This is a genomic window from uncultured Marinococcus sp. (assembly GCF_947493875.1).
GTDB lineage: Bacteria > Bacillota > Bacilli > Bacillales > Marinococcaceae > Marinococcus.
Map to the genome: position 1 here is coordinate 397,119 of NZ_CANLSU010000002.1, position 57,671 is coordinate 454,789.

At 45.8% G+C, this 57,671-nt stretch carries 55 protein-coding genes, 1 tRNA gene, 1 pseudogene and 1 riboswitch (1 of these 58 only partly in view); of the genes and pseudogenes, 38 read left to right on the plus strand and 19 right to left on the minus strand.

The features are described 5' to 3' along the window. The 3 genes and pseudogenes from Q0757_RS04890 to Q0757_RS04900 form a co-directional block, all read right to left on the minus strand. A protein-coding gene (locus Q0757_RS04890) for an alkaline phosphatase (RefSeq protein ID WP_298785243.1) crosses the window boundary here: on the minus strand, nt 1-1,283 show its 5' portion. The gene continues 187 nt to the left of window position 1, outside the view; the window shows 1,283 of its 1,470 coding nt (coding positions 1-1,283); it begins with the start codon at nt 1,281-1,283; its stop codon lies beyond the left edge, outside the window. Nucleotides 1,284-1,526: 243 nt separating this feature from the next. Further along, nucleotides 1,527-2,606 carry an NAD(P)/FAD-dependent oxidoreductase gene (locus Q0757_RS04895; protein ID WP_298785397.1) on the minus strand — a complete coding sequence of 360 codons (1,080 nt, stop codon included), beginning with the start codon at nt 2,604-2,606 and terminating at the stop codon, nt 1,527-1,529. 402 nt (nt 2,607-3,008) lie between these two features. Further along, nucleotides 3,009-3,206 (minus strand): annotated as a pseudogene (locus tag Q0757_RS04900) (helix-turn-helix domain-containing protein); the annotation flags it as partial. Nucleotides 3,207-3,425: 219 nt separating this feature from the next. Here Q0757_RS04900 and Q0757_RS04905 point away from each other — a divergent pair. From Q0757_RS04905 to dapF, 3 genes are all read left to right on the plus strand, one after another. After that, nucleotides 3,426-3,662, plus strand: a complete 237-nt coding sequence (locus Q0757_RS04905; protein WP_022794141.1) for a YuzB family protein — start codon at nt 3,426-3,428, stop codon at nt 3,660-3,662. A 66-nt stretch (nt 3,663-3,728) separates the two neighbouring features. Beyond that, the gene (locus Q0757_RS04910) at nt 3,729-3,983 is read left to right on the plus strand and encodes a hypothetical protein (RefSeq protein ID WP_298785244.1); all 255 of its coding nucleotides are present in this window, start codon (nt 3,729-3,731) and stop codon (nt 3,981-3,983) included. Next, nucleotides 3,980-4,837, plus strand: coding sequence for a diaminopimelate epimerase (gene dapF, locus Q0757_RS04915; RefSeq protein ID WP_298785245.1), 858 nt, complete (start codon nt 3,980-3,982; stop codon nt 4,835-4,837). The genes Q0757_RS04910 and dapF overlap by 4 nt, the downstream gene beginning before the upstream one ends. A gap of 39 nt (nt 4,838-4,876) precedes the next feature. Here the strand turns inward: dapF and mqnE are convergent, their stop codons facing one another. Next, nucleotides 4,877-5,974 carry an aminofutalosine synthase MqnE gene (gene mqnE, locus Q0757_RS04920; RefSeq protein WP_298785246.1) on the minus strand — a complete coding sequence of 366 codons (1,098 nt, stop codon included), beginning with the start codon at nt 5,972-5,974 and terminating at the stop codon, nt 4,877-4,879. A gap of 217 nt (nt 5,975-6,191) precedes the next feature. Beyond that, nucleotides 6,192-7,817: an aryl-sulfate sulfotransferase gene (locus tag Q0757_RS04925; RefSeq protein ID WP_298785398.1), complete on the minus strand. Its 1,626-nt coding sequence runs from the start codon at nt 7,815-7,817 to the stop codon at nt 6,192-6,194. Between the two features lie 180 nt (nt 7,818-7,997). Between Q0757_RS04925 and Q0757_RS04930 the strand changes: the two genes are divergently transcribed. Next, a complete protein-coding gene (locus Q0757_RS04930; protein WP_022794136.1) occupies nt 7,998-8,351 on the plus strand; it encodes an iron-sulfur cluster assembly accessory protein in 354 nt (117 codons plus the stop codon). A gap of 109 nt (nt 8,352-8,460) precedes the next feature. Next, complete coding sequence (locus tag Q0757_RS04935; RefSeq protein ID WP_298785247.1) at nt 8,461-8,931, plus strand: hypothetical protein; 471 nt, start codon at nt 8,461-8,463, stop codon at nt 8,929-8,931. Nucleotides 8,932-8,967: 36 nt separating this feature from the next. On the opposite strand, the gene Q0757_RS04940 is transcribed toward Q0757_RS04935, so the two are convergent. Continuing rightward, nucleotides 8,968-9,957 carry an NAD(P)/FAD-dependent oxidoreductase gene (locus Q0757_RS04940; protein ID WP_298785248.1) on the minus strand — a complete coding sequence of 330 codons (990 nt, stop codon included), beginning with the start codon at nt 9,955-9,957 and terminating at the stop codon, nt 8,968-8,970. A gap of 372 nt (nt 9,958-10,329) precedes the next feature. Here Q0757_RS04940 and Q0757_RS04945 point away from each other — a divergent pair, with 372 nt between their 5' ends. Then, nucleotides 10,330-11,547 (plus strand): NAD(P)/FAD-dependent oxidoreductase, encoded by a 1,218-nt coding sequence (locus Q0757_RS04945; RefSeq protein WP_298785249.1) that lies wholly within the window; start codon nt 10,330-10,332, stop codon nt 11,545-11,547. An 88-nt stretch (nt 11,548-11,635) separates the two neighbouring features. Here Q0757_RS04945 and Q0757_RS04950 read toward each other — a convergent pair whose 3' ends face one another. Next, on the minus strand, nt 11,636-12,115 hold the full coding sequence (locus tag Q0757_RS04950) for a divergent PAP2 family protein (RefSeq protein ID WP_298785250.1): 480 nt from the start codon (nt 12,113-12,115) through the stop codon (nt 11,636-11,638). A gap of 438 nt (nt 12,116-12,553) precedes the next feature. Between Q0757_RS04950 and Q0757_RS04955 the strand changes: the two genes are divergently transcribed. The 4 genes from Q0757_RS04955 to Q0757_RS04970 all read left to right on the plus strand — a co-directional run bounded on the left by Q0757_RS04955 (nt 12,554) and on the right by Q0757_RS04970 (nt 16,161). Next, a complete protein-coding gene (locus Q0757_RS04955) occupies nt 12,554-13,096 on the plus strand; it encodes a TRAP transporter small permease (RefSeq protein WP_298785251.1) in 543 nt (180 codons plus the stop codon). 28 nt (nt 13,097-13,124) lie between these two features. Further along, nucleotides 13,125-14,399, plus strand: a complete 1,275-nt coding sequence (locus Q0757_RS04960; RefSeq protein WP_298785252.1) for a TRAP transporter large permease — start codon at nt 13,125-13,127, stop codon at nt 14,397-14,399. Nucleotides 14,400-14,488: 89 nt separating this feature from the next. Further along, entirely contained in the window at nt 14,489-15,559 is a 1,071-nt protein-coding gene (gene dctP, locus Q0757_RS04965) for a TRAP transporter substrate-binding protein DctP (RefSeq protein WP_298785253.1), read from the plus strand. A gap of 125 nt (nt 15,560-15,684) precedes the next feature. Continuing rightward, entirely contained in the window at nt 15,685-16,161 is a 477-nt protein-coding gene (locus tag Q0757_RS04970; protein WP_298785255.1) for an S-ribosylhomocysteine lyase, read from the plus strand. Nucleotides 16,162-16,272: 111 nt separating this feature from the next. On the opposite strand, the gene Q0757_RS04975 is transcribed toward Q0757_RS04970, so the two are convergent. After that, on the minus strand, nt 16,273-16,896 hold the full coding sequence (locus Q0757_RS04975) for an isochorismatase family cysteine hydrolase (protein WP_298785256.1): 624 nt from the start codon (nt 16,894-16,896) through the stop codon (nt 16,273-16,275). 240 nt (nt 16,897-17,136) lie between these two features. On the opposite strand from Q0757_RS04975, the gene Q0757_RS04980 reads away from it, so the two are divergent. From Q0757_RS04980 to Q0757_RS04990, 3 genes are all read left to right on the plus strand, one after another. Further along, nucleotides 17,137-17,631, plus strand: coding sequence for an Lrp/AsnC family transcriptional regulator (locus Q0757_RS04980; RefSeq protein WP_298785257.1), 495 nt, complete (start codon nt 17,137-17,139; stop codon nt 17,629-17,631). Further along, nucleotides 17,628-18,806, plus strand: coding sequence for an aminotransferase (locus Q0757_RS04985; RefSeq protein ID WP_298785258.1), 1,179 nt, complete (start codon nt 17,628-17,630; stop codon nt 18,804-18,806). Before Q0757_RS04980 ends, Q0757_RS04985 begins: the two co-directional genes overlap by 4 nt. Before the next feature lie 144 nt (nt 18,807-18,950). After that, nucleotides 18,951-20,384, plus strand: coding sequence for a DUF2254 domain-containing protein (locus Q0757_RS04990; RefSeq protein ID WP_298785259.1), 1,434 nt, complete (start codon nt 18,951-18,953; stop codon nt 20,382-20,384). 26 nt (nt 20,385-20,410) lie between these two features. Here the strand turns inward: Q0757_RS04990 and Q0757_RS04995 are convergent, their stop codons facing one another. Continuing rightward, the gene (locus Q0757_RS04995; RefSeq protein WP_298785260.1) at nt 20,411-21,763 is read right to left on the minus strand and encodes a sodium-dependent transporter; all 1,353 of its coding nucleotides are present in this window, start codon (nt 21,761-21,763) and stop codon (nt 20,411-20,413) included. Nucleotides 21,764-21,913: 150 nt separating this feature from the next. Here Q0757_RS04995 and yugI point away from each other — a divergent pair, with 150 nt between their 5' ends. From yugI to Q0757_RS05010, 3 genes are all read left to right on the plus strand, one after another. Then, nucleotides 21,914-22,345: a S1 domain-containing post-transcriptional regulator GSP13 gene (yugI, locus tag Q0757_RS05000; RefSeq protein ID WP_079475578.1), complete on the plus strand. Its 432-nt coding sequence runs from the start codon at nt 21,914-21,916 to the stop codon at nt 22,343-22,345. A 170-nt stretch (nt 22,346-22,515) separates the two neighbouring features. Next, the gene (locus tag Q0757_RS05005) at nt 22,516-23,874 is read left to right on the plus strand and encodes a glucose-6-phosphate isomerase (RefSeq protein ID WP_298785261.1); all 1,359 of its coding nucleotides are present in this window, start codon (nt 22,516-22,518) and stop codon (nt 23,872-23,874) included. A gap of 435 nt (nt 23,875-24,309) precedes the next feature. Beyond that, nucleotides 24,310-24,384, plus strand: a tRNA-Ala gene (locus Q0757_RS05010). Nucleotides 24,385-24,551: 167 nt separating this feature from the next. Here Q0757_RS05010 and Q0757_RS05015 read toward each other — a convergent pair. Further along, a complete protein-coding gene (locus Q0757_RS05015) occupies nt 24,552-25,853 on the minus strand; it encodes a hypothetical protein (RefSeq protein WP_298785262.1) in 1,302 nt (433 codons plus the stop codon). A gap of 48 nt (nt 25,854-25,901) precedes the next feature. Then, a complete protein-coding gene (locus Q0757_RS05020; protein WP_298785263.1) occupies nt 25,902-26,957 on the minus strand; it encodes an LPO_1073/Vpar_1526 family protein in 1,056 nt (351 codons plus the stop codon). 480 nt (nt 26,958-27,437) lie between these two features. Between Q0757_RS05020 and Q0757_RS05025 the strand changes: the two genes are divergently transcribed. Next, a complete protein-coding gene (locus Q0757_RS05025) occupies nt 27,438-28,460 on the plus strand; it encodes an SIR2 family protein (RefSeq protein WP_298785264.1) in 1,023 nt (340 codons plus the stop codon). Nucleotides 28,461-28,983: 523 nt separating this feature from the next. Here Q0757_RS05025 and Q0757_RS05030 read toward each other — a convergent pair. Next, the gene (locus Q0757_RS05030; RefSeq protein ID WP_298785265.1) at nt 28,984-29,148 is read right to left on the minus strand and encodes a hypothetical protein; all 165 of its coding nucleotides are present in this window, start codon (nt 29,146-29,148) and stop codon (nt 28,984-28,986) included. Between the two features lie 442 nt (nt 29,149-29,590). Here Q0757_RS05030 and Q0757_RS05035 point away from each other — a divergent pair, with 442 nt between their 5' ends. The 7 genes from Q0757_RS05035 to Q0757_RS05065 all read left to right on the plus strand — a co-directional run bounded on the left by Q0757_RS05035 (nt 29,591) and on the right by Q0757_RS05065 (nt 34,121). Further along, nucleotides 29,591-29,806, plus strand: coding sequence for a hypothetical protein (locus Q0757_RS05035; RefSeq protein ID WP_298785266.1), 216 nt, complete (start codon nt 29,591-29,593; stop codon nt 29,804-29,806). 87 nt (nt 29,807-29,893) lie between these two features. Continuing rightward, nucleotides 29,894-30,511: a hypothetical protein gene (locus Q0757_RS05040; RefSeq protein WP_298785267.1), complete on the plus strand. Its 618-nt coding sequence runs from the start codon at nt 29,894-29,896 to the stop codon at nt 30,509-30,511. Between the two features lie 45 nt (nt 30,512-30,556). Further along, nucleotides 30,557-30,970 carry a DUF3942 family protein gene (locus Q0757_RS05045; protein ID WP_022794115.1) on the plus strand — a complete coding sequence of 138 codons (414 nt, stop codon included), beginning with the start codon at nt 30,557-30,559 and terminating at the stop codon, nt 30,968-30,970. Nucleotides 30,971-31,159: 189 nt separating this feature from the next. Beyond that, complete coding sequence (gene panB, locus Q0757_RS05050; protein WP_298785269.1) at nt 31,160-32,002, plus strand: 3-methyl-2-oxobutanoate hydroxymethyltransferase; 843 nt, start codon at nt 31,160-31,162, stop codon at nt 32,000-32,002. Next, the gene (gene panC, locus Q0757_RS05055) at nt 31,999-32,862 is read left to right on the plus strand and encodes a pantoate--beta-alanine ligase (protein ID WP_298785270.1); all 864 of its coding nucleotides are present in this window, start codon (nt 31,999-32,001) and stop codon (nt 32,860-32,862) included. The genes panB and panC overlap by 4 nt, the downstream gene beginning before the upstream one ends. Before the next feature lie 5 nt (nt 32,863-32,867). After that, entirely contained in the window at nt 32,868-33,254 is a 387-nt protein-coding gene (gene panD / locus Q0757_RS05060; protein ID WP_298785271.1) for an aspartate 1-decarboxylase, read from the plus strand. A 15-nt stretch (nt 33,255-33,269) separates the two neighbouring features. Next, complete coding sequence (locus tag Q0757_RS05065; protein ID WP_298785272.1) at nt 33,270-34,121, plus strand: aminoglycoside 6-adenylyltransferase; 852 nt, start codon at nt 33,270-33,272, stop codon at nt 34,119-34,121. 167 nt (nt 34,122-34,288) lie between these two features. Here the strand turns inward: Q0757_RS05065 and Q0757_RS05070 are convergent, their stop codons facing one another. Then, a complete protein-coding gene (locus Q0757_RS05070; RefSeq protein WP_298785273.1) occupies nt 34,289-34,831 on the minus strand; it encodes a dihydrofolate reductase family protein in 543 nt (180 codons plus the stop codon). 82 nt (nt 34,832-34,913) lie between these two features. Between Q0757_RS05070 and Q0757_RS05075 the strand changes: the two genes are divergently transcribed. From Q0757_RS05075 to ytkD, 4 genes are all read left to right on the plus strand, one after another. After that, the gene (locus tag Q0757_RS05075; RefSeq protein ID WP_298785274.1) at nt 34,914-35,678 is read left to right on the plus strand and encodes a C40 family peptidase; all 765 of its coding nucleotides are present in this window, start codon (nt 34,914-34,916) and stop codon (nt 35,676-35,678) included. Between the two features lie 90 nt (nt 35,679-35,768). Continuing rightward, nucleotides 35,769-36,956 carry a MalY/PatB family protein gene (locus tag Q0757_RS05080; protein WP_298785275.1) on the plus strand — a complete coding sequence of 396 codons (1,188 nt, stop codon included), beginning with the start codon at nt 35,769-35,771 and terminating at the stop codon, nt 36,954-36,956. Further along, nucleotides 36,953-37,423 (plus strand): YwpF family protein, encoded by a 471-nt coding sequence (locus tag Q0757_RS05085; protein ID WP_298785276.1) that lies wholly within the window; start codon nt 36,953-36,955, stop codon nt 37,421-37,423. The genes Q0757_RS05080 and Q0757_RS05085 overlap by 4 nt, the downstream gene beginning before the upstream one ends. A gap of 56 nt (nt 37,424-37,479) precedes the next feature. Continuing rightward, the gene (ytkD, locus tag Q0757_RS05090) at nt 37,480-37,971 is read left to right on the plus strand and encodes an RNA deprotection pyrophosphohydrolase (RefSeq protein WP_298785277.1); all 492 of its coding nucleotides are present in this window, start codon (nt 37,480-37,482) and stop codon (nt 37,969-37,971) included. A gap of 56 nt (nt 37,972-38,027) precedes the next feature. On the opposite strand, the gene pckA is transcribed toward ytkD, so the two are convergent. Beyond that, nucleotides 38,028-39,611, minus strand: coding sequence for a phosphoenolpyruvate carboxykinase (ATP) (gene pckA, locus Q0757_RS05095; protein ID WP_298785278.1), 1,584 nt, complete (start codon nt 39,609-39,611; stop codon nt 38,028-38,030). A gap of 178 nt (nt 39,612-39,789) precedes the next feature. On the opposite strand from pckA, the gene Q0757_RS05100 reads away from it, so the two are divergent. Continuing rightward, entirely contained in the window at nt 39,790-40,185 is a 396-nt protein-coding gene (locus Q0757_RS05100) for a thiol-disulfide oxidoreductase DCC family protein (RefSeq protein WP_298785279.1), read from the plus strand. Between the two features lie 47 nt (nt 40,186-40,232). Further along, a riboswitch (SAM riboswitch) is annotated at nt 40,233-40,340 on the plus strand. Between the two features lie 151 nt (nt 40,341-40,491). Beyond that, on the plus strand, nt 40,492-41,706 hold the full coding sequence (gene metK, locus Q0757_RS05105; protein ID WP_298785280.1) for a methionine adenosyltransferase: 1,215 nt from the start codon (nt 40,492-40,494) through the stop codon (nt 41,704-41,706). Nucleotides 41,707-41,761: 55 nt separating this feature from the next. Here metK and putP read toward each other — a convergent pair whose 3' ends face one another. Next, nucleotides 41,762-43,237 carry a sodium/proline symporter PutP gene (putP, locus tag Q0757_RS05110; RefSeq protein ID WP_298785400.1) on the minus strand — a complete coding sequence of 492 codons (1,476 nt, stop codon included), beginning with the start codon at nt 43,235-43,237 and terminating at the stop codon, nt 41,762-41,764. Nucleotides 43,238-43,607: 370 nt separating this feature from the next. Here putP and Q0757_RS05115 point away from each other — a divergent pair, with 370 nt between their 5' ends. From Q0757_RS05115 to Q0757_RS05135, 5 genes are all read left to right on the plus strand, one after another. Continuing rightward, nucleotides 43,608-45,011, plus strand: a complete 1,404-nt coding sequence (locus Q0757_RS05115; protein ID WP_298785281.1) for a sigma-54-dependent Fis family transcriptional regulator — start codon at nt 43,608-43,610, stop codon at nt 45,009-45,011. Between the two features lie 148 nt (nt 45,012-45,159). Beyond that, nucleotides 45,160-46,068 carry a proline dehydrogenase family protein gene (locus Q0757_RS05120; RefSeq protein ID WP_298785282.1) on the plus strand — a complete coding sequence of 303 codons (909 nt, stop codon included), beginning with the start codon at nt 45,160-45,162 and terminating at the stop codon, nt 46,066-46,068. Nucleotides 46,069-46,217: 149 nt separating this feature from the next. Further along, the gene (locus Q0757_RS05125; protein ID WP_298785283.1) at nt 46,218-47,147 is read left to right on the plus strand and encodes a DMT family transporter; all 930 of its coding nucleotides are present in this window, start codon (nt 46,218-46,220) and stop codon (nt 47,145-47,147) included. 102 nt (nt 47,148-47,249) lie between these two features. Continuing rightward, complete coding sequence (locus tag Q0757_RS05130) at nt 47,250-49,070, plus strand: UbiD family decarboxylase (protein ID WP_298785284.1); 1,821 nt, start codon at nt 47,250-47,252, stop codon at nt 49,068-49,070. A gap of 95 nt (nt 49,071-49,165) precedes the next feature. Continuing rightward, nucleotides 49,166-50,149, plus strand: a complete 984-nt coding sequence (locus Q0757_RS05135) for an aldo/keto reductase (protein ID WP_298785285.1) — start codon at nt 49,166-49,168, stop codon at nt 50,147-50,149. Nucleotides 50,150-50,212: 63 nt separating this feature from the next. Here the strand turns inward: Q0757_RS05135 and Q0757_RS05140 are convergent, their stop codons facing one another. Then, the gene (locus Q0757_RS05140; RefSeq protein ID WP_366139516.1) at nt 50,213-50,608 is read right to left on the minus strand and encodes a DCC1-like thiol-disulfide oxidoreductase family protein; all 396 of its coding nucleotides are present in this window, start codon (nt 50,606-50,608) and stop codon (nt 50,213-50,215) included. A gap of 282 nt (nt 50,609-50,890) precedes the next feature. Between Q0757_RS05140 and Q0757_RS05145 the strand changes: the two genes are divergently transcribed. Both Q0757_RS05145 and Q0757_RS05150 read left to right on the plus strand, forming a co-directional pair. Further along, complete coding sequence (locus Q0757_RS05145) at nt 50,891-51,349, plus strand: universal stress protein (protein ID WP_298785286.1); 459 nt, start codon at nt 50,891-50,893, stop codon at nt 51,347-51,349. A 134-nt stretch (nt 51,350-51,483) separates the two neighbouring features. Further along, complete coding sequence (locus Q0757_RS05150) at nt 51,484-52,920, plus strand: DUF2254 domain-containing protein (RefSeq protein ID WP_298785288.1); 1,437 nt, start codon at nt 51,484-51,486, stop codon at nt 52,918-52,920. 112 nt (nt 52,921-53,032) lie between these two features. Here the strand turns inward: Q0757_RS05150 and thpD are convergent, their stop codons facing one another. Beyond that, on the minus strand, nt 53,033-53,968 hold the full coding sequence (gene thpD, locus Q0757_RS05155; RefSeq protein ID WP_298785289.1) for an ectoine hydroxylase: 936 nt from the start codon (nt 53,966-53,968) through the stop codon (nt 53,033-53,035). Nucleotides 53,969-54,372: 404 nt separating this feature from the next. Next, nucleotides 54,373-54,807 carry a universal stress protein gene (locus Q0757_RS05160; protein ID WP_298785290.1) on the minus strand — a complete coding sequence of 145 codons (435 nt, stop codon included), beginning with the start codon at nt 54,805-54,807 and terminating at the stop codon, nt 54,373-54,375. Nucleotides 54,808-55,210: 403 nt separating this feature from the next. Here Q0757_RS05160 and Q0757_RS05165 point away from each other — a divergent pair, with 403 nt between their 5' ends. Next, on the plus strand, nt 55,211-56,788 hold the full coding sequence (locus tag Q0757_RS05165; protein WP_298785291.1) for a BCCT family transporter: 1,578 nt from the start codon (nt 55,211-55,213) through the stop codon (nt 56,786-56,788). 51 nt (nt 56,789-56,839) lie between these two features. Here Q0757_RS05165 and Q0757_RS05170 read toward each other — a convergent pair whose 3' ends face one another. After that, a complete protein-coding gene (locus Q0757_RS05170) occupies nt 56,840-57,565 on the minus strand; it encodes an MBL fold metallo-hydrolase (RefSeq protein ID WP_298785292.1) in 726 nt (241 codons plus the stop codon). Nucleotides 57,566-57,671 lie beyond the last annotated feature (106 nt).

The following is a 57,671-nucleotide window of genomic DNA, read 5'->3' on the forward strand; positions in this document are numbered from 1 at the left end:
TCGGTGTCGAGTGCGCCTACACTGTAGTGATCCGCAATGATGGATCCGATTTCCCAGCCCACCTGATATTCAGGGTAGACCTCTCCGGCATCGTCTTCAATATTTGCACGAAAGGCTTCTAATTCTTCATTTGTTATATCAATCTCTGCGTATTCCGAGAATACCTGCTGAATGCTTTCATCGGTATATTTATCAGAGTCCTCCCGGGTTTCAAGCTGCTGGGCCATGTATTCCGGGGACACTTCAATGTCTTTCAGGCCATCTACATCCATGGTTTCTGTTGCGGACATCCCAAGTGTTTCATGGTCGGAAAGCACAACGACGAGCGTGTCGTCACGGTCTTCTGCCCATGTAACGACCTGTTCAACGGTTTGATCGAATTCGATCATTTCCTGCCATACGCCCGTAGCGTCAGCTGCATGGGCAGCGTGGTCAATGCGGGCGCCTTCGACCATCATAAAGAATCCGTCATCATCCTGGGAGAGCACGTCCAGCCCTGTTTCCGTCATAGACTGCAGAGACGGCTCTTCGCTGTCGACGTCGTCTTTATCGGTTTTATAGTTCATGTACGAATCATTAAACAGGCCGAGGAGCCTGTCGGGAGTGCCGGCTTCCTCCAGCTCTTCTTCGGTAGTCGCATACTCATAGCCGCTTTCCTGAAACTCATCCACAAGCCTGTCTTCGCTCTCGTCCTCATCAGCTCCGAAAAATTCGCCGCCGCCCCCAAGCAGGACATCATATTTCTCTTCGTACTGCTGCTCGGCAATGTCTTCTTCGCTCCCACGGTCAGCCACGCTTGCGGTAAACGAAGCTGGAGTAGCGTCGGTGACCGTATTATTGGAAATAACGCCGACCTTTTTCCCGTCGTCCTGATACTGATCCAAAATGCTGTCCACTTCATTGCCGTCTTCGTCAACACCAATGCTTCCATTGTTTGTTTTCGTGCCGGTAGCGATTGCGGTGCCGGCAGCAGCTGAATCAGTTACGTTGTTATCGGCGGAATATGTGCTGGTCATGCCTGTATGTTCAAGCGATTCCATGAACAGCTCACCTTTTTTGCCATGTTCAAGCAGAGAAGCGATCTCCATTTGTCCCATTCCCATGCCGTCTCCAACCATTACGATGACATTTTCCGGGACGTCTTCCTTAGCATTTTTACTGCTGTTTTCAATTCCGTTTTCATTAGCGTTATCATTGGCTGAGCCATTTGCGTGAAGAAGGCTCCCCGAGCTGATGACCATTCCTGCGAGAACCCCGACAGTTAACTTTTTTGGAAAATACATGCTGACCCTCCCATAATAATTCATAACTTTTGATATTTTTTGAAATTTTAGTTAATAATAAATGGGCTGGAAGCATCCGTCAACAGCCTTTCATTTTTTTAGCCAAATATCACTTCGATTTGCTAAATTTTTCATATTATGCATGATAATTTACTTACTGGAAATCAATTAGTGCCTAAAGACGTAAAAAGGATCTGCATTATAGGCAGACCCTTTCTGATGGACATGAAATTATTTTGTTTATTATACGCCGGAATGGTTTTTGTACATCCAGAGCACGCCGCTTTTTAACAGACGGGCGACGCGGCCGGTCACTGCTGCTTTGGCAGTACCGCCCATCACACCGAAGCCGTGCTTTTTCCCTAACGATCCGAGGGTGCCTTTAAGCTTGATCTCAGGCATCGTTTCCGGAAGCGATTCGTTTTTCCATCTTTTTTTCATAATTGTAGCGATTTGTTCTGCCTGGCCCTCGGCAAGCTGGGCACTTGGAGCGTGTGGCAGGCTGGCACAGTCCCCGACGATAAAAATATTTTCATCGTTAGTTAAATGATGGTGGGGGGTCAAAACAATGCGCCCCTTCCGGTCTTTTTCCGTATCAAGCTGGCGGATAATTTTGTTTGGCTGAATACCTGCAGTCCAGATGATCGCTTCAGACTGCATCCAGTCTTCGTGGTTGTACAGGCCTTCTGCCGTCACAGTGGTGATATCGGAATTACTGATCACTTCAACATCGTGCTTTTCAAACCAATTCTGCACGTAGTTACTAAGCCGCTTCGGAAACATTGGAAGAATGGTTTCCCCGCGGTCAAACAGACGTATGTGAAGGTCTGAGCGGCTCTCCCGGAGTTCACTGGCCAGCTCTACGCCGCTGAGTCCGGCGCCTACAATACTGACAGCTGCTTTTGGCGGAAGGTTGCTGATAGCTTCGTATGTTCGGCGTGTTGCTTCCATGCTCTGGATACTGTAGGAGTGCTCTTCTGCTCCCGGGACACCGTGAAAGTTGTCCACTGAGCCAAGGCCGGCAATGAGTTTGTCATAAGGAAGCGAAGAAGAGTCAGACATGATCACCATCTGATTTTCCATATCGATATGGTCGATTGTGCCAAAATGAATTTTTAACCGGGAATGATCCGGAAACGGAACACGCACGTCGTGGTCCGACTCGGTACCGGCAGCAAGCGCATAGTATTCCGTTTTCATACAGTGGTACGGAAGTTTATCCACTAATGTAATATCAACATCCTGGGGGAGGTCACTGCCGAGCACGCGCTGAAGAAAACGCATCCCGCCGTAGCCTCCACCTAATACGATAATTTTTTCCATTGTTTCTTGTCCCCCTTTGAGTAGCATGCTGTCTATGCCCGCGTGGACCAGCTGCATAAAATGATGAAGTAGTTCTTCGCGATCAGTTTCAGCTCCGATGGATAGCTGATAGTAAAAATAGCTGTTGATGATGTGTGCCCATCGAGTCGAAGAAATGGAAGGATCTATTTCCTGCTGGCGGACACCGCTCTCAAGAAGCTGTTCCCACGTACGAAGCAAAGCACTGTCATGCTCGACCACATGCCGCCAGATGTGCCTGGTGAGGGAAGGGTTCAGGTGAAAGTCCCCTAAAAAATATCCGGCGTAGGCGCGAATACGGGAGGGGAGCGTCATGCGCTGAATTTTATACGTCTGCATGTATTCCTGTACCCGGACCATCCGGTCCTCTGCGAGTGCACGCATGATCGACTCTTTCGTAGGGAAGTAATTGAAAAAAGTCCCTTTGGCGACTTCGGCTGAAGCCGTGATTTCCTGCACAGTCGTCTGCTCAAAGCCCTTTTCCTGGAATAAATGCACAGCAGCCTGCAGAATGCGGGAACGTGTCTGCTCTCGTTTTTCCGTTCGTTTCATAGAATGCCCCCTCTGCGCAGCTGAAAGCATTTGCAAAATAAAAAAGTTACAATAGAGAGAACGATTCGGTTGTGCAGTCAGTAAAAATGACTGCGGTCAATTTTGATTATAGAGAGATACAGCTGCTTTGGCAACCGATTTTAAAAATATCAAACAATTTTGTGAACGGTGCGTTCAAACGAATTGGTTGACGCAGCGGCCACAGACGACTAATATAAACTCGTATAACCCGGGAAGAGGTGATGAAAGGTGAGGCCAATTATTGAGTTTTGCATGAGTAATTTGGCGAACGGCTCTCACGGGGCAATGGAAGAACTTGAAAAAGATCCGAATCTGGATGTTATTGAAGATATATGCTTAGGCTATTGCGGCCGTTGCTCTATGAATATGTACGCGCTTGTGAATGGGGAGCCGGTAGAAGGGGAAGATGAAAAAGATCTTCTTGCCAATATTTATACTCATCTTGAAGAAAACCCAATGTTTTAATGCAAAAGCGTCTTTCTGCAGAAGGGAAGACGCTTTTTTTCTCAATGTTTAAAGAGGGGGAAAAGAATGGATATCATTCCTTTTGAAAATACATGGCCGTACGACAAAATAGGTGAAGATATTTATATTAATGAATGTCCGTACTGCGGCACAAGAAGCGTATTAACATCAATGAAACTAAAGGATTTGGAATGGGCAAAAGAGGAAATAAAAACATATATCAATATGCCGTGCTGTCATAAACGCATGCATATTGTATTTGCAGATGAAGATTACTTATGGACGACAGAGCCGCTGAGACGAAGGGAGAGAAAGTCATGAAATTTACAAAAATGCACGGACTTGGCAACAGCTACATTTATGTTGATGTATTTGAAGAAACGCTGGAAGAGCATGAACTGCCGAGGCTCGCCCGGCAGGTAGCCGATAAAAATAAAGGAATAGGCTCAGACGGGCTGATTCTGATCGGGCCGTCGACGCATGAAGACGTGAAGATGCAGGTGTTCAACGCTGATGGCTCAGAAGCGAAAAACTGCGGGAACGGGCTGCGCTGCACAGCCAAGTATGCTTATGAGCATGGTTATGTTAATAAAGAGCGTTTTACGATTGAAACGCTCGGAGGGACGATGAAAGCCACCGTTCATCCGGACAATACCGGTCAGACCGTAAGCCTGGTGACCGTCGACATGGGAGCTCCCGAATTTGAATGGGCCCAGGTGCCTGTTAAAAATTCGGGTCAGCACGAGCTGGTTCTTGAAGCTGCAGGCCGTTCCTGGCAGTTGATGCCTGTATCCATGGGCAATCCACACGGAGTCATCTTCGTGGATGACACAGAGCAGGCGCCGGTGGAAGCAGCCGGCGCGGAGCTTGAAACACACGAAGCCTTTCCGGAAGGGGCCAACATTGAATTCGTGCATATGCGCCGCAGTGATGTAATGGATTTTAGAGTATGGGAGCGCGGCTCCGGTATTACCCAGGCGTGCGGAACAGGCGCTTGTGCGGCGGTGGCAGCCGCGGTGGCAGCCGGAAAAAGTGAAAAAGATAAAGAGGTGACTGTGCATCTTCCCGGCGGTGATCTGTATATTACGTGGCAGTCATCAGGAAATATACTGATGACGGGAAATGCTGAGGTTATCTGCACGGGGGACTATGAAACTAGAAGGGCATCAATATAAACAAAAAGAGAGCGGGCGCCCGCTCTCTTTTTAGTACGTTTAATAGGATTTAACAATGTTATAGAAGGTATCCCGTTCCACCGGAGTTTTTCCGGCAGTTTTAATCAGGTGGATCAGTTCCTTACGGGTGATCCCCTGGGATGTCAGCGCGCCGACAGAATGGGAGATCCGTTCCTCGATCAGAGTGCCATGAATATCGTCGGAGCCAAACGTGAGGGCCATCTGGGTCAGCTGGGCACCGATGTTAATCCAGTATGCTTTGATGTGATCAAAGTTATCAAGCATCAGTCGTGAAATCGCCACAGTCCGCAGATCATCGAAGGCGGAGGTGCGCTGGTGCAGGCCGGCATCGAGCTTGCGCGGCTGCATGGCAAGCGGGATAAAGACCATGAATCCATTGGTTTTGTCCTGCAGGGCACGGACACGGTCCATATGAATGAGCCGTTCCTCCTTCGATTCAATCGACCCGTACAGCATAGTGGCGTGCGTACGCATGCCAAGATCGTGAGCGAGTTCGTGAGCTTCGAGCCATTCAAACGTCGTCGCCTTATCCGGACTCATTTTCGCGCGGTAGTTCTCGGTAAGAATTTCAGCACCGCCGCCTGGAAGCGTATCGAGTCCCGCCTTTTGCAGTTCTACGAGGACTTCGCGCATGCTGATCCCTGCGTGACGGGCAAAAAATTCGATTTCAGCTCCTGTATAGGCTTTAACCTTTGCCTGTGGGTAATGCTTTTTCAACACACGGACGGTATTTAAATAATATTCAAACGGCACATCTGTATTGTGGCCGCCAACGATGTGAAATTCCCGGATGTTGTCATTCCAGCGTTTCTCGACGTATTCGAGCAGTTCTTCTTCATGCATCGTATACGCGTTTTCCTCGCCGGGCTTACGTTTAAATCCGCAAAACGAACAGCTGGCTTCGCATACGTTGGTCGGGTTGATGTACATATTTTCGATGAAATAAACGTTATCCCCGTTTTTTCTTTCGTTCACCTCATTTGCCAACTGGGCCACGGTTAACAGGTCTGCTGTTTCATAGAGGTAGAGGCCGTCTTCAATGGATAATCGTTCTCCTTCTCGGACTTTGTCGGCAATGCGCTGCATGTCGGCGTCGCGATTCAAGGTGATCGCCATATTAATCCTTCCTTTCCGATGTACAAGAAATACTGTGAAGTTCAGCGGTTCTGCAGGCGGCTTCCGTACCACCGTGCAGAATCTTATCTGCTGTTTAGGTATATAAAAGGTATGCTGCCAGGGAAAGACATCATACTAACAAGAATTTCCGGGGCTCAATTTCTTATTATACATCGTGCTATTCCGGAAGGAAAGTAACAACGCCCAAAGCAGTTCCTCAATCGGAAGAAGCACCTGAAGGAGAGGCGGAAGAGTAATTCCATGCTTCCGGATAAAGCGGCATCCGCTCCGATCGGTAAACTACCCGTCCGTCGCCTTTTTTAATGCCGGAAAGCTCGAGCTCGTACACTACTTCCCCAGTGTCGCCGGCAGTTTCAACGATAGTGGCCTGATAGCTGTCATTCACCTTCTGGTACCCGGAGGTGAGCAGGCGGTTCGTGGTTTCGTACATATAATCAGCATCACCGACCACGTTGGAGAAAAAGTCTTTCCCGCGTTCTTCTCCGTATTTCCACACGGTCTCTGCCGTACCTTCCTCTTCATTGATCCGGTATTGTATGCCCTGACTGTAGTCTCTGCTGATGGATTCATCGCCGCGAGTGACAGTCGTGTTGTTATCAAACAGAAGAACGTCTTTTGTGTCCGGATTGTCATCCTGGTCTGGAAGAATCATCGGGGCATGCTGGGCGCCGGGATATTTTAAATTACCGTTTTCGGGCTCCAGCACTTTTTTGGCCATGTCCGCAGACCAGCCTTCAGGGGCCCCGAGAATCCAGTTAATGTTCATTTCAGGATACGTTAAGCTGAGGACCGCGCTCTGATGGCGGCCGGATATAAGAATGCTCCTGTTTTCCTTGTCGTACCAAATGGCATTCAGATGCATCCAGTCGCCGTCACTTTCGTTCGGGCCGGAATATTCTTCGTACGCTTCAGCAGGGAAGATATCTTTTAAATCGAGCGTTTCCACCGTTTCGCCGGTAGCGCGATCGATTTCCACCATAGTATCCTCTTCATAAGCATTGCTGTTGTCATGCACGGTAACTAACAGATTATTGTTAGGCAGCTCAATGGCATCGTGGTGAATGACGTTAGTGTCCTCGTAATTGGGCAGGTTAACCTTGTACTGGTTCTGAATCTTCCCGAGCATGTCCGTCTCAAACAGATACTCATTGCGTTTATCCTCAGACTGCGATGCCCCGAGCAGCAGATTGCCATTGGAGAGCCGTTTAAACACAAAGCCCCCGGTCCGGGAGGAGTACCAGCGAATATCTCCCTGCTCATCCACTCCATAAGCCTTGGATTTGCCAGGGGTTATGAAAGTAAGACCAGGTTCCATTTCCGCCGGGGAGCTTTCTATTACCTCTCTGTTATGAGCGAAAGCAGGAGTATCGTCAGTTTTCAGGGAAACGGTCTGCTCCTGAACGTTTCCCTGGCGGTCCTCGGCTTCTATGGTAACTTCATTATCTGTGCCGGGATACAGCCCGAGAACAGGGACTTCGTGCTCCTGGTTAAAGGCAGGGTATGTATGCGTAATGTCCTGTGCATCGCCGCGACTGGCCACAGTTACAGTAATACGGCTTGGGTTTTCTGTGCGAAATTTCGTTAAGGCGGTCAACGGAGCTTCGCCGTAGGGGTCCTGGATTACCATGGGATTGTCAAACGTATGGTTTCCGTCAATATATTCCTGCCGCCACTCCTTTTCCATTTTTTCCTGCTCTTCGATTAAACTGGTCTCACTGCTTGTGGTGGAGGCGCTTTGGAAAATGGAAAAAGCAACGGTCTGGGTGGTGTTTTCCGCAATAATGATCCAGCCAACGGCAAGGGCCAGGATCAGAAAAGTCATTAGCTTCAAAAAAATGCCTCCCTGCTTAAAATTATAGGAACTTTCTCACAAGTATAAGCAAAATAAAAGTATTTGCACACAAAAACGTCCGCCAAAAAAAACAAAGGGGAATATTTGAAGAACGGAGGCTAAGGGTCTATAATATAAATGAGCCTCAGATACACAAAGGAGGAAACACTAATGTTAGTATTATCGGATGCAGCAGCACAGCGTGTGCTGGACATGATTGAAGAAGAAGGCGACAGTTCACTATATATGCGTGTAGGCGTAAAGGGCGGCGGATGCACCGGCTTATCCTACGGCATGGGCTTTGATTCCATAGTAGAAGAAACTGACCAGGTGCTTGAAATCAAAGGTGTTCCAATCGTTGTAGACAGTGAGAGTGCTCCTGTTCTTGACGGCGTAAACATCGATTTTAAAGAAAACATGATGGGCGGCGGCTTTACGATCGACAATCCGAACGCCATCGCCTCCTGCGGCTGCGGCGCATCGTTCAAGACCGCAACCAAAGAAGGCACACCGGAGAAATGCTAGAATAATAGTGTTGGAAAAAGCAGCTGTCAGCGTACAGCTGCTTTTTTTATGTTTTACTGGTCACAGACAGGCATAATTTGTAGAATAGGAAGGCAGGAGGGAGAGGGTTATGAAAAAACGAACGATCTTTACAGGAACGCTCGGTATACTGATGCTGACAGGCTGTGGAAGCAGCTTATCAGAAGAAGAACAGCAGTACATAGAAGAAGTGGATGAAAGTGCCACAGAGCTTGAACAGCTGGACACACAGCTTACAGAAGCCGTGAACGCCGTGGAGGAGGAAGAAGAGGGGGCAGCTGGAGAACTGCAAAGCATGCAGGAAGACATCTTCGTCACGGCCTACGATAACGTTGAAGCAATCAGCGTGCCGGAGGGCGAAGACATGCAGGCAGTGTATGACGCGCATGTTTCTTATGCAAACCAATATGTGTTTATTGCTGAAGAGCTAATGAGTACAGAAGACCTGGAGCAGTCGATTGGAGAAAATATCAATCCGGTGCTTGAACAGGCGGAAAAGGAAAAGAATAATTTCGCTGACACTGTGCAGGAAGAGACCGGCGAAGAGATCAGCTTTGAATAGCAAAAAAACGATCCCGGGTACGGATCGTTTTTTTTATTAAAACATATGGGAGCTGTGTCCGGGCTGGACCTTTGCCTTTGGATTAATATAATTCATCGCGTTGTTCACTGCCGTAGGAGCTTCCCCGAAGCCGGTAGCAATTAATTTTACCTTGCCGTCGTAGGAAGTAACGTCTCCTGCTGCGTATACGCCCGGGATGTTTGTTTCCATTTTCGTGTTCACAACAATGGAATTTTTATGAATATCAAGTCCCCACTCTTTAATCGGTCCCAGGGAAGAAACGAAGCCGTAGTTGACGATCAGGGAATCAACGTCGACCACCTGTTCAGCAGTGCCTTTCACTTCTTCAAACACAACCTGCTGAATCCGTTCGCCGTCTCCGAGAACATCCTTGACCTGAAACGGTGTGAGAATATCCACATTCGACTGGTTCAGCTGTTCGACGCTGTGTTCGTGGGCGCGGAATTTATCCCGGCGGTGGGCAAGAGTGACGTCCGCAATCGGATCAAGCATGTTCGCCCAGTCGACAGCCGAGTCGCCGCCGCCGAGAATCGTTACTTTTTCACCGGCAAACGCCTGAAGGTCGTTAACGAAATAGTGAAGGTTGGATTCTTCGTATGGCTCCATGCCGTCGATTTGAAGCTTCCTTGGCTGAAAGGCGCCTACACCGGCAGTGATAATGATAGTGCGGGTGTAATGGACCCCTTTATCCGTGTGAAGCTCGATCAGGTCGTCTTCGTTGCGGATGACATTTTCTACGCTTTGTTCAAGCACTACCTCCGGGTTAAACGGGTTCATCTGTTCAATTAAATTATCCACAAGCTCCTGGGCACGGACCTTTGGAAACCCTGCAACGTCATATATAAACTTTTCCGGATAAAGGGCAGCAAGCTGTCCCCCGAGCTGTGGCATGCTTTCAATAATTTTAACTTTAGCCTGGCGCATCCCTCCGTAAAACGCGGTAAACAAACCGGTGGGGCCGCCGCCAATAATGGTCACATCATATATATCTGACTCTAATACCACTAAGGTACACCTCCAAGAATCTTTTCAAATTTCAATCCATTATAATACTGATTGAGAAAAATAGAAACCAATTGAGAAATTGTTTCAAGAGTTACATTGTAACATAAGCAAAATCAGTGCCAAGGGTATTTCCCTTCCACATTCAGGAAGAAGGGATGAAAAAAGGTGAAAATCGGGAAAAAGGTTGAAATATTATGGCAAAACCCATAATATTAAGTACGGGGTTTGTGTCTATTTTTTTACAAAAAGCAACGCGTTAAAAGCAGAAAACGAAGCGGACTTTTCTTTTTTATTAAGGAAAAGGCGGTTTGATATAGTTGTGTACGTGAAATAAATCACATACATGAGCTGCTTTTGACAAAAATCTAAAAAATGGAAGTGATTGACATGGCAGGAAAAACAAATATTGTTGTTTTAGGCGCTGGCTATGCTGGTCTCGTTTCCGCTTCAAAGCTCGCAAAAGAAGTAGGAACAGACAATGCAAACATTACGCTGGTCAGCAGGCACGATTATCATTACCAGACCACCTGGCTGCATGAGCCGGCTGCAGGAACGCTTCACCATGACCGCACCCGTATTAAAGTCAGTAAAATTCTTGATTTAAATAAAATTAACTTCGTGCAGGACGAAGCTACGAAGGTCGTTACAGAAGAAAAGAAGGTAACGCTTGCTTCTGGCGGTGAACTGCAGTACGACTACATCATAGTAGGTGTTGGGGCTATCTCTGAAACGTTCGGTATCGAAGGCGTTTATGAAAACTCCTACCACCGCTGGACCGTGGACGGCGCCCGCCAGATGAAAGACCGTATTGAATATATGTTTGCCCGCTATCACAGCGACGAAGCAAAAGAAGAAGACCTGACGTTCGTTGTAGCAGGCGCCGGCTTTACCGGTATGGAATTTATGGGCGAGCTGAGTGAGCGCGTGCCTAAGCTTTGCAAAGAGTACGATGTACCGCGCAATAAAGTAAAAATGTACGTTATCGAAGCGATGCCGACAGCGCTTCCAGGCTTTGATCCGGAGCTTGTGGAGTATGCGATGAATTTACTTGAAAACCGCGGAGTGGAATTCAAACTGGATTCACCGATCAAAGCAGTAACGGAAAACAGCGTCGAGCTGAATACTGGGGAATCCGTAAAAACATCGACAGTAATCTGGGCAACTGGTGTCCGCGGCAACCCGCTTATCGAGGAGTCCGGCTTTGAAAACAACCGTGCCCGTGTGAAAGTTGATGATGATCTGCGTGCTCCCGGCCACGAACGCGAATTTATTATTGGTGACTGTTCCCTGATCATCAATACAGAAATCGATCGTCCATTCCCGCCGACAGCTCAAATCGCTCTCCAGCAGGGCGAAACAGCTGCCGATAACATCAAAGCATTGATGGAAGGACGTCCGACAGAAGCATTTGTAGCCGATATCAAAGGTACAGTGGCTTCTCTCGGTGGAAAAGAAGCGATTGGCGTTGTAGGTTCGAAAAAGCTTTACGGCCGTCCCGCCTACTTTATGAAAAAAGTAATCGAAAACCGTGCATTATGGGTTCTCGGCGGCTTTGGCTTCCTGCTTCGCAAAGGACAAAGCCCGTTCTAAAATGATTACAGATTAAACACAGAAGAAGCCTCCGGCATAGTTTGCCGGAGGCTTCTTTCGCGTACAGAAATATACAAACCAGGACAGGTCACACGATAAAAATCGCATGAGCCGCAAACGTTATAGCCACCCCGAAGATAGCGCCGAAGATAACTTCAATCGGCTGGTGGCCGAGCAGCTCCTTCAGCTCCTGGCGTTTTTCGGGCTCCCGTTTTTGCTGCCAGGACCGGGCTTCCGTCACGAGACGGTTGAAGTCGTTAACCAGCTGATTCAATACGGTGGCATGATAGCCCGCGTGCCTCCGGACGCCGGTAGCATCAAACATTACAATAACGCCAAAAACGATGCAGATGGCAAAAAGATTCGAATCAAACCCCTGCTCAATACCGATAGCTGTAGAAAGTGAGGTGACAGCTGCGGAGTGGGAGCTTGGCATGCCGCCGGTGCTTGTGATGAGTGAAGCGTCCCAGGTCTTGGCAGCAATGAAACCAAGGGGTATTTTAATCGCCTGTGCTAATAAGATAGAAGATAATGCCACTAAGAGTGGGAAGTTCTGCAGTAATTCCATTCACGAACGTCCTTTCTGAATTTTGGCAGTTAGTAAGGATAAGGAACAGCCCACATTATGATAAATATAAGTACAGGCAACAATATTTTATCACATGGCATCAGGTTCGTCGTGCCATCGCTCGAAGAAAGCAGAAAAAGATGAACAAACTAAAAAATAGATTCATTCCAGAAAAATCGCTGCTACGGAGGATTTCAGGGCTAAAGCAGGCGTCAGCATGAATTAATGGGGATTAGGTGCTAGTATGTATAGGATGGAAGGGATAAAATATACCTAAACCATTTGCAACAATTATATATGTTAAGTATACTTACACTAACTTATTATAAAAAATTTCCATGCGTACATATTACCGCAGAATGTCAGGTCTGCATCTAACTCAAATCCAGCAAATATTTTTTAAAAATTGAAAAAAATGCAGAAATGGGTGTTTGAAAATTGAAAATATTAAAGTGGCTTGACTTAGGGCTCAAACGCACGGAAGAGGCGGTGCTGTCGCTTGCGATCATTACAATAACGGTGATGGTGGCAGGCAATACCATCAGCAGGAACCTCGGTCTCGGCGGCTGGGCGTTCGCAGAAGAAATCAGCCAGATTGCGATTTATATGGCGACATTTCTCGGGCTCGGCTATGTGGCCAGGCAGGGCAGGCATATCAGTATGACGGCATTATTTGATAATGTACCGTACAAGTTCCGGAAAACGCTGGCGCTTATTATTCCACTCGTTACAGCATTAGTGCTGTTTGCTTTGGCATATTACTCCTACGACTATGTATTGGCCTCGCAGAACAGGGTCACTAACTACCTCCGGATTTCCTATGTTTGGATGGTGGTGTGGGCGCCTATCGGCTTTCTGCTTGGAGGGGTTCAGTTTCTACGGAACTTCTGGGTAAATGTGAAAAATAAAGACGTCTACATCGCAGCAGAGCGAAAAGACTACGATACAGAGCAGGAAGCAAAAGAATCCAACCAACTATAAAATATTCGGAGAATGAGAGGAAACAATTATGCTTTTTACATTACTTGCGATAATGGTCATCTTTTTAGCACTTGGTTTTCCTATGATGGTTCCATTGATCCTGGCTCCGCTGGTGATAGTGCTGTTTTTCTTTGATGCCGTTGATCCGTTCATCATGCTGCAGCAGATGCTTGAGGGAATATCAAGCTATGTACTTCTGGCGGTTCCAATGTTTATCTTTGCAGCAGACATTATGTCACAGGGCCACACGTCAAAGCGGCTTCTTGATTTCATCGGCGCTTTTGTCGGACATCTCCGGGGCGGTTATGCAATTACCACAGCTGCTGCCTGCACCATTTTCGGTTCGATTTCCGGCTCTACCCAGGCTACGGTGGTGGCGATCGGCGGACCGATGAGGCAGCGGCTGTTAAAGGTAGGCTACAAAGACTCCACAGCTATTGCTTTTATCATTAATGCAAGCGACGTGGCGTTATTAATTCCGCCGAGTATAGGAATGATTATGTATTCTTTAATTTCCGGCACTTCCCTTGGGGATATGTTTATAGCGGGCATCGGGCCCGGCCTTCTCGTATTTGCCTTTTTTACTCTTTATGCCTACATACACGCAAAAATTTACAGTATCCCGCTTGCAGCTAAAATTCCCTGGAAAGAGCGCGGGAAAATGACCTTTGATGCAATCCTGCCTCTCTTATTTCCAGTTATTATTATTGGGGGAATTTATTCCGGCCTTTTTACTCCAACAGAAGCAGCGGCAATGGCCGTTGTGTATGCCTTTGTATTGGAAGTTATTATTTACCGTACAGTAAAGCTGAAGCAGATGTTCAGCATCGCCCTGTCTTCAGGACTCGTAACGTCGGCCGTTTTTATGCTCGTAGCCGGCGGCCAGGTGTTTGCATGGGTCATACAGTTTGCCCGTATTCCGCAAATGATTACTGATACCTTTCTCGGAGGGGACCCGGGCGCGATTTATGTTTTAATTATTGTCTCCGTCTTTTTCTTTATCGGCTGTATGTTTGTGGATCCGATTGTAGTGATTCTCATTTTAACCCCAATCTTCTACCCGGCAGCAATCCAGGCAGGAGTGGACCCGGTTCATTTAGGGGTAATTATCACCTTCCAGGCAGCGCTCGGTTCAGCTACGCCGCCATTTGGCGTCGATATATTCACAGCAAGTGCGGTATTTAATCGATCGTATCTCGATACAATCCGTGGGACACCACCATTTATTGTAATGATGCTCGTAATTGCCGTGCTGCTTATCTCGTTTGAGCCTATTTCAACGTTTTTACTTCCTGACAATTAACAGGAGGCTGGATGAGGAAGGAGGCTGCGAATGGCCGCCTCTCCGACAGCCCGATCATTCGTGTTACTACTTATAAGGGGGAATTATACATGAAAAAGAGAAAGCTTGGTTTGTTGACAGGGACAACTCTTTCTGCGGCAGCAGTACTGGCTGCCTGCGGCGGTGGCAGTGATGAAAGCAGCGGTGGCGGCGATGGGGAAGAAACATATGAATGGACCTTTGTAACAGAGGAAAACGAAGGTCAGGTGCAGTATGAATATGCACAGGAATTTGCGAGCCGGATGGATGAAAAAACAGACGGCCAGGTGGCGATCGAGCCGGTGGAGTTCGGCGGCCTCGGCAGTGAAGTGGACCAGGTGGAGCAGCTCCAGCAGGGCGCAGTCGAAATGGCCGTTGTTTCTCCAGGCTTTACCGGAACAATGGTAGAGGAAGGCCAGGTTTTCTCGCTGCAGTTTTTGCTTCCAAATGCTCAGGAAGACGTACAGCAGGTGTTGAATGAAAGTGAGGCGTTAAATGATACCCTGGCTGCCAGATACGAAGAAGAAGATATCATGCCACTTTCCTTCTGGAGTGAAGGGGCGATGCAGTGGACTGGAAACAAAGCGATTGAGTCTCCGGATGATTTCGACGGTTTTCAAATGAGAACCCAGAACTCGCCGCTGCTTCAGCAGACATACCGGGAATACGGGGCGGATCCTCAGGTGATGAGTGCAGGAGAGCTTTACACTGCGCTTGACAACGGTACGGTAGACGGTCAGGAAAATCCGCTGTTCTTTATCGAAGCTTCATCCTATGACGAGGTGCAGAGTCATTTAATGATTTCCAATCAAAACTCTTACGTAGCGATGACTACAGTGAATCCGCAGTTCTATAACGAGCTTCCGGATGATCTGAAAGAAACCTTCGATGAGACTGTAACAGAGATGCAGGACTGGGTGTATGACGAGCAGGTCGAGCAGAATGAACAGGCCCGTGAGACGATGACCAGTGAATCTGATATTGAACAGGTGGAACTGAATGAAGACCAGCGCGCGGAATTCCGGGAAGTAACTATGCCAATGCGTGATTACTATGTAGAGGAAGTCGGCGGTGACGCTGAAGAAATTCTGACGACTCTTGAAGACGAAATTGAAGAAATTACCGGCGAAACAGTAGAATAGTAAATTTGTAAAACCCCGGCTGAAAGATGCCGGGGTTTTTTTGGACGCAATTGTTTAATTTGGAATTATGAGCGGGAAACGATACAATAGACAGAAGAAAATAATAAAGGGGTGAACGTAACGATATGGCAAAAGTAGAAAGCTTTGAACTCGATCATACGAAAGTAGTTGCTCCGTACGTGCGTCAGGCAGGAGTCCAGAAGGTTGGAAGCGACGGTATCGTCACTAAATTTGATATTCGTTTCTGCCAGCCAAACGAGGATAACCTTGAACCACCGACGATTCATACAATGGAGCATTTACTTGCCTTAAATATTCGTGAATATGCAGAAGACTACGACCATTTTGAAGTCATTGACCTTTCACCGATGGGTTGTCAGACAGGCTTTTATCTGATTATGAACGGGGAGCCGGCGGTAAGTGAGATCATCGATATTCTTGAGAAAACGATGAAGGACGGGGTAGAAGTTACCGAAGTACCTGCAGCAACTGAACTGCAGTGCGGCCAGGCGAAGCTTCATGATCTTGATGGCGCCAAGCAGGTATTCCGCAGCTGGCTCAACCAGGATAAAGCCTCACTCGAACGTGTATTTGAAGCATAATTTTTAAAGCATCCTTCCGGCTGGGCCGGGAGGATGCTTTTAGTTTTGGTCCCTGTAAGTTGAAGCCCAGTATGTAAAAAAGCTTCCGGGCAGCCCGGAAGCTTTAAGTGTTTATGAAGAATGAGTCGGCTGCGGAAGCTCCTGGGCTTCCTGGATGATTTTTTCCAGATCGTAGTCAGTGCTGTCCCTGGTGTCGGCACCAAGTACCTTATTCATCAAATTAATGGCTTCTTCATTGGCATCCATACTGTTTGATGCGGTGCAGTCCTGCGGAACCATTAATTTATACCCGCGCATATAAGCATCGTTTACTGTAAAGTGGACGCACATATTACCGGCAACACCGGCGAATATAATTGTCGTAACCCCCAGGTAGTTCAGCAGTAATTCCAATGGAGTGGCAAAAAAGCCGGAAAACTGAGGCTTGAGTATATAATAGTCATCGTCATCGGGAAGGATTTTTTCTACTACCGGTTTGCCCGGTACGCCGTCACGTCTGCAGTATTCTACGAGATCAGGGAAATTACTCTGCCAGCGTCCGTAATTATCGTTCACATAAATAACAGGGATATCCTTTTCTTTCGCCTGCTTTTTTAAGTTTTTAACATTTTCAGCTGCATCAAGGGCATGTGGTAGTAACTCGTCACTGTCCTTAAAATCTAAATCATTTATCATATCCAGAACTACAAAAGCCACACTGGACTGTTGGTTTACATGGGGTTTTTCTGATGCCATATTATCGCCTCCATTTTTACTGATTCCTTTTTTGAATAAATTTTAAAAGGGTTTTTTTGTAATCAACAGCCATTAAAGCAGCGATTCAATTTGAAAATTTCCGTGGAAAGCTTGATAATGTTTTATATACCATCCAAAAAATATTATAAAAAAGAAGGACATGTCGTTTGGTGTCCTCTCTTAGTGTACAATAGTACACAGGAGATGTAATTTTGAAGAGAGAGAAAGGGGCTGCCATTCTTGAATGAAAAAGAATTGGAGATTCTGCACTTATTGGAGCAGAACGCCAGAATGGATATTAAAACAATTGCCAAGCTAATAGATCAAACAGAAGAAGAAGTAGAAATGATGCTGAAAAAATTAGAAGAAAACAAAGTAATTGTCACATACGCTACTGTGGTGGACTGGAGCAAGGTCAACAACCATGACGGTGTGACGGCGATGATTGATGTAAAAGTCACTCCACAGCGGGGAGTCGGTTTTGATGAAGTAGCGGAACGAATACATCGTTTTCCGGAGGTCAAAGCTTTGTATTTGGTATCTGGGACGTATGACCTTCAGGTGGTCATCGAAGGAAAAACGATGTCTGAAATTGCTTCGTTTGTTTCTGGTAAACTATCGGCGCTTGATTCGGTTATTTCCACGACGACGCATTTCCGCCTGAAAACATACAAACACGACGGAGTGGTATTTGGCGATGATGATGATGATCACAGAATGATGGTCTCGCCATGAATACTTCCTCCACACAGCAGCACAGACTGTCACAAACCGTGCAGCAGTTGAAGCCTTCAGGCATACGCCGGTTTTTTGATTTAGCGTCTACGATGGATAACGTCATTTCCCTCGGGGTGGGGGAGCCGGATTTTGTCACTCCGTGGAATGTAAGGGAAGCGAGCATTGTATCAATGGAGAGGGGCTTTACCTCCTATACGGCTAACGCCGGATTGATTGAGCTTCGGAGGGCGGTTTCATATTATCTCGAGAACTCCTTTGGCGTCTCGTATCATCCGGAATCGGATATTGTGATCACTGTGGGAGCAAGTGAAGGCATTGATGCAGCTTTTCGGGCGATTATTAATCCGGGGGATGAAGTTATTGTCGCAGAGCCCTGCTTTGTCTCCTACGCGCCGATTATTACTATGGCCGGAGGAGTGCCCGTACCGCTTGAAACAACAAAAAAACATGACTTTAAAGTCAATGCAGAAGACCTTGAAGCCCTTATCACTTCAAAAACGAAAGCAGTGCTTCTTTCTTACCCGAACAATCCGACCGGAGCCCATATGTCAAAAGAAGAGCTTGAGCCAGTCGTAAAGGTCATTAAGGACTATGACCTGCTGGCTGTATCGGATGAAATTTATGCAGAACTCAGCTACGATTATGAGCATGCAAGCCTGCCGGCATTTCCGGGCATGCTTGAGCGTACAATTCTGATCTCCGGCTTTTCAAAAGCCTTTGCAATGACAGGGTGGAGGGTAGGCTATGTGTGCGGACCGAAAGATATTATGGCTGCAGTACTCAAAATTCACCAGTATACGATGATGTGCGCGTCTACCTCCGCCCAGTTTGGAGCGCTCGAAGCGTTGAAAAACGGGCGTGCAGATGTTGAGAAAATGGTGGCAAGCTATAGACAGCGCCGCAACTATTTAGTGAAGACATTTGCGGAGATGGGGCTCGAATGCCATACGCCGCTCGGCGCGTTCTATGCGTTTCCTTCGATTGAAAAGCTTGGCATGGATGCCGAAGCATTTGCCGAGACGTTTCTCACAGAGGAGCAGGTGGCTGTGGTTCCGGGAACGGTCTTTGGCGCAGGGGGAGAAGGGCATGTCCGCTGCTCGTATGCTACTTCGCTGGAGTCGCTTGTAGAGGCGATGGATCGGTTCAAACGCTTCATGGACCGGCACGGATAAAAGAGCACGGACCGGCAGGTTTTCTCTGCCGGTTTTTTCATGTAGAGTTATAGTATGCTGACTTCAGTTTAAAACATAAACATAAGGGAAAATGATACAGGGATTTACATACGTATTTTGATTCGTATAGAGAGGATGAATTTATTGAAAAATGCTATTCGACGCATGCTGCCGAAAAAAATCCGGCAGATGATGAGCATGTCTTACCGCCAGCAGTGGTATGAAATACGCTCGAGCTTGTGGGTGCTTCCGGCTATCTACATCATGCTCGCGGCCGTACTTTCCGTGGTGGCCTACTGGGCAGAGTTTGGCCTTCAGCCGGCGTTCAACTCGCTGCCGGTATTTTCAACGGAATACAGCCTGGCGCAGACGATGTACAGCACGATGCTCTCCGGCGTACTCACCTTGAACGCTTTCACTTTTAACTCGATTCTTGTCGTGCTTACGAGCTTCTCGGGCCAGTTTACCCCGAGAGTGCTTTTTAACTTTATTGCTGACCGAAAAACCCAGCACTCGATCGGGATCTTTAATTTATGTTTCTTTTTCCTGTTGTTTGTGTTTTTCTTTCTTGATTCAAGCATGAGTGAATATGTAATTTTTCCTATCTCCGGTGTGGTTATGACTTCTATTTCTGTCATTAATTTTATTTTGTTTATCAACCACGCAACGAGATGGATGCAGGTATCAAGTATTACGAACTCCATGAAAGAAGAATCGCAGCTGCGTATTTTAAATACGCTCGTGTACGATCTCGAGCCGTACCGCCCGCAGGATCCCAACCGGGTCTTCCGGGAAAAAACACACGGCGAAGCCCACGTAGTGGCCAGTGAACGGACCGGCTTCCTGCAGGTGGTGGATTTCGGTAAGCTGATACGCGAAGCCAAAAAAGATGGGATTGTTATTCAGATGGAGCGTCGCGTTGGCGACTTCGTGATGGAAGGAATTACGCTATTTAAATACTGGAAAACGGACAGCAGCGCGGACATGGCGATCAATGAACAGAAATTCCGCCAGTTTTTGTATTTGGGACACAGCAAAACGGAAGTGCAGGACCTGGAATTCGGCATCCGGAAATTAACCGAAATTGCGATCAAGTCGATCGGAAACGATGAGCCGATGACCGCCCAGGATGCTATTTACCAGTTAACGGACCTGCTGTTTTCGATTTCCAAGGTGACAAAATTCACTCCGTATTTAACGGATGAAGACGAAACGCTGCGCCTGATTATGCAGAATGAGGAATTCTCCTTTTATGTATACTCCGCCTTCAGCCATATTGCCTCATATTCTGAAAATGACCCTGTTGTTACCAACAGTCTGCTTGAGGCACTGGTCATTTTATCAAAAGCGTTAAACACAAAGGATAAAAACTGCTGCTGGCATTACGGGAAAGTTATTGCCCGCGGGTTTACCGGCCAGTTTAAATACGATTATGACCAGCTGAAATTCGTGAACAATATTGAAGCTCTTTCGGAGAACTCGGAGGACAAGGAATCGTTTCAAAGCTTTGTCCGCGATTTCATTGATCGCGGTGTTATTCAGGAAAAGCATATCCCGGAACGCCAGTATAAAGGTTAAAAAAAGCAGCCCGCGGGCTGCTTTTTTTAGGATCCTGTGAATAAACCGATAAGAGAGTTAATGAATACGATGATAATTGCTACAGGAGCGATGTAGCGAATGATGGTAAACCATAGGAGGAATACCCCATTTCCCATCACGGAGCCCCTCATTACTTCATCACGCAGGTCTGCTTTCTTAATTTTTAATGGAAGAAACAGAGATACGATTAGTGCTCCGAGAGGAAGCAGGAAGTTACTTGTCAGAATATCAATGGAATCAAAGAAGGTGTTGCCAAAAATAAGCCAGTCAGAGAGCAGCCCGTACGACAGGTTCGACGGTATACCAAGAATGAAAATCAGAATACCGACGACCCAGGCAGTACGTCCGCGGCTGTCCGGACGTTTGTAAGACACGGAGGAAACGATAATCTCAAGCAGTGAAAATGCCGAGGTTAACGTGGCAAATACAAGCAGGAGCATAAACAGCGTAAAGAACAGCGAACCAAGTGCAAGCTGCTCAAATACTGCCGGCAGTACAATGAAAATCAGATTCGGGCCGGCGTCTGGCGGAATATCAAAAGCGAACACTCCCGGGAAAATGGCAAGTCCGGAAAGCATCGAAATAATAATCGTTAATACGACGATAGAAAACGCTGAGTTGATCAGGCTTTTTTCCTTCGGAAGGTAGGAACTGTATGTAGCCATTACAGAGTTACCGAGGCTGAGCGAGAAAAACGCCTGGCCGAGCGCGAATAGAATTGTGGTGCCTGTGACTGCACTGAAGTCCGGCTGCAAAAAGAAAGCAATTCCCTCGCCGGCTCCTTCAAGGGTAAGCGAACGGATGACAATTACAATAAATAGAATAAACAGGGCAGGCATCATCCAGTTGGTCGTCCGTTCGATGCCTTTGCGCACACCGCCCTGCACGACAAGAATCGTAATCAGCATAAAGGCAAGATGGGCGATGCCTACTTCCCACGGATTGGAAATAATCGAGCCAAACAGAGCTCCGTAATCCGTCCCTTCACTTGCAAGACCTCCAAGGCTCCGGACGAAGTAAATAATAATCCATCCTCCGACAACGGAATAAAAAGATAAAATTAAAATAGCACAAATCATGCCCATGATACCGTTGAAAAACCAGGGAGTATTCGGCGCAATCGTTTTATAGGCGGGGACCGGCGGCTTCTGGGTGCGGCGCCCCACTACAAATTCTGCTATTAATAAAGCGGTTCCGAGAATGAGCGTAAAAGCAACAAAGATCAGAAAAAAAGCCCCGCCGCCGCTGGTTCCTGCGACATACGGCAGACGCCAGACAGCGCCCAGACCAATGGCAGATCCGGCTGCTGCTAATACGAACCCAAGCCTCGTCCCCCACTGTTCACGTGGTTGGCTCATAGTAGGTTCCTCCTTAAAATTAATTTATTCCTTTAAAGTACCGAACATACGGGACTTTTGTCAAGAACAGGCCTTGAGTTTATCGATTGCCGAATTCCGAAATTAATGCTATAATTTGAAAGTTAATAAAAAGTTATAGGAGTTGTTTGAATGTCAGTACAGCAATATGAAGTAGGCGCAATCGTCGAGGGGAAAGTAACGGGGATTAAACCATTCGGCGCGTTCGTTGCGCTCGACGGAAATAAACAAGGATTGGTTCACATTTCTGAAATTGCCCACGGCTACGTGAAGGATATTAACGAAGCACTGTCAGTAGGCGATGAAGTTAAAGTGAAAATCAAATCCGTCGATCAGGAATCAGGAAAGATTTCTCTTTCTATCCGGGATACTCTTCCGGCACCGGAAAAAAGCGAAAGCCGTCCGCAGAGCCAGGCACCGCGTCAAAGCAAAAGCAGCGGCCGTCCAGCCCAGCAGAGCAATAACGACACCCAGGGATTTAATACTCTTGAAGATAAATTAAAAGACTGGCTGAAGCAATCCAATGAAATTCAGGCAGATCTGAATAAGCGGGTACGGAAATAATCATTCCCGTTTTTAGAACCGTCGCTTTCGAGCGGCGGTTTTTTTATACAGCGGGAACGGGTACAGGTACTTGAAGAACGTTTTGCGGGCGCTTCGGTTTTTCTTTATAATAGAGAAGGGCTATAGAGACGGAGAAAAGATAAAACATATTTAAGGGAGGCAGTAATAGCATGGCAAAGCAAATTGAAGTGAACAGCAAAAATATTTCTCAGGAAATATCAGAGCATGAGATCGAGCAGCTGCAGCCAATGGTGGAAACGGCCCATCGCATGATTCACGAAAAAACCGGTGCCGGTTCAGAATATCTCGGGTGGGTAGATCTTCCGGATACATACGACAAGGAGGAATTTTCGCGCATCCAGCAGGCAGCGGAAAAAATCAAAAAGGATTCGGACGTGTTGATTGTAATCGGTATCGGGGGTTCCTATCTCGGAGCCAAAGCGGCCATCGACAGCTTGAGCCATTCGTTTCGCAACCAGCTCGACGGCTCTAAACGGAACGGCCCGGAAATTTATTTCGCTGGTCACCAGATCAGTCAGCGCTACATGCATGACCTGCTTGAAATGGTGGAGGGCAAGGACGTATCAGTGAACGTCATTTCAAAATCCGGAACTACAACAGAACCGGCTCTTGCGTTCCGGGTGTTCCGGGACTGGCTCGAGAACAAATACGGGGCAGAGGAAGCGGCTTCAAGGATTTACGCTACGACAGACAAAAGCAAGGGTGCTTTAAAAACGCTGGCTGATGAAAAGGGCTATGAAACATTCGTCGTGCCAGATGACGTCGGAGGCCGTTATTCCGTTCTTACAGCTGTTGGCCTTCTGCCGATTGCAGCGGCAGGCCTGGACGTGGAAAAAATGATGGACGGGGCAGCTGCTGCCATGGAGGCAGGAAAGCTGCAGAGCGTAAAAGAAAACTCAGCCTACCGTTACGCTGCTATCCGTTACGCTGCGTATCAGAAGGGGAAAGCCATTGAACTGCTGGTGAACTATGAGCCGCACATGCACTTTGTATCTGAATGGTGGAAGCAGCTGTACGGGGAAAGCGAAGGCAAAGATGGCAAAGGGCTGTTCCCGGCTGCAGTCGATTTCTCCACAGATTTACATTCAATGGGGCAATATATCCAGGAAGGCCGGCGTCATCTGCTCGAAACAGTGCTTCATATTCAGGATGCGGGGAGCACTCTGGAATTGAAAAACACCGAGGATGACCTGGACGGCTTAAATTATCTTTCCGGTGAAACGATGGGCTTTGTCAACGAGAAGGCGTTTGAAGGAACGCTTCTCGCGCATACGGACGGAGGCGTACCAAATATTATTATTGATATTCCCGAATGGAACGAATATTACTTTGGATACCTCGTTTATTTCTTTGAAAAGGCATGCGCCGTGAGTGGCTATATGCTCGGCGTCAATCCATTTGATCAGCCGGGCGTGGAAGCTTATAAAAAGAACATGTTTGCACTTCTTGGCAAACCAGGATTTGAAGAGCGCCAGACAGCGCTTGAAACGCGCCTGAATGAAGAGTAAGCAGAAAAGCAGCCTGCCGATAGGCAGGCTGGGTTTTTACCGGATCTGCACAAAAACGTGAAAAAAGGACTTGTCAGACAGAGGCAGACAAGGTACAATGTTTTTTGTCGGCTGATATTTTACCGGCAAAAACATGGGGCCTTAGCTCAGCCGGGAGAGCGCTTGAGACTAAAGCACTACCATTGCTTTAAATCCGAGCATGAAGTTTGGTTTAATCAAATAAATAAACCAATTATCAACACTTCCATTTCGCTTTTTAGTGAATAATTACTCAAAAATTAAATTCTAATTAGGGCTTTGTCTCCTAGATGGAAAAACATCTACTAAAAACAATATTTTCACAAGAATTTTATGTTTGTATCTGCCCTAATTAGTATTTAAATATTATGTCCTTGTTTTTTAATTAGCATTTAAAAACTTGTGGCATTAGCTCAAGGGGCTATAGTTCAGAGGGAGAACGCTTGACTGGCAGTCAAGAGGTCGTGGGTTCGAATCCCACTAGCTCCACCATATTAAATTATAATTATTACTCAAGTCTTTTATGAGAGGCTTGAGTTTTTTATTTTAATGATTGATATTATTACCTTTTGTTTATTTTTAATTTCTTTTTCCCTCTATTAGCACCTCTTCTATAAATTTTGGCAAAACAAGGAAGCTAGTAGCATTTCTAATATTATCTAAGTTAGTTTGAAATTATCATATTCTTCATATTTAAAGTCTTGATCCAATTTTACATCTGCAAAAGTTTTTATTCTGTTATTATCTTCTACAGCCTTTCTTCGACCACTCAATTGAGAATTTTGATTTATGCTGTTTACCAACATTTTAAATTGGCTTTCATTAAAGTAATCTAAATAAGGGCTTATATATTGGTTGAACCTATAATCTGCTGCATCAAAATTTTGGCTTTTAGAAAATAAATATATTAAGAAGTCAAGAAAATCATTAAAACTATCATACTCAGAGGCTTTATAATGTAAAAACTCTATATCTTCTTTTTCCAATTCTTTATTATAGCCAAAATGGTCTTCTATAATCTTATCTTGAATACTTTTGAGATGTATTATATAAGATGAAGCTAAGAAAGTGGTTCTTACATAAAAAGATAAATCATTATTTGTTTCGGCTTTGATTAACTCTTGAGCATGTTGTTGTAAACGAGGATATATATTGTAAAGAGAACAAATCTTAATAGTGTAGCTTAACAATTCTTTTGACTCAGAAATACTACTAAAGCTTTTACTCTCAGACGATATATAATCTAACAGATGCTGTTTTTCCTTTTTTAGCATAATCTGTATAACTCTAAAGTTCACTTCCCTATTTTCATTGCATTCTTCGTTTCTTAATTTAAAAACAAATTTCCATAAGTTCTTGAAAAGGAGTCTAAAAAGTTGAGGTCCGATTAATTGAAAATATTTATTGTCGATATATCTTTCTAATGCTTCGTCTTTAACCAATATATCCTTTACTTTCGAAATATCCATAACAAAATTTTGTGTAAGCTCATTCGATAGGATAGACGGTTTAATAAGAACTCCTTCAAGCATATTTCTCATATGTGCTTTCACTTGATCTTTATTGGGATTATACAATAAGTCGACTTCTGTAAGTACAGGATGAGCGCACAAATGTCTTTGATGTTTTAAATGATCTATATTTTCTTTATCATGAATTTCAAGTAGATTAGTTTTTTGCTCGACACTTTCTACGAGTTTTGTCTCCCATTCCGGTGACCTTGCATGTTTAACCATCATATCTTGTATTTCCGTTAAAATTGCTATTGCTTTCTCATCTGCGTATAATTCTTTAAGTTCTTTTAATTTGTAGACTAAGTCACTAATTACTATCGTATAAAGCATAACAGTAGCCGATCTATAGCTTTTGTTCACGTAAGACTGGTAAACTTCTTGAAAGTATTTTTTAGTATTAGAATGATATATTCTCTCATACAAATCATCTATCGATAAATTACTCATAAAATTTCCTTTCTACCAACTATATTTATTTTCTTTCAAAATAAAAAATCAATCTAACCATATTTTCAAATCAGCATTAAAATTACTATTTTGTTTTAAGTTGGCATGAGCTATAGTTTTCCCTACAGGAGTTAGCACAGAATATGTTGCAAGAGTAGAACTCCATAATTCATCTAATCGAGTGAAGTCTGTATATTTTTTTTTGATTGTTTGATAGAAAGTGGATTCATCCATGTTGTTAGATTCAAAAAAAGCATTTAGCTCATTTGACGTTTGTTTAGAAACTCCAAGTTTAGTGAATTTTTCTTCTAATTCTTGTTTATTTAATGCATTTATTTGGTATCGAGCATCGTCGTTGAGACATTTAACAAATAATTCTTTTTTTTGCTCATTTGTTAAAGATTTTGTTTTTGAACTAAATTCGCTTAATTCAATACCGTTTTGAAAGAAGCCTCGGAATTTTGAGCTAAATACTTTATAAAGACTTACAGACGCTCCTCCTACTATTATACAATTAGCATATTGCAAATGGAGAAAATGATTTTCTGTAGGGATTTCTAATGGCAAAAAGGCGTCAATATATTCACTGAATAGTTTTGATAACATTTCTTTAGAAGTAATTGTCTTAAAAGTAATTTGATTAATTACAAACATAATTGTTAGTAAATCGATTTGTCTTTTATCAATTTTAGGCAACACTGTAATAGCTTCGTTAAGCGAAATTTGTTTTAAATTTCGACTGTCAGTTTTTGTTCTATCGACTAATAATTCTACTAATAAATCGCCTAAATCTTTATCCCCTGATCTAGCGTATGCCATTTGAATATTATATAAGTTATATTGAACGTCTGGATTTTGTATTTGATTTAAAGCTTTAATGTCTTCTTTTTTCAATTCATTTAAATAAGTTTCAACAATTTCTACGGCTCTATTTTTAGCTGTTTCATTTGCAGTTTCGCTTAATCTATAGAAATTATCTTCAAAAACATCTAAGGCAATATCTTTGGCATCTTTGTAGGATAATCCAGTATACTCTAATCTTTCTGCTTGAATATTAGTTGAATTGTCTCCGCTTTTTTGGTTGTATTTATCATTACTAAACAATTATTTGCGCCCCTTATATTTTTTCACTTTGATATTTTCGCCTTGAATATTGGTTGAATTATCCCCTGATATTTGATTGAAACTTTTTCCTCTTTTTTTGTTAGGATATAATAACGTTATAATTCCACTTATAATAAATAGACCAATTCCACTAAAAATCCAATTACTATTTTCTATTATCCAATTAATATTTTTACCCTCCTAACGCCTTATAATGTTAAGTCATGTTATAATTTATTCTACCTATGACTATATAAACCAATAATAACATTTAAATCCATGTTCTTATTAACAGAGTTTTAAAATAATTAACACATTAATCTTGAGTAAAGTTTTCCTCTTTTCCTAGTTGTTTGATTATTTAAATTATTAAAAATTTAATAAAAAAGTTGATCACATTTAATTTTTTAAGTAGTAATAATTGGTTCATTCTTAAGAAAAATTTTTAAAATATTTAAATTATGAAAGAGGTAGTTATCTATGGAAAAAGTGGTATACATTTTGGGGGCTGGGTTTTCAGCCCCGCTCAACCTGCCTGTAATGTCAAATTTTATTATTAAAGCAAAAGATATGTATTTTGAAGATAAAGAGAAGTACAGCCATTTTGAAAGCATATTTGAATTGTTGGATGATATGAGCAAAATTAAAAACTTTTTTCAGGCTGATTTATATAATATTGAAGAAATATTATCAATATTAGAAATGAATGATTATCTTAACGGAGAAAGCAATTCAGACAAATTCAGAAAGTTTATTAAGGACGTTATTGTTTATTACACTCCCAAAGATGATATTAGTTCGGAAATGAAATTAGTAGCTAATTGGGAGCAATTTATATTAGGCAATAGTAGCTTCACACCATTGTATAGGCATTTTGTTGCAAATTTATTTAATTTAGAAGTCGAAAAGCAAGAGAAAAACTTTTTTTGGAAAGCATCTAATTCTAATAGCACTGAGTATTCTATAGTCACGCTTAACTATGATAGAGTTATAGAAAATGTAATAGACTATATAGAAGAACGTTATGAAACTGTAAACGATCTAAATTCATTAATCAATGGTTCTAGCGAGAAGCTTTCAAAACTCCACGGATGTGTTAGTGATAACAGCATTATTCCTCCGACTTGGAATAAAAATACTAACCACGGGTTAAAAGATACTTGGCAAGTAGCTTGGAGAAATATTAAAGACGCAAATCATATTCGTTTTATTGGATACTCTCTACCCGTCTCTGATTCATACATTAAATATTTTTTGAAATCTGCTATGTCAAAATCTGAACACTTGAAATCAATAGATGTTATTACTTTAGATAATTCAAAAGAAAAGGAGATAGAGCAAAGGTATAAAGAATTTATAGATTTCAATTATTTTAGATTCAAGAATGGTAATATTATTGATTATCTTAAAGACCTCAAAGAATCGGGCGAATATAAGTTTGAAAAAAATAAATTAAATTTTAATCATTTGGAAAGAGTTCATAGTGTTTTTATGAATATGTAAAATACAAATCATCCAATAAACTTAACTTTTTTACTGTATTAATATATTCTTTCTTTTAAATAATACAGGTATAAAAGAAAAAATAATAGTTATTTTAAAATAGTATTTATTGATAGTTTACGCTTTTAATATTTGAAAAGAGCATTAGTTTAATTATTTTAATATAAAGGATATTCTATTATTATTTGGATATAAGTGGTTTTTGGTGCTCAAACTGTGTTAATTAAATCGGAAGAGCGCTTGGCTGGCAGCCAAGAGGTCAGCGGTTCGATCCCGCTAGGCTCCACCATACATATTACGTCAACGACACTGGTTTGAGAATTACTTCTCCTTCGGTGTCGTTTTTGTATTAGTAAGTATATGTACTTTTTTTAGTTACAAAACTTGCCGATTAAAACCAGGTGAGGTATTATATATTCATTCCAAGATACATACTACGCCAACGACGCCGGTTTGAGGGACTATCCTCGGCCCGGCGTCGTTCTTTGTTTCGGCGGTATGTGTTTAGGCTGACAGTCTCGGCCTATTTATAATAGAGATTTTCGTTGGACAACGGAATCGATGCATGACAGTTTTCGCATGGCTGTTCGTTTCCGGTAACGTTGGCATCAGTGCCCAGCGTTTCCGGGGGCATTTGAATTGAAGCTGTGTTTTCGTGCCCGCATTCCGGACATTTCACCATTAACATTGATTATTCACGTCGCTTTTTGTAATGGTTTTCCCGCCCCTCCATGGGTTATAACTTCAATTGTAAGAAAAATTTGTTAAATAAGAAGAAATGATTCTTTGGGCCTTGGTGCATATTCTTCGGAGGATATAAAAGAACGTGCTGCAGGAGCAGGGCGTTTTTTTCAGTCCTTCCCCTTAAATTGTTCATAAATGCAATTAGTAAATTATGAGGGGAAAGGCGGTGTAGCAGTAAAAGCGGCGCAGCTGACAGGTTATTGCGCAAATTCCTGCGCCCAGATTTAGGATATTTTCCAGGAGCCTACGACTGATGAGTATGTGAAAGAAGTACTGTTTTGGAAAGAGAGCGAAAAAACAGCCGGAAGCTGCTGATTATTGGGTAAGATAAAGGTACATATCCAATAGATAAAATAATAGAAAGAATGAAAGGAAAGGAGAATTCCATGAGTTATACTGCCAGTGAATTAGTTTTCAGCCAGACCTTTAACTGCTGGAGCCGTATTTCGTACTTATATCAGTGTGAACCGAAAATAGTAACTGTATCGATTTTTCCTGAAGCTGGCAGAAGAAGTACCCAATTTAACGCTGACACATTGAGTATCGAAGAGTTTTGGAGGGTTTGCCACGAAAAATTCAAAGCCGATTTTCCAGAAAAATAAAAACGGCGATGCTTTCAGGGAACGTTTGCCCATGCGCTCAGAGGGTAATTACCAATAGGTACAAGGAATGTTAGAAGAGGTGAAAGTATGACTGCCGGACTATTATTAAGCGCTGTTCCACCCAAGGGGCATCCTTTTGTGATGATTGCCACGGATTCGAAGGGGGCAAGTCTTGAGGACGGACCGGCGGATGAAAAGGCGCAGAAGATATTTGACGCCGGAAATGCACTGCTGGCTGTGAGTGGTGTGGCCACAGACACCCACCGGGCCCGGCTTGTAGAGACGCTTGAAAAACATAAAGCACAACCGATTGATAAAAAAATGCAGTTAGTTTATGACGAAAGTATGTCTGTAAAAAGCGAGCTTGGCTTAAATATGACTGCTGCGATTATGCAGTTTGACGAAAACGGGAACCCACAGGTGGCATTCTGCTATGTCGGGACAGATGAAGGAGACCGACAGTTTAACCCTTATACATTCGACCGCCGGGTGCCTGAGGTCAATCACGCTTATTTTGGTGAAGATAAAGAAGAAGTCACCGACTTCCGAAAAAAGCTGGATGAGAAGCTCGATAAAAAAACAATTACCCCGGACCACGTCCGGGAATCTGCCGGATGGTTTATCCGGAGGGCAGCAGAGGCATTTCCCGAAGCGGTTAATGCAAGGGTCCAGACGAAGGTGAAGGTCTTCAGGCCTGGAATGTGATACGGCAAAGAATACATTAATATGCGAATGAAAGGGGATAACATAATGAGCTTTGAAAATACCTTCGCCACCAAAACACGCAAATATTTAAATATTGATGCCCAGCCCGAGCAGCAGCTGATCGAATCTACGGCGAGGGAAATCATGTATTATTTCATGGACCTTGAAGAGGAATTTAAAAATATAAACGACCGCAAGTTTCATATTGAAGCGGGCTTTCATGAAAGCTATATTAAAATCAACAAGCGAAAGCTCACTTTTGAGCTGAAGCATATTCCTTCCCACCGTATCACTATTATTCAAAAGGTGAATGGCAGTAAAGCCCATATAGACCATATTATCGCCAAAGACGATGAAGCCCGCAGTGAAGCAGATGAAACCCCCTTCAGCCGTGATTTAATCCGCCGGTATCTGATCCAGACATTCGGGGATTCTCTCGACTTAAGTAATATTTACTGATGCCCTCTCCCGGAGGGCATTTTTTATTGGGAAATTTTTTTGACAAACGAAGTCGCGGCGGTTGAATAAATGCCAGGAGCGTCAGATAATATACATGTGTAAACACAAGCCGGTTCAAGCGTGGGAACGTACGTATCGGCAAAGAAGTCAGATAATTCTTTATTTTTTTAGTGAAGCAGGAGGAGAGAGATGAAAAGCACGGCGGTATTTAAACAGATGAAAGGCCGGCAGGAGCCGATCACAATGATCACAGCGTATGACGCTCCGACGGGAAAGGCCGCAGAAAAAGCTGGAATGGATATGATACTTGTGGGTGATTCTGCGGGCATGGTCGTGCACGGCTACGATTCGACGATTCCGGTAACACTTGACGACATGGTGATGCATGCACGTGCGGTACGCCGGGGGGCTCCGGGCACATTTATCGTAGTGGATCTGCCCTTTTTAACCTATCATTCCTCTATAGAAAGCACGTTTACAGCAGTGAAGCGTCTGATGCAGGAAGGTGGTGCCCAGGCAGTTAAGCTTGAAGGAGGAGATGAAGTTACCACGGAGACTATCGCCCGCATAACGGCTGCCGGTGTACCGGTCATTGGACATCTTGGCCTTACTCCGCAGTCCGTCGGAGTGCTTGGAGGATATAAGATACAAGGGAAAACAAAAGAAGCAGCCCAGCGGTTGATAAAAGAAGCCCGAAGACTCGAACAGGCCGGTGCATTTGCGCTGGTGCTCGAATGTGTGCCTGGAGAGCTCGCTGCCCGTATTGCAATGCATCTTTCGATTCCGGTTATCGGTATAGGAGCCGGCGTCGGCACTGACGGTCAGGTGCTGGTTTTTCATGACGCTGTCGGATGGGGAGACAGCTTTGTTCCTTCCTTTGCCAAGCAGTACACTAACGTCCAGGCCCAGATTGATGAAGCCCTTGAGAGCTATGTAAGTGATGTGAAGGCGAGAGCATTTCCAGAGGACCAGCACACATTTTCCATGGATGCTTCTGTGCTGAGCGACCTTGGCAGAGGAGGTTCTGCATGAAAGTATTCACTGCCATTCAGGACATTCGAGCGCATATCGATGAAAGAAAACGCCAGGGGGAAATGATTGGATTTGTGCCGACAATGGGAGCACTGCACGAAGGACATTTTTCATTAATGAACCAGGCTTTGAAGGAAAACGACGCAGCGGTGGTGAGCATTTTTGTCAATCCTCTGCAGTTCGGCCCGGATGAAGATTATGAGGCATATCCGCGTGCGCTTGATGCGGATCTTGAAAAAGCTGAAGCCCGGGGCATTGATACAGTGTTTGCGCCTTCAGCGGCAGAGATGTATCCCGAAGAAATGCATACAGGAGTGCACGTGCATGAAGGAACTGACGTCCTCTGTGGCAAAAGCCGGCCGGGGCATTTTGACGGAGTGGCGACAGTGGTGCTGAAGCTCCTGCAGATTATTCAGCCAACGCGGGTCTATTTTGGGCAGAAGGATGCTCAGCAGGCCGCTGTAGTAACGAATATGGGTCGTGATTTTAATCTTCCCACAGAAATTGTTACCGGCCCGACGATTCGGGAGCCTGATGGTCTGGCGCTGAGCTCCCGCAATGTGAATTTAACCAGCGGGGAGCGCCGGGAAGCCGTCTGGCTGTATGAAGGATTAAAGCAGGGAGCGTTATGGATAGAAGAGGGAACTTACAGACCCCGTGAAATTCTGGAGGAGGCAAAGCATACAGTGGAAGCTAACATCTCCGGGACGCTTGATTATATGGACATTTTAACGTACCCCGGTCTCAGGCCCGTAAAGGTATGGAATGAGCGGGTAATTATTGCAGGAGCTGTACAGTTTTCGGGAGCGAGGCTCATTGATAATATCATTCTTTCTCCTGGCCAGAAAGGAAGGGCGTGACACTGATGTACCGTACAATGATGAAATCAAAGCTTCACCGGGCCGTAGTTACAGAAGCAGATTTAAACTATGTTGGAAGCATTACCATTGACCGGGATCTGATGGAGGCGGTGGACCTGTGGGAAAATGAGAAGGTGCAGGTAGTTAATAATACGAACGGGGCCCGTCTGGAAACGTACGTGATTGAAGGTCCCCGGGGAAGCGGAGTGATTTGCTTAAACGGTGCAGCCGCAAGGATGGCGCAGCCGGGAGATGTGGTCATCATTATTGCGTATGCGTTGATAGAAAATGAAACGGCCCGGGAGTTCAAACCGGCGGTGGCAGTGCTTGACAGCCATAATCAAATCAAGCAGATGCTGTCTTACGAGCCGGCTTCGACAACACTGGATTAAAAGGAGACAATGTCTGTGCGCACACCTGAAGCTATGATGGCGCTGATCATGGAGACTGCCGAGGGCGATGAACGTGTTCGGGCCGCAGCTCTAAGCGGCTCCCGTGCAGCGGCCCAAAGCAGCAGTCCTGATCTTTTCAGCGATTTTGATATTATTTATTTTGTGGAAAATATGGAACAAATGATTAAGGACCGGGCCTGGCTTGAAGTGTTTGGGGAGATTTTGATTATGCAGACGCCGGATGAAATGAACTTATACCGGGAGCCGCCGGGGGAGTCATTTGCTTTTCTGATGCTTTTTCGGGATGGTAATCGCATAGATTTAACCTTAAAGCCTGCAGACAGCAGGTATGAGCATTGGAAGCAGGACGGTTTGACCCGCTGTCTGCTGGATAAAGATAACCGGGCATCTGACTTTCCTGCCCCTACAGACACAGGCTACAAAACAAATATCCCGGAAGAAGGCTTCTTTCAGCAATGCTGTAATGAGTTTTGGTGGGTGGCTGTGTATGTGGCAAAAGGCTGGAGGCGCAAGGAAATGCTCTACGCCCAGGCCCATCTGGATATTATCCGCCGCATGCTGATACAAATGCTGCAGTGGAGGGTGGTACTCGAAAAAAAGAGACCAGTTAATTTCGGCCAGGAGGCGAAGCACCTGGAAAAACACCTTGGGGATAAAAGCAATAAAGAACTGGCAGCTACTTATGCGGCAGGCTCCTACGAAAGCGTTTGGGGCTCGCTGCAGACGGCGATGGCAATGTTTGAACGGGAATCTGCTTTTGTTGCGAATCAATGCAGGTTTGAGTTGAATGAACAGGAGGGGTCAGGGGTAAAACAATATATTAAAAAGGTCGGGCGCGAGCAGTAAAATAAAAAAAGGCTCCTGCCAAGCAGCAGGAGCAAAATGAAATATGGGATAAGAGCAACAAATTGGACGAATGCTACTCTATATGTTTATTATTACCTAAAGAGTAAAAAAGTACACACTTTTCAGAAAAAATGGTGCTTTTACCTACAGTGGCAAATGAGTCTAAACTACTGACTGGACATGTCCCTAATCCGTTTATAGTGAAGCTGGGCCAATTCTCCCCAACGCTTCACCTCCTGCAGATGAAGCCGTTTTGGCGGGCCCGGGCTTTGCTTAAACAAAGGAATGCCGCTTCCTAAAAGATCGGGTGTGAGGGTAATAATGTATTCATCGATCAGCTCCTCGTGAAGCAGAGTGCCGATAATATCTGAGCCTCCAACAACCCAGATGCCACTTCCGGACTCCTGCTGTTTGTTTTGAAGCCATTCTGAAACGGAACCCCGTACAAAGGAGACGCGGCCGTCATTTCCCATGCGGCTGGTGGAAAAAACATAGCATTCTTTATCACTGTACGGAAAGGAATCCGTTAAGACGAGCACGTGTTCATAGGTTTTTCTCCCCATTACGACCGTATCCACCCGCCGGTACATTTCATCGTAGCCGTTATCATCTTCGCCTTCGGCTTTCAGCAGCCAGTCAATATTCCCTTCTGCATCAGCGATATAGCCATCGAGACTGGCGGCGATAAACAGAATTACTGGCTTCATCATGACCACTCCCCTCTGTTAGTACATTCATTTTAGCATGTTAAAGAAAGAAAATCGGAATAATTATGCGGGAAGGAGGTAAAGCATGAAGAAAAACTGGGTGTGGGTAAGTGTTGCTGCTGCAATGGTTATAGCAGGCGGTGCGGGCTATTGGGCAGACCGGCACGTTTTAATCACAAATGTCGATGGCAATGACAAAGCCTGGTATATCGAGGGCGGCAAAGCGGAGGAAGAGCTCTACCTTCGTCCGGAAACGGCAGCATCTTTATATGGAGCGGAATTAGAGCAAGAGGGTCCGACCGTGCGTTTATCGGTGAATGGCGCTTCATGGGAGGGAGAGCTTGAACAGAGTCCGGCGTGGTTCAATTGGAATGGAGAGGCTTATATTCCTGCGAAAGAAGCCGCCGAAGAGCTGGCATTCGAAGAAGAAGAGACCGGGAACCGCTATACAGCCCAATTGTGGAGCCCGGCCCAGGAAAGAATCGCCAGAGTGATCGAAAAAGGCGAAGAGTTTACAGGTGTTCCGTACAAATGGGGAGCGTCTGAAACTACGACCGAGTATTTCGACTGCTCCTCCTTTACCCAGCGCATGTACGCTGAAGAAAATGTTGATCTTCCCAGGGTGTCGGAGGAACAGGCGCAGGAAGGCCGCGATGTTGCTGAAGAAGACTGGAAGCGGGGAGACCTGATTTTCTTCGATACGAATGGAGACGGCAGTATTAATCATGTGAGCATGTATATTTCTGATGAAACGCTGTTTCACGCCACAGAATCCGATGGTGTCGGCTATACTGATTTTTCGGATTACTGGAGGGACTCTGTAGTGGAAACAAAACGATTCATTGTTTAAAAACCGTTTGGATTCGTCTTCCTAAAAAGAAAGTGATAAAATAAAGAACGGAATAGACATGGGAAGATGAAACGAGGAGGCTTTTTAAGCATGGATTTTAACAAGGTATTAAATCGGAAAAATACGAACTCGATGAAATGGGACTTTGCCGCCGAACGCTACGGCTCTTCAGAACTATGGCCAATGTGGGTAGCGGATATGGATTTCCAGGCTCCGCAGCCTGTACTTGATGCGATGCAGGAGGTGCTTGATCACGGAATTTTCGGCTATCACCGGCGCCCGGAATCACTGAAGGACGCGACGACAGAATGGATTCGCACGCGCCATAACTGGAATGTAAGCAATGAGCAGCTCGTCTTCACCCCTGGTGTAGTGCCGGCGATCAGTCATCTGATTCAGACATTTACCGAAAAAGGTGAGGGCGTTATTCTGCAGACACCGGTCTACTATCCGTTCTATATGCTGGTGGATAATAATGAACGAACGCTTTATAAGAACCCGCTGAAGGAAACAGACGAAGGGTTTACTATCGATGTGGAAAACCTTGAAGAACAGATGAAAGCCGGCGCGAAAATGCTTTTACTGTGCAGTCCCCATAACCCTATCGGCCGGGTGTGGACCGAGGATGAGCTGCAGCAGATCGCCGCTCTGGCAGAGAAATACAACGTGCTGGTAGTATCCGATGAAATCCACGCAGATCTTATTCTCTCCGGCGTGCATGTGCCGTTTTCGAAGGCAGCGGAGGGCTATGATGTGGAAACCATCACCTGCATGGCTCCAAGCAAAACCTTTAATCTTGCAGCCCTGCAGCTGTCCTACGTTGTTTTTGAGAAAAAAGCTTCGCAAAAAGCATACGAAGCTCATCTGCAGCGCAATTTCGTCGGAATCGACAATCCGTTTGCCACAGTCGCTGCCGAAGCTGCCTACCGGCACGGGACCGAGTGGCTGGAGGAACTGCTCGTTCACCTGCGGGAAAACGTTGATTACTTAAAGGATCAACTGGAGTCGGCAATCCCGGAAGCGCATGTTATTAAGCCGGAAGGGACGTATCTTGTCTGGATTGATCTCCGGGGTCTTGGCATGGACAAAAAAGAACTGGAGGAATGGCTGCGCAAAGAAGCCGGGGTAGCTCTGAGTGACGGGCATATATTTGGAGATGAAGGCGCTGGTTTTGTACGTATCAATGTCGCCTGCCCCCGTACGCATATCGATGAGGGTGTGCGCCGCTTAAAAGAGGCATATGAACGCACTATCCAGGCCGCCGGCCGTAAGTCATGAAGACCTTCCGTCTTGTCCGCCTCAGCTTGTTTCAAAAAGACGGTGACGCGATTGAAATGCATGAGATAAAAATGAAGGAAGGCCTCATTATTAATCGCGAAGAGCCTGATAGATCCTGGCTGCTTGATGCGGTGATACCTACTGAGTATGAAGATATCATTCATGAGTGGGAAAGACACGAAGAGGAAATGCTGATGGAAGCAGTCATCACCCATCCCGACAATGCCCCGGCGCTTTTGAGGGGCGTCGTAAAAAAAACTACAAGACTTGAGCATTCTCTTGGCGTTTTAATTCAGGCGTATATGGCTGGAAAAGATGAAAACATCACCGAATTGATATTAAAAGAGCTGATTACCGAAGGATATGAAGGTAATCAGCTTATGGAAGAGTTTCACGAGCGAAAAAACGATCAGCGCTCCTGGTCAAAGGCAATGGCGGCAAGATTATACAGCCGCCAGGAGAAATAATTTTCCCGGAGAGATGATAGAAGTGGAGTGATACGTATGTGTGAGGATCAGGGCATATGACGACCTGCTACAAATTCCGGGACTACTACAATAACGAAGTGGAATTGGCGTTTAACGGCACTCCATTTTCAGACAAGCCGGGACATGTATGGGTAATATGCTTATATGCCGGCAGATGGCTGCTCACTCGTCACTCCCAGCGCGGGCTGGAGTTTCCCGGCGGGAAGATCGAAAAGGGAGAAGCCCCCGAAGAAGCAGCTGTGCGGGAGGTCGATGAGGAAACCGGCGGCCGCATTGATGTAATACGCTCTCTCGGCCAGTACAAAGTAGTGGGTCGGAGTGAAGATGTAATAAAAAATATATACATCGCAGTGGTGGATTCACTGGTTCATCACGAAGATTATATGGAAACGGATGGCCCGGTGCTGATAGAAACACTTCCAAGTAATATTCGTGATCATCCCGGCTACAGCTTTATTATGAAAGACGAAGTGCTCCCCCGCTCCGTAAAATATGCGGAGGAAGCAGGATATATTACATTAAGATGAAAGGAACCGGCGCCTGCAAAGGCACCGGTTCCTTTTTAATCCATTAAAAACAGGGATTACAGCTGTGATGGTCCTGCCTTTGCGATAGAGTCAGGGACATCGTAAAACCGTTTAAAGTTTGCTGCAAACTTGCGGGCAAGCATACGGGCCTGAACCTCGTAGTCGCCGGCCACTGACCACATTTTCTTCGGCTGAAGCATATCTTCGGGAACACCGGGGCAGGACTCGGGAATATGCAGTCCGAAAATAGGGTCCTCTACAGTGGCTGCATCGGTCAGCTCTCCATTGAGGGCTGCCTGTACCATAGCCCGGGTGTATGAAAGGTCCATGCGGCTTCCGACTCCGTAGCCGCCACCGCTCCAGCCGGTATTCACCAGAAAGACAGGAACATTGTGTTCGTCGATTTTTTCTCCGAGCATTTCTGCATAGACGGAGGCCTGCCGTGGAAGAAACGGCGCCCCAAAGCAGGTGGAAAAAGTTGCTTCCGGAGAAGTGACGCCTCTTTCCGTGCCGGCGAGCTTGCTTGTGTAGCCGCTGAGAAAATGGTACATGGCCTGCTCCTTCGTCAGTCTGCTGATTGGCGGAAGAACCCCGAATGCATCTGCCGTTAAAAAGATGATCGCCGAAGGATGGCCGGCTGTGCCGGAGGGAACAATCCCGTCGACGTGCTCAATCGGATAAGCCGCCCTTGTGTTTTCCGTGATATGTGTATCAGTATAGTCAACTTTGCCGCTGACATTGTCTATACCGACATTTTCAAGCACAGCACCGAAACGAATAGCGTTCCAGATCTGCGGTTCCTTCTGCTTGGAAAGGTTCGAGCATTTTGCGTAGCATCCGCCTTCGATATTAAAGATGCCGTTTTCGGACCAGCCGTGTTCATCGTCGCCGACCAAAAGCCGGGAAGGGTCCGCGGATAGGGTTGTTTTTCCGGTGCCGGAGAGCCCGAAAAACAACGCGCTTTTTCCGTCACTGCCGATGTTTGCCGAGCAGTGCATCGGAAGCACATTTTGTTCAGGGAGCAGGTAGTTCATGACAGAAAAGATTGATTTTTTCATTTCTCCGGCGTACTCTGTGCCGCCAATTAAAACCGTGCGCCGCGCAAAGCTGATGACGATAAATGTTTCCGACGAGGTACCATCTATCTCCGGGTCTGCTTTGCATTCCGGTGCGGCAATGAGCGTAAAGGGTGAAGCAGAGGGAGTTTCTCTTCCGTCAGGCCGGATAAACAGCTGACGGGCGAACAATTGATGCCAGGCGTAGGAGGTGATGACCCGGACAGGAAGCTGGTAGTCGGGGTCGGCTCCAGCCAGGGCGTCGCTTGCGAAAACTTCATTCTGACTGCTCAAATGAGCCGTCACTTTGTTATAAAGCCGTTCAAACACTTCCTCAGACATTGGTTTGTTTACATTTCCCCAGTCAATAGAAGGAGAACTGCCAGGTTCATCGACAATATATTTATCCTTTGGCGACCTGCCGGTATATTTGCCTGTTTTCACGGCAAGGGCACCTTCTGCTGTAAGTGAGCCCTCCTGCAGAGCCAGCGAGCGCTTCACAAGCGCAGGGACAGAGAGATTCCATTGGACATGCGCTTCGTTTAACAGGTTTGTTTCGGATTTGGAAGCGAACGGCGGCTTCATAAACAATCACTCCTTTAATGAGGGGGAAGTTAGATTTATTCATCATGAATGATGGATAGAATATAAAATAGTGTAACACATTTAATTTAATAGTACATACTTATTCGTTAAAAAGTTCATGAATATTTTTAGTGCTGAAAGGGAAAAGATGTAAGAAAGCAACGAAAGGGGAACAACTATGGAACAACAATCGGAATTTATTGTATTTTATGATAGTGACTGTCCGTTATGCACCAGGTTCCATACTTATCTTTCAGCGATAGATAAAACGAACACGGTGAATTGGAAGCCTATATATGATGAGGATTTATTTGAAAAATACCCAATGCTCAAGGGAGAGCCTCTTGAAGATCAGATGCACAGTGTAGAGGATAATACGTATGTATACGCCGGATATTTTACGGTGAAAAAATTGTGTTATACTATTCCAGTGTTAAAGCCGCTGAAGGCAGTGTTTCTGCTGCCGGGCGTGGAAACGCTTGGCCGAAAGTTGTACCACACAGTGTCTACAAACCGGTATCAGTGGTTTCATTTCCTATGTGATGACAAGACGTGCCAGCGGGAAGGGCACTAAGTTTGACATCAAATAGGGTTTGCGTTACGATTTTGTACGAACGGATACTCTTATCCTGAGCAGGTGGAGGGACAGTCCCTGAGAAGCCCAGCAACCATCCGGGAACGGAAAGGTGCTAACCTGGAGAGGCGGACAGACGCCTTGAAAGATAAGAGGCGAAAAAGCTGAACTGACAGCCCCTTTTCCCTCAATTTTTTGGGACAAGGGGCTTTTCCTGTACACAACGGCCTACTGCCGTTTTCTTTTCGTCTACCCCGAGAATGGGAGAGTACACCCGTAGCAGGCAGTTAAAAAGGAGGCAGCAGCGTGTCTACAATTGGACGACGTTTATTTACGTCGGAATCTGTAACAGAAGGGCACCCGGATAAGGTGTGTGATCAGATCTCCGACGCGATTTTGGATGAAATATTAAAGGATGATCCGAATGCCCGGGTGGCAGCGGAAACAGTAGTGAACACCGGTCTCGTATTGGTCGCAGGAGAGATATCTACATCTACATACGTGGATATTCCTAAAATTGCCCGGGAAACTTTAAAGGATATTGGTTATACACGGGCGAAATACGGGTTTGATTACGAAACGTGCTCGGTTTTGACTTCGATAGATGAACAGTCGGCCGACATCGCCCAGGGCGTTGATGAGGCGCTTGAAACCCGTGAAGGCTCGATGACTGAGGATGAATTGGAATCGATTGGAGCAGGAGATCAGGGCTTGATGTTTGGGTATGCCGATAACGAAACCGATGAACTCATGCCTATGCCGATTTCACTTGCTCACAAGCTGGCACGCCAGTTAACGAAGGTCCGCAAAGAAGGCAATCTTTCGTATCTGCGTCCGGACGGAAAGACGCAGGTTACGGTGGAATACGGAGATGACGGGAAACCACTCCGGGTGGAAACGATCGTTATTTCCACCCAGCATTCAGATGACGTAACGCTTGCCCAAATCGAAGAGGATATGCACAAATACGTGATCGAGCCGGTCGTGCCGGCAGAGCTTCTCGATGCTAAAACCAACTATTTCATAAACCCGACCGGACGCTTTGTCATTGGCGGACCGCAGGGAGATGCCGGGCTTACAGGAAGAAAAATTATTGTTGATACGTACGGAGGCTACGCCCGTCATGGCGGCGGGGCGTTTTCCGGTAAAGACCCGACAAAGGTCGACCGTTCCGCATCGTACGCAGCCCGGTATGTAGCGAAAAATATTATCGCAGCAGGACTGGCAGATAAATGCGAGGTTCAGCTTGCGTATGCGATCGGCGTGGCGCAGCCGGTCTCCATTTCGATCGCCACGTTTGGGACGGGGAAAGTATCAGAAGAGGTGCTCGTAAAGCTTGCCAACGAAAACTTTGATCTCCGGCCGGCCGGCATCATCAAAATGCTTGACCTTCGCAGACCGATTTACAGACAGACAGCCGCTTACGGTCACTTCGGCCGTCATGACGTTGATCTGCCATGGGAACGCACGGACAAAGCAGCGGCGCTTCAGGAACAGGCATTCACCGAAAAGCAGCAGTAAACAGACAAATACCCGCTCCTGTTTATATTCAGGAAACGGGTATTTTTTATTCTGCTCAGCTTTTTTCTGTATACGTGCTGACAGAGTCAAATTCGGTTTTAATGTTATCAGAAGGCTTCGGTCCGAGCAGGCTGACGGCAATAATGATTAGGACGTTGATGAAGAAGCCTGGCACAATTTCGTAAAGATCAAACAATCCTCCGGTAAGCTGGACCCAAATAATTACGGTTGCCCCGCCGGCGATCATCCCAGCCAGTACACCCCACATGCTTGTCCGGCGCCAGAATAGGGAGAAAAGCATCGCAGGCCCGAACACCGCGCCGAACCCGGCCCACGCGTAGCTTACGAGTTCAAGCACTGTACTGCCGGGGTTGGAGGCGAGCAGCAGGGCAATAAGGGCTATGACAATAACGCCGAATCTTCCGACCCAGACGAGCTCCCGGTCAGAAGCGTGCGGCCGGAGAAGGCCCTTGTAAAAGTCTTCTGCAAGCGCACTTGAAGATACAAGCAGCTGGGAGTCCACTGTGCTCATAATAGCAGCAAGAATCGCTGCGAGCAGAACCCCGGATACCCATGGGTTAAACAGTACCTGGGTAAACAGAATAAAGACCGTTTCCTGATTCCCATCTCCGAGCTGGGCGTCCCCCGAGAAGTAAGCAATACCGACAAACCCTGTAAAAATAGCGCCGAGAAGAGAAATAACCATCCAGCTCATACCTACAAACCGGCCCATCGGAATTTCTTTTTCGGAGCGTATCGCCATAAACCTGGTAATAATATGAGGCTGGCCGAAGTAGCCGAGTCCCCAGGCGAGCAGGGAGACCACAGAGATAACGCTCACGTTTGTAAAGGCACTTAACGCATCCGGATTAATGGATGCCACGGATTGGACGGAATTTCCCCAACCACCAATTTCTATAACAGCAGCGATCGGAACAGCAACGAGCGCCAGAAACATCAGAATGCCCTGGATAAAGTCCGTCCAGCTAACGGCCATGAATCCGCCGAGAAACGTATAGGTAATAATAACAGCGCCGCCGATCCAAAGGGCTGCCTGATAGGAAAGCCCGAAGGAACTGACAAACAGGGTGGCTCCCCCGACCAGTCCGGAGGATGTATAAAAGGTAAAGAAAATAAGTATAAATAATGCCGAAACAATACGCAGTGCTTTTGTTTTATCGTGGAAGCGGTTTTCAAGAAAGTCGGGTATCGTAATGGAATCGTTGGCGATAATTGTGTACCTGCGCAGTCTTCTCGCCTGAAACTGCCAGTTCAAATAAGCTCCGATGGTGAGACCGATAGGCAGCCATATTTCGCTCATTCCGCCCAGGTACATAGCTCCGGGAAGCCCGAGCAGAAGCCAGCTGCTCATGTCAGAGGCGCCGGCACTGAGCGCAGCTACGGGGCCATTTAATTTTCGTCCGCCTAAAACGTAATCTGAGAGGTTATTGGTCAGCTTGTAAAATAAAAAACCAATACCAAGCATTACAACAAGGTAAACGATAAAAGTTACAATTGTTGGTACGGAAATATCCATTTAAGTGGTCTCCTTTTTTGATCTAACATAACTGATCGCTGCTAAAACTACAGTAATCGGCATAGGTATTAAGATGAGCAGCCATGTGAATAGTGTTATTCCTTCCATTCAGTACACCTCCCCTTGAATGTACTTTTATATGTTGCAAGAATAGTGCCAATATTCTTAACTTCTGCAGAACTTAACAAAACCGGCGGAGACGTCCATTATAATTGAATACTCTATTGGATAGAAGCGTTATTAGAAAAATTAAGAAGTTAAAGCTGCAAAATTTTGCACTCCTAAGTTTTGGGATTTTGCGTACGTACCCTTCGCACTTCATGATAAAATCAGATCAAGAATAAATTATAAAGAGGGTGGGTCCATGGTATATCAAGGCACGAATTCGTTATCCTATCCTGAGCTGAACGATATTTTTGATCATTTAATGGTGAAAATGGATCAGGGGATCCGTGTCATCGATGCAGATGAAAACCTGATTATTTATAACGACAAAATGCGCGAAATCGAATCTATGACGTATGAGGATTTTAATAATAAAGGCATGATGGACGTTTTTCTTTTCGAGCATGAACGGGACAGCAGACTGCTCCAGGCTATTAAGCAGGGAGTGGAAACGAGAGAAAAAAAGCAGCATTATACAAACAGCCGCGGAAAAAATATCACGACTATTAATGAAATCTTTCCAATTTATTCAGGCGGTCGAATTATCGCAGCTGCCGAAATCGCAAAGGATGTCACCCGCATGGAGAAGCTGGTCCGGGAAAACCAGAAAAACACCGGCAGTGGGCTTTTTACATTTGACCAGATTATCGGGCATTCAGCTGAAATCACGGGTGTGGTGCAGAACGCGAAGCGGGCAACAAGAACGTCATCATCGGTATTAATTGTAGGAGAGACCGGCACAGGGAAGGAATTGTTTGCCCAGAGCATCCACAGTGAAAGTGAGCGGTCGGGACAGCCGTTTGTGTCACAAAACTGCGCTGCGCTTCCGGAAACGCTTATTGAAGGCATTTTGTTTGGTACCGTAAAGGGGGCATTTACAGGAGCATCTGAACGGGCCGGGATGTTTGAAAAGGCAGAAGGCGGGACGCTGCTGCTCGATGAAATTAATTCGCTCCCGGTAGCGCTGCAGGCAAAGCTTCTGCGCGTCCTACAGGAGAAAAAAGTAACCCGTTTAGGATCTCATAAAGAGCAGTCCATCAATGTCCGTATTATTGCCACGATGAATAAAGAGCCGGCAGAGGCTATTCAAAACAACGAGCTGCGTGAGGATCTTTTTTACCGTATTGGTGTGGTTACGCTATATGTCCCTTCGCTCCGGGAAAGAAAAACAGATATCGAGCCGCTGGTGGAAACCTTTCTGGAAAAGTACAACCGGGTTTTTCAAATGGACGTAAATCGCGTTTCCCCGGCGGTGAAAACCAGGCTGGAGGCCTATCATTGGCCGGGAAATATCCGGGAGCTTGAACACGTTATCGAAGGAGCGATGAATTTAATGCTCGATGAGAAAGTGATCGAAGAAAGCCACCTGCCGGATCATTTTCGCAAACGCACCGATCTTCTGGAAACAGGAGAGATAGAAAGCAGGGATTCAGCTGGGGGAAGCAGCCACGAAGGAAATTTAAAGGCACGTCTGCTTGAAATGGAATTTGCTCTAATTAAAGAAGCGCTGAACCAAAGCGGCGGCAACGTAATGCAGGCAGCCAAAAAGCTTGGAATCAGCCGGCAGAGTCTGCAGTACCGGATGAGTAAATTTCATTTATAATTTTTTGCATAAAGCGCAAAATTTCTTGCAGTTCTGACGAACAGTCCCTTTCTTTTTACGGAATACCCTGCGCATGACAATACGGCCATGTTGGCACATATTTTGCATCAGTGTAGGGCAGTACTGAAAAGATCAGGAGGGTGCACCTATGACAATTTCACGTTCGTTTTTTATATTTCTATCCCAAAACAAGACGCTGACAAAGGGTGCCAAAAAGTGGGGCATTCATCTCGGAGCTTCAAAAGTAGTGGCTGGAGAAGATATTGATGAAGCACTAATGACCATTCAATCGATGAACGATCAGGGCCTGATGGCGACTATTGACCATCTTGGGGAATTTATAACGGAAAAATCAGAGGTGGAAGAAGCCAAGCAGAAAACCATCGAAATTATTGAGAGCGTCTGCGCGAAAAACGTACAGTCAGAGCTGACAGTGAAGCTGACGAAGCTCGGTCTTGATATAGATACGGACTACTGCATCGAAAATATGAAGGAAATTCTGCAGGCGGCCAAGGATAAACAAAATTTTGTAAACATCGACATGGAAGACTATTCCCGTTATGAAAAGACGCTGAGTGTACTGAAAACGCTCCGGAAGGAATATGATAATGTAGGCACTGTTCTGCAGGGGTATTTACGGCGGGGGCTCGATGATCTCGACAGTCTTGCAGGGGTGCCTCTCCGGATTGTAAAGGGAGCTTATCAGGAGAAGGAAGAGGTTGCCTTCAAAGACAAGCATGAGATTGACGCTAATTATTTTCTGATGATTCAAAAACATCTGCAGCAGCAAGGCTTTACAGCCATCGGCACACATGATCACCGTATTATTAATGCGGTTAAGCTGTTCGTGAAAGATCAGGGCATAGATTATGATACATTTGAATTTCAGATGCTGTATGGCTTTCGGACAGAGCTGCAGCTGCAGCTTGTGCAGGAAGGCTACAATGTTAGAGTCTACGTGCCCTTTGGTAAAGAATGGTATGGTTATTTTATGAGAAGACTGGCAGAACGCCCACAGAACCTTGTATCCGTGGCCAAAGGGATAATTACGAAATAAAAGGTTCATGCAGCGCCGCTCCCGAAAAGGGGGGCGGCGCTTTGATTTCCAGGCATAAGACCCTGAAGCAATAGTTTAACCAGGCAGTGCTTTCTGCGTATAATGGATGTGACACGCAGCTGAAACCTGCAACAGAAAGGAAGCCGACGATGCAGATAATACAAAAACAACGAACGGCAGGCTTTTTGCTTGTGATAAGCGGAGCCTCCCTCTGGGGTGTTGGAGGAACAGCAGCGCAGTATATTTTTGAAGCTTACTACCTGCCCGTGGAGTGGCTGGTGGCTGTCAGGCTGCTTCTATCCGGAATTCTCCTTTTAATCATTTCTTTAATGCTTGGAAATAAAGAAAAAGTGACCGGAATCTGGAAGCAGAAAAAGAGCGCAGGGGCAGTGGTTATATTCGGGTTATTTGGTATGCTGGGCGTTCAGTATACATATATGGCCTCCATTGAAAATGGGAACGCGGCAGTGGCCACGCTGCTGCAATACCTGGCTCCTGTATTTATTCTTGTTTACCTTCTTGCGGCCCGGCATACCTATTGGAATAGACGGGACGGAGGTGCTTTATTAATGGGACTTGCCGGCACGTTTCTGCTGCTGACAAACGGGGAGCTGGCCGGATTATCCGTGTCGTCGGAGGCGGTGGTCTGGGGCGTGCTTTCCGGAGTGGCGCTTGCCTTCTATACTCTGTACGCAGGTCCTCTTTTAGCCGCGTGGGGGTCCATGAATGTCATCGGGTGGGCTATGACGATTGGAGGAGCAGCTGTAAGCTTTTTGCATGTCCCGTGGGACGCCGGATGGGAGAGCTGGACATGGAGCTTGGCTGGGAGCGTAATTTTTGTCGTTATTTTCGGCACTATGATTGCTTTTTGGTTTTACCTGGAAAGCCTGAAATATTTAAAGCCTCAGGAAACAAGCATCTTAGGGTGTCTGGAGCCATTGGCGGCTATTTTGACTTCGGTATGGTGGCTGCACGTTCCGTTTGGACTTTTCCAGAGCGTGGGCGCCTGTTTGATACTTGGCATGGTCGTTTATTTGTCACTGCCGCAAAAGCAGCGGGCAAAGCCTGCCCCCGCGTAAGAAAAAAGGGAACCAAAAGGGAAATAAACACAGCCGGAGGAGAAAATATACTAAAATAAGTGTAGAAAGTGAAATACAATTCGGAAGGATGAAGGGCTGCATATGTATCAAAACCTCAACGAATGCGTAGAAGATCTGGAAAAGAACGGTCATTTAATACGAATCAAGGAAGAGGTTGATCCCTACCTGGAAATGGCTTCGATTCATTTGAGGGTCTATGAACAGGAAGGGCCGGCCATTTTATTTGAAAACGTGAAAGGAAGCCCATTCCAGGCCGTTTCTAATTTATTTGGCACCGTCGATCGCAGCAGGTTCATTTTTCGGAAAAACTGGAAGCAGGTGCAAAATGTTATTGCGATGAGAAATGACCCGGTGCAGGCACTGAAGCATCCGGTACGTAACATAACGAGCGGCCTGACGGCAGTAAAAGCTCTTCCAAAGAAAAAGAAGGGCGGCACGGAAAACTTCCAGGAAGTGAGCATCAGTGACCTGCCGATGATTCAGCACTGGCCCCGGGATGGCGGCGCGTTTCTCACCCTGCCGCAGGTGTATACAGAGGACCCGGAAAAATCGGGGCCGATGAACGCCAACCTTGGCATGTACCGGGTGCAGCTTAGCGGCAATGAATTTGTACAGAATGAAGAAGTGGGGCTGCATTATCAGATTCAACGGGGAATTGGTGTACATCAGGCAAAGGCCGTAGCTAAGGGAGAGCCTTTGAAGGTGAGTATTTTTCTCGGCGGACCTCCGGCGCACACTATTTCAGCCGTGATGCCGCTTCCGGAAGGGCTGAGTGAGATGATGTTTGCCGGTATGCTGTCCGGGCGTCGTTTTCAGTACAGCTATGAGGACGGCTACTGCATTAATCATGACGCCGATTTTGTTATTACGGGTGAAATTTATCCGGAGGACACGAAGCCGGAAGGACCGTTTGGCGACCATTTGGGCTATTACAGCCTGACGCATGATTTCCCGGTCATGAAGGTTCATAAGGTGTATGCGAAGGACAAAGCTATTCTGCCGTTTACCGTAGTTGGCCGACCGCCGCAGGAGGATACCTCATTTGGAGCGGTGATCCACGAAATGACAGGGGAAGCAATCAAACAGGAAATTACCGGAGTCAAAGAAGTTCATGCTGTGGACGCTGCAGGGGTGCATCCGCTTCTGCTGGCCATAGGCAGCGAACGGTATACGCCGTTTCAAAGCGTGAAGCAGCCGGCAGAGCTGTTAACAATTGCTAATCGTATTCTCGGAACAGGACAGTTAAGCCTGGCCAAATATTTATTTATTACAGCGGAACAGGAAAGGGAACTCGATACGCATCAGGAGGAGGATTTTTTCGCGTACATGCTTGAGCGGATTAATCTGCACCGCGATCTTCACTTTCAGACCAAAACGACAATCGATACGCTTGATTACAGCGGAGAAGGGCTGAATGAGGGAAGCAAGGTAGTTATTGCGGCTTATGGAGACGTGAAGCGGGCTCTTTGTCAACGCGTACCGGAAGGATTCCCGGCTGACAACTCGATGCATTCGCCCAAGCTTGTGATGCCGGGCGTAATAGCGGTGGAAGCAGCGGAGTTTACCAGCTACAGGCAGGCGGCTGAAGAAATATCCGCTTTCGCTGAACGTCTCGATGAACAGTGGGACGTCAAAGAAACCCCAATGATTATCATCTGTGATGACAGCAGCTTTGTCAGTGATACGATGCAGAATTTCCAGTGGGCCGTTTTTACACGCAGCAATCCTTCCCACGATATTCACGGGGTGAACAGCTTTTATGAAAACAAGCACTGGGGATGCGACAGTTTGATCATCGATGCCCGCATCAAGCCTCATCATGCACCGCCACTGCTTCCGGATGAAAATGTGGAGCACCGGGTGGATAGTCTTATGGAACGGGTTGGCTTAAGGAAAAAATAGCTGCTGAAAATGTTTAAAATGGAACAAAAGCGTGAACAGAAGGACACCTGTTTGAAAAAGCAGAGTCATTAATCCAGAAAGGACGAATACCTGTTATGGAAAAACGACAGCTTGGCAACAGTGACCTGAATGTCTCCCCTATTGGCTTAGGATGTATGGGAATGTCCGCTTTTTATGGAAAATTAAACGATGAAGAGTCGAAGAAAACGATACACACAGCGCTGGACCATGGGGTTAATTTTCTCGACACGGCTGATATGTACGGCCCGATGACTAATGAGCGACTGGTTGGTGAAGCAATTCAAAATCGTCGGGAGGAAGTAGTGCTTGCCACAAAATTCGGAAACGTGTACAGCAATAAAGGTGAATTAACAGGAGAAGTAAACGGCCGGCCGGAATATGTAAAGCAGGCCTGCGATGCGAGCCTGAAACGGCTTGGCGTGGATACTATTGACTTGTATTACCAGCACCGGGTGGACCCGGACGTACCTATTGAAGAAACCGTAGGTGCAATGAAGGAGCTCGTAGATGCCGGAAAAGTTAGGTATCTGGGCTTGTCGGAGGCAGCTCCGGAAACGATTCGCAAAGCTCATGAAACGCATCCAATTACGGCTCTGCAGACAGAGTATTCGTTATGGAGCCGGGACGTGGAGGATGAAATTCTGCCGCTTTGCAAAAGTCTGGGAATTTCCTTTGTGGCTTACAGTCCGCTCGGGCGTGGATTTTTAACCGGACAGATCAAGCAGTTTGAGGATCTGGAGGAAGATGATTTCCGCCGCTTTTCTCCAAGGTTTCAGGGAGAAAATTTCAACAAAAATCTTGAACTCGTGGACAAAATAAAGGAATTAGCTGAAGAAAAAGAATGCACAGCCTCCCAGCTGGCTCTGGCCTGGTTGAGAGAGCAGGGTGCAGTACCGATCCCGGGGACGAAACGGCGTAAATACCTGGAAGAAAATATTAACAGTCTGAAGGTTACGCTTACGAACGCTGATATGAAAGCAATTGATGATATTGCCCCTAAAGGTGCTGCCGCAGGCATGCGGTATCCGGAAGAAGGAATGAAAACGGTGAACCGGTAATAAAAACAAACCGGGCCCTCCAGCTATCCCTGGAAGGCCCGGTTTTTTTGTCTCGGCAGAACGCTAACTATTTTTAAAGGAGATATGCTTTAGGCGGCTTTTTGAAATTATGTTATACAGCGGCACCCCAATACGTTCAGCGTACGGGAGATAGAGAAAAAGAGCTGGAAAAAAACTGAGCGGGATAGCAAGCAGCAGCCGGCGGAGGGCATAAAAACCATGCAGCACTACGCCCTGCTCCGTAAACATATGCAGCTCGTGTGCAGCGTTTCTTGAGAATAGATACGGATAGTTTTCGAGATCAAGCCGGGCTTCCTGAATGGGAATCCAATAGCAGCAGTGATACAAATCTGAAAGCTGAAACATACGCACGGCTGCACGACAGGGCGGGCAGTGTTTGTCGAAAAATATGTAATGGATAAAGCATCTGTCCTTTAAAAGAATTTCGAATACCTTAATTTGTTAACGTTTAATACGTATATTGTACGGGTATTTTCCCTGTAACGCCACAAAAACAGAAACGTCCGGGTGTGGCAGGGCGACAACTTCATATGCGGCGGAAATGAATGGATATAAAAGCCAGAGCATAAGCCAGAAAAAGGATGATCGTTCTTTTTCTGGCTTTTTATATTTTTTTAGATGATAACCAGGGCTAAAAGGCGAAAAACAGAGCAGACGAGAGCTCTTTTGTGAAATCTTAAGCAGAGGGCTGGAACAGGTAATTTAGAAAAGAAAGGAAAGATGAAATTGGCACAAATTAATCGTATACTCGTAGGCGTAGAAGCTCTTGAGGGCGCGTCCCATGACGCATTTTATAAAGCAAGGGACCTGGCAAAAGATAACAATGCTACGTTAATCATAGCCTTTGTGATGGACAAAAACGGCTACGCTTCCCTGGAGCGTATGGATCCACATGGTTTTGGGAGATTGAAAAACCAGGCGGAATCACGCTTAAAGGCGTATAAAGAGATGGCAGAAGAGAATGGAGTGGAGGACGTAGAAACCGTTCTCGAGGTGGGAATTCCGAAAAAGGAAATGGAAAACCTTTGTGAAAAATACAATGTCGACATGATTGTCATCGGTGAGACTGGCACTACTAAAGTAGACCGGTTGTTTCTTGGCAGCACAGCTAAAGCCATTCAGAAAAAAGCAAAATGTGACGTGAAGGTCATATCAACGAAAGAAGCAGTAAGAGAATAGACGCTGACAGCTAAAGCAGCATACCTGCTTCAGAGCCCTCTTTCCGCTCTTGCGGAGGAAGGCTTCATGTATGGGGACAACCTTAAAGCGGGCGATGCTGCCAGCAGATTAAAGCAATAGAAAAGGTGAACGAATTGAAATATTATTTACAGCAGCTGATGCCTAAAAAATTAAGGCAGATTAAAAGCATGTCCTCGAGACAGCGGTGGTACGAACTCCGTTCGAGTCTTTGGGTGCTGCCAGCCATTTATATTATCCTGGCCGTGCTTTTAGCATTTGGGGCATACTACGTGGAATTCGGGCTCGAGCCTGCATTTGCCATGGCTCCGATCTTATCAACAGGTTATTCTTTAACCCAGACAATGTACAGTACACTGCTCTCAGGTGTACTCACGTTAAACGCTTTTACGTTTAACTCAATTCTCGTCGTTTTGACGAGCTTTTCGGGGCAGTTTACCCCCCGGGTCCTGTTTAATTTTATCTCAGACCGCAGAACCCAGCATTCCATCGGCGTCTTTAACCTGTGTTTCTTTTTCCTGCTGATCGGGTTTTTCTTTTTGAATTCCTCGATGGAGCAGTACACGGTATTTCCCGTACTCGGCGTGTTAGCAACAGCCGTTTCAGTGGTAAACTTTATTTTGTTTATCAATCATGCAACTAAATGGATGCAGGTGCCAAGTATTACGACGAACATGAAAGAGGAATCGCAGCAGCGCATTCTCAATACGCTTCTTTATGATCTCGAAGCACACCGCGCCAAAGATAAAAGCGAGGTGCGCGAGCCGGAAACAGAAGGAGAGCCTAATGTTGTCGCAAGTGAAACGACCGGTTTTATTCAGGTGATTGATTTTGGCAAAATCGTGAAAGAAGCAGCCAAGGACGGTATTGTAGTAAGGCTGGATCGCCGAATTGGCGACTTTGTGCTTGAAGGTATTCCTATTTTTTCTTATTGGAAGACAACTGAAGAGCCGGACTTGCCGGTGAATGAAAAAAAGTACCGTAACTTTATGTATCTTGGGAAAAGTAAAACGGAAGTGCAGGACATCGAATTTGGGATCCGGAAATTAACCGAAATTGCGATCAAAGCGCTTGGAAACGATGAACCCATGACAGCCCAGGATGCTATCTATCAGTTAACGGACCTTGTGTTTTCCATTTCCAAGGTAACCCGCTTTACTTCATATTTAACCGATGATAACGACACGCTTCGGCTGATTATGAAGGATGAACAGTTTTCTTATTACGTCTATTCCGCATTTACCTACATTGCCTCCTATGCAGAGGAAAAACCCGGCGTAACCTTGACGCTTCTTGAAGCATTGGTTATTTTGTCAAAAGCGCTGGAAACGAAGGATAAAAACTGCTGCTGGCATTATGGTAAAAGCATTGCCCGTAATTATGCCGGAAAGCTTCCGCAGGATTATGACCAGGTCACCTTTATGAACCACTTGGAGCAGCTTTCAGGCTTAGTGAACGATAAAGGGAAATTTTACGAAATGCTTGATGATTTTGTAGAAAAGAATTTACTGGAAAAGAAATTGGTAGATCGCAAAAAACAAGAGCAGGGATAAAATGAAACCGATCCATCAGAAAAAATGAATGGATCGGTTTTTTATGTACTATAAAAGTTCCAAAGAAACATAAAAAACCGGACCACAAATGCGGCCCGGTGAGGGTTAAAGATTATCTAAAAGATTTTGTGCCTTCAGTAAGGGATTCTGATTTTGGCTCAATAGCGGAAGTGTCCTGGCGGTTGGCCAGAAATTCCGGCCGCGGCTCCTGGCCGCTGAACGGATCCACGAGCTTGTTTTCCACCGAGTTGAACACGAAGAAGACGTTGCTGCGCGGATACGGCGAAATGTTGCCGGCCGAGCCGTGCATCGTGTTGCAGTCAAAGAAGAGCACCGAGCCCGCCGGGCCGGTCGCGCGGTCAATCTGGCCGCCGGCCTGCTCCGTGAGCCATTCCATGCTTTCGTTGTCCGGCACGCCGGTCTCCTGCTTTTTCAGCGACTGCTTGAAGTTGTCCTCCGGCGTGATGCCCGGGCAGGACACGTACCATTTCTGCGAGCCGGGGATCAGCATGAGCGGGCCGTTGAACTCGTAGTTGTCCGTCAGGATGATCGAGCAGCTGAGCGCACGCATGTCCGGCATGCCGTCCTCCATGTGCCAGGTTTCAAAATCCGAATGCCAGTAGAACTCCTTACCTTTAAAGCCTGGCTTAAAGTTTATCCGGGACTGCATCATGTACACCTGGCTGCCGAGGATCTGCTCGGCGGCTTTGACAATGCGTTCGTTTTTGGCGAGCATCTCAAAGAACCCGCTGTCCTTGTGGATTTCGAACACGGAGCGGACTTCGTTGCTGTTCGGCTCCTTGATCACGTCGGGCGCGTCGCGCTGTTCGTTGCGCTCCATCGTTTCGCGTAGTTCCTTTTTCATTATCTCGACTTCCTCATCGGTAAACAGCTTCTGGAGCATGAGGTAGCCGTTCTCGTCGTAAAAGTCCAGCTCTTCTTTCTGCAGCGGCCCGTCAAAATCGGAGCCACCATGAACAACAGGGTCCTTCCGGTCCATGATTTCCTTATGGTCGCCTTGTCTGGATGGATACTTATCAATTGCCATTTTCGAGTCCTCCTAAAAATTTTTTAAAATAAAAGAATGAGTATGGGCTGTAGGAGCCCGCTTTACAGTGGGTGTAGAAAAAGGATTCTTTTTGTGCACCGGCTGCACGCCTGGTTGCATGTAGAACAAAAGGTGAAATAATGCACAGCGAAAACACAAGAACAATAAGCCCGGGAGAGGAATGAATTGGCTTTTGCACGCAAAAAAGCCAGAAAAGAGACAGGTCTTTTCTGGCTTATGTTTTAGGCGCTATTGTCCAAACATTTCCACCATGCATATATTTTATTCTCCCACAAATAAGTGGGAATACTTAAATAATTCCCGCTCATTAAAGGAATAAACATAAATTTTCAAAAAAAAAGCAGCGGCAAATTTTGCCGGCTGCCCTTTAAGGTTTTTAACTTTTAAGAACGAACCACCATGACACTGCATGGAGCCGTTTTTGCAATATGCTCCGATACACTGCCCATAAATATTTTTTCTACGGCATTTAAGCCGGTCGCACCGGTAATTATTAAATCTACATGGTATTTCGGCACGAGCTCACGGATGATTTTCGTTTTGGGAGACCCATACACAAGTTCTACGGTTACATCTGTAATGCCCGCTTCCTCTGCCTGCTTTTTATACTTTGCCAACAGTTCATTGGCATCTTCCTGTACTTTTTCAATAATAGAAGGAGCGTAGCTGCTCATCGGCTGATAGGCATTTTTATTAATCACCCTCGCAATTACAAGCTGTGCTTCCTGGGCTTTAGCAATAGGCAGAGCGGTCTCAAAAGCATATTCAGCCTGTTCGGACCCGTCGACAGCGACTAATACCACGTTCATTGTGTGCATAGAACATCCTCCTAATATAGTGAATTAGCAGGGGTAACCTGCCTGAAACCTAACGCTGGAAAGAGGAATAGGACAAATACAGATTGTTTTATGCAGTTCTTGGATGAACTATATTCTATATTCATTGTACATGATATTTTTGACATTTACGACGCCAATAAATGAATAATTAGTGAAATGGTCATGAAAATAAATAAAATTAATTGAAAAATTCTTCAGATAAGTGAATTTGTGTATTATTTGTAAGATAATTCGGGTAAACCAAAGCATAGGCCTTTGCGCATTAGTTCTTTAATCCTAATACTATTTTAAAGAGTTTTTTGAAACTAGCTGTTATTGGAAGGCCTTATATGTTAAAGTTTCGTTAATTCGTTTCTGCAAGCAAAGAGAGGGGGAAGGCATCATGAGTGAAAAAGGGAAGAAATTTAAATTTCTCAACAGTATCTTTTTCATTTCTTTTATCATCATTTTTGTATTTGCATTATGGGGTGCAATAGCACCACAGGCACTGCAGTCCCAGGCCGAATTTACATACGGCTTTATCGCTGATACGTTCGGCTGGTTCTATTTACTGTTTGTGCTGTTTTTGATCTTATTTAACTTTTATATGGCGTTTAGTAAGTACGGACGTGTGAGGCTCGGAGGGGATGATGTCCGGCCAAAATATCCTTTTTTCACCTGGATCGCGATGCTTTTCAGCTGTGGATTTGGTGTAAGTATCGTATTCTGGGGTGTGGCAGAGCCAATGACCCACTTCCAGACTCCTCCGCCATGGACGAATGTAGACCCGGGAACGCCGGAAGCGGCAAGAGAAGCAATGTGGAACGCCTTTTTTAACAACGGTATTCACCAGTGGGCATCATTTACATTTGTGGGACTTGCGATTTCCTACTTTTTATACCGGCAGGAAGAGCGGAGTCTTATCAGTGACACGATGAACGGTGTAATTGGGGACGGCTCCCGCCCGCTGCGCAAAGGCTTCCGTAACGGTGTGGATATTATCGCTGTGATTGCTACAGTGATGGGGGTGGCTACTACACTTGGCCTGAGTGTTCTGCAGATCAGCGGGGGACTTAACAGCGTATTTAATATCCCCGCGAGTTCCACCACCCAGTTTACTATTGTAGCTGTCATGTTTGTAGCCTTTATGATTTCCACCATCTCTGGTCTGGATCGTGGAATAAAATATTTGAGTAACGTAAACCTTGGCCTGGCTTTGTTTTTAATGGTGGCGGTATTGTTTATCGGACCTACCGGTTTTATTCTCGAAACTATCACAATGGGCCTTGGCGACTATGTTCAAAACTTCTTCCAGGCAAGTCTTCGTATGGAAAACTATACAGACGGTACCTGGGTGCAGGATTGGCCGATTTATTACTGGGCCTGGACGATCGCCTGGTCCCCGTTTGTGGGTATGTTCGTAGCCCGTATCTCCAAAGGACGGACGCTTCGGGAATTCGTCCTTGGTGTTATGGTGGCGCCGCCGTTTATCGGTATGATCTGGATTGGCATTTTCGGCGGTACCGCAATCAATCTGGATTTATTCCACGGCACAGATATAGCAGGAATAGTCGCGGAGGATACGACACGGGCCATGTTTGCCATGCTGGATAACATACCGCTTGGCACGCTGCTTTCAATACTGTCGATCTGTCTGCTGTTTACATTCCTGGTAACGTCCGCAGACTCTGCAACGTTTGTACTTGGCATGATGACCTCTAACGGGGACACGAACCCATCCATGCTCCTGAAAGTAATCTGGGGCGCATTGATTGCTGGTTTGGCTACTGTACTGATTATCAGCGCCGGTCTCAATGGACTGCAGACGGTCTCTCTTATCGGGGCCCTGCCATTCTCTATCGTCCTGTTCATCTCCGCTATTTCCTTACTGAAATCCGTACGGAAGGATTACAAGGAAACGAGACTCCGGGAGGAGGAAGAGCGTCGGCAGCGGATACGGGAGGATATCGAAAACTCTTAATCAAAATACAGACGAAAGCACCTCCGCAGTTAGCGGGGGTGCTTTTTTCGTTTAGGATAAGATTTCCCGGATTTTTTGATTAATGTCTCCGTGTACTACGCCGCCGTGGTAACAAACCGCAGTAGTCATATCGAAATCGAGCAGCTTTTCCAGAGAACGGCGGGCTTGTTCCATGTCTGGCGTGACTTCTGCGCGGGGCCCGAAAAGTTTGCCGTCTTGAGCAGTCAAAGCGTCGCCCGCAATAAGCGTCCGGCTGTTTTCGTGATACAGGCTGATATGGCCGGGAGCGTGACCGGGCGTATGCACTGCAGTCAGCCCTTCCACAGGTTCATTTCCTTCTTCCATGGTTTCATTAATAAGCGAGGGTTCAGTTTTATCGAGCATATAGCCAACCCTGTCCCGCTTTTCTTCTGGAAGAGTGTCAATTAGGTTTGCTTTGGCATTGCTGCTTAATTTAATCAATGGTTCTTCGCCATCTACATAAGGTTTGTCAGCAGAATGCACGAGAACACGTAAGTCGGGATAGTCGTGAAGAATTTCCGGGAGGCTCCCAATGTGGTCAATGTCCTGATGGGTCAGAATGACAGTATCAAGATGATCGGGGTTCAAATTTTCCTTTCGTATCAATTCGTATATTTCTTCTTCGTACCCGGGCATACCTGTGTCAAAGAGAATCAGACTTCCTCCGTCATTCATGAGAGTTAAGTTTAGTACCATTGTGTCTGTTCCCCGGGGCACAGAAAGCTCGAGTACGTGCATAGTTTCTGTCAGCTTCATAGCGGCCGAAGCACTTAGCTTCGATTCACCTCCTTGTATTAATAATGAACCTAAAGGAATCATTCCTCATTTTCTTTTATCTATAACATGTGCCTAATAGAAAAAT

Bases quoted from the DNA above. Each gene is read 5' to 3' on its own strand.
- Q0757_RS04895 (WP_298785397.1), bottom strand. From the start codon at position 2,606: ATGGAAAAAATTATCGTATTAGGTGGAGGCTACGGCGGGATGCGTTTT.
- Q0757_RS04910 (WP_298785244.1), top strand. From the start codon at position 3,729: ATGGATATCATTCCTTTTGAAAATACATGGCCGTACGACAAAATAGGT.
- dapF (WP_298785245.1), top strand. From the start codon at position 3,980: ATGAAATTTACAAAAATGCACGGACTTGGCAACAGCTACATTTATGTT.
- mqnE (WP_298785246.1), bottom strand. From the start codon at position 5,974: ATGGCGATCACCTTGAATCGCGACGCCGACATGCAGCGCATTGCCGAC.
- Q0757_RS04925 (WP_298785398.1), bottom strand. From the start codon at position 7,817: ATGACTTTTCTGATCCTGGCCCTTGCCGTTGGCTGGATCATTATTGCG.
- Q0757_RS04930 (WP_022794136.1), top strand. From the start codon at position 7,998: ATGTTAGTATTATCGGATGCAGCAGCACAGCGTGTGCTGGACATGATT.
- Q0757_RS04935 (WP_298785247.1), top strand. From the start codon at position 8,461: ATGAAAAAACGAACGATCTTTACAGGAACGCTCGGTATACTGATGCTG.
- Q0757_RS04945 (WP_298785249.1), top strand. From the start codon at position 10,330: ATGGAAGTGATTGACATGGCAGGAAAAACAAATATTGTTGTTTTAGGC.
- Q0757_RS04950 (WP_298785250.1), bottom strand. From the start codon at position 12,115: ATGGAATTACTGCAGAACTTCCCACTCTTAGTGGCATTATCTTCTATC.
- Q0757_RS04960 (WP_298785252.1), top strand. From the start codon at position 13,125: ATGCTTTTTACATTACTTGCGATAATGGTCATCTTTTTAGCACTTGGT.
- dctP (WP_298785253.1), top strand. From the start codon at position 14,489: ATGAAAAAGAGAAAGCTTGGTTTGTTGACAGGGACAACTCTTTCTGCG.
- Q0757_RS04970 (WP_298785255.1), top strand. From the start codon at position 15,685: ATGGCAAAAGTAGAAAGCTTTGAACTCGATCATACGAAAGTAGTTGCT.
- Q0757_RS04975 (WP_298785256.1), bottom strand. From the start codon at position 16,896: ATGGCATCAGAAAAACCCCATGTAAACCAACAGTCCAGTGTGGCTTTT.
- Q0757_RS04985 (WP_298785258.1), top strand. From the start codon at position 17,628: ATGAATACTTCCTCCACACAGCAGCACAGACTGTCACAAACCGTGCAG.
- Q0757_RS04995 (WP_298785260.1), bottom strand. From the start codon at position 21,763: ATGAGCCAACCACGTGAACAGTGGGGGACGAGGCTTGGGTTCGTATTA.
- yugI (WP_079475578.1), top strand. From the start codon at position 21,914: ATGTCAGTACAGCAATATGAAGTAGGCGCAATCGTCGAGGGGAAAGTA.
- Q0757_RS05005 (WP_298785261.1), top strand. From the start codon at position 22,516: ATGGCAAAGCAAATTGAAGTGAACAGCAAAAATATTTCTCAGGAAATA.
- Q0757_RS05015 (WP_298785262.1), bottom strand. From the start codon at position 25,853: ATGAGTAATTTATCGATAGATGATTTGTATGAGAGAATATATCATTCT.
- Q0757_RS05025 (WP_298785264.1), top strand. From the start codon at position 27,438: ATGGAAAAAGTGGTATACATTTTGGGGGCTGGGTTTTCAGCCCCGCTC.
- Q0757_RS05030 (WP_298785265.1), bottom strand. From the start codon at position 29,148: ATGTTAATGGTGAAATGTCCGGAATGCGGGCACGAAAACACAGCTTCA.
- Q0757_RS05035 (WP_298785266.1), top strand. From the start codon at position 29,591: ATGAGTTATACTGCCAGTGAATTAGTTTTCAGCCAGACCTTTAACTGC.
- Q0757_RS05040 (WP_298785267.1), top strand. From the start codon at position 29,894: ATGACTGCCGGACTATTATTAAGCGCTGTTCCACCCAAGGGGCATCCT.
- Q0757_RS05045 (WP_022794115.1), top strand. From the start codon at position 30,557: ATGAGCTTTGAAAATACCTTCGCCACCAAAACACGCAAATATTTAAAT.
- panB (WP_298785269.1), top strand. From the start codon at position 31,160: ATGAAAAGCACGGCGGTATTTAAACAGATGAAAGGCCGGCAGGAGCCG.
- panC (WP_298785270.1), top strand. From the start codon at position 31,999: ATGAAAGTATTCACTGCCATTCAGGACATTCGAGCGCATATCGATGAA.
- panD (WP_298785271.1), top strand. From the start codon at position 32,868: ATGTACCGTACAATGATGAAATCAAAGCTTCACCGGGCCGTAGTTACA.
- Q0757_RS05070 (WP_298785273.1), bottom strand. From the start codon at position 34,831: ATGATGAAGCCAGTAATTCTGTTTATCGCCGCCAGTCTCGATGGCTAT.
- Q0757_RS05075 (WP_298785274.1), top strand. From the start codon at position 34,914: ATGAAGAAAAACTGGGTGTGGGTAAGTGTTGCTGCTGCAATGGTTATA.
- Q0757_RS05080 (WP_298785275.1), top strand. From the start codon at position 35,769: ATGGATTTTAACAAGGTATTAAATCGGAAAAATACGAACTCGATGAAA.
- Q0757_RS05085 (WP_298785276.1), top strand. From the start codon at position 36,953: ATGAAGACCTTCCGTCTTGTCCGCCTCAGCTTGTTTCAAAAAGACGGT.
- ytkD (WP_298785277.1), top strand. From the start codon at position 37,480: ATGACGACCTGCTACAAATTCCGGGACTACTACAATAACGAAGTGGAA.
- pckA (WP_298785278.1), bottom strand. From the start codon at position 39,611: ATGAAGCCGCCGTTCGCTTCCAAATCCGAAACAAACCTGTTAAACGAA.
- Q0757_RS05100 (WP_298785279.1), top strand. From the start codon at position 39,790: ATGGAACAACAATCGGAATTTATTGTATTTTATGATAGTGACTGTCCG.
- Q0757_RS05115 (WP_298785281.1), top strand. From the start codon at position 43,608: ATGGTATATCAAGGCACGAATTCGTTATCCTATCCTGAGCTGAACGAT.
- Q0757_RS05120 (WP_298785282.1), top strand. From the start codon at position 45,160: ATGACAATTTCACGTTCGTTTTTTATATTTCTATCCCAAAACAAGACG.
- Q0757_RS05125 (WP_298785283.1), top strand. From the start codon at position 46,218: ATGCAGATAATACAAAAACAACGAACGGCAGGCTTTTTGCTTGTGATA.
- Q0757_RS05130 (WP_298785284.1), top strand. From the start codon at position 47,250: ATGTATCAAAACCTCAACGAATGCGTAGAAGATCTGGAAAAGAACGGT.
- Q0757_RS05135 (WP_298785285.1), top strand. From the start codon at position 49,166: ATGGAAAAACGACAGCTTGGCAACAGTGACCTGAATGTCTCCCCTATT.
- Q0757_RS05145 (WP_298785286.1), top strand. From the start codon at position 50,891: ATGAAATTGGCACAAATTAATCGTATACTCGTAGGCGTAGAAGCTCTT.
- thpD (WP_298785289.1), bottom strand. From the start codon at position 53,968: ATGGCAATTGATAAGTATCCATCCAGACAAGGCGACCATAAGGAAATC.
- Q0757_RS05160 (WP_298785290.1), bottom strand. From the start codon at position 54,807: ATGCACACAATGAACGTGGTATTAGTCGCTGTCGACGGGTCCGAACAG.
- Q0757_RS05165 (WP_298785291.1), top strand. From the start codon at position 55,211: ATGAGTGAAAAAGGGAAGAAATTTAAATTTCTCAACAGTATCTTTTTC.
- Q0757_RS05170 (WP_298785292.1), bottom strand. From the start codon at position 57,565: ATGAAGCTGACAGAAACTATGCACGTACTCGAGCTTTCTGTGCCCCGG.